Genomic DNA, 57,671 nt, shown 5'->3' on the forward strand with positions numbered 1-57,671 from the left:
CCGCGCCAGGCAACGATTGGCGATGGTCACATCCAGCACGAAGCCCAGCTCAGCAGGGGTCACCCGGATATCATGCACATCGTGGTTGTGCGCGATGATCGACTCGCAGAACAGGAAACCAATGGCAAAATCGTCGAGATCGTCCGGGGTCGCCATCATAACCGCATGGTTGATGCCATTGATGTTGATGGAGACGGCCACCTCCTCCACCAGATGATCCAGCGCAGGCAGGGGGTGCGAATTGACAGCGGCGGCAACGGGACAGTGCGCAGGCATGAATGAGTGGCCTAAAAATACAAACTGCATTCAAGTTTAGAGAGACAACTGCTGTAAAACCAATGAATTAAATCTATATGTTGATAGAACTATTCTATTGAATAGTGATTTTCAATTGATTAGTGTTGGCACTCACCTCCCCCAGCCCCTGCAAGAGCATGATGAACATCAAGCAGCTGCACTACTTTCATGAGCTGGCCCATCACCAGCACTTCGCCAAGGCAGCCAAGGCGTGCCACATCACCCAGCCCACCCTGTCGGCCAGCATCACGGCACTGGAAAAGAGCGTCGGCACCGATCTCGTGGTACGCACCAGTCAGTTTGTCGCCCTCACCGAGGCCGGGGAGCTGGTGCGCCAGTATGCCGAGCGGATGTTGCTGGAACAGGAGGCGCTCAAACAGGAGCTAGGGCGCTTTCACGGCGAGCTGTCAGGCACCCTGCGCATCGGCATAGTCCCGCAGTCCAATGTCGACATCATGCCGCTCATCGCCAGTTACCAGGCACGCTATCCCGATATCGCCATCCGCCTGTCGGTGCTGAGCAACGAGGCCCTGCTGTCGCAACTGGAACTGCACCAGTGCGACATTGGCCTGGGCTTTGACGAGTCGCTGAGCGCCCCGAACCGGCGCGCCTTTCACCTATACCCCCAGGGCCACAACCGCATGGCCCTGTTGATGAGCCGCAGTGATGCCATCACCTTGCAGAGTGCGGCCCCCATCCCCCTCGCCAGCCTGCAAGGCAAGCCGCTCGTACTGCCCAGCCGGAACATGCAATTTCGCCACTATCTGGATCTCGCCGCCGAGCGCGCAGGCATCAGCCTGAAGATAGTGATCGAAACCGACTCCCTCTTCCATCTGACCAGCGCCGTCCACCACCAGCTGGGCTGGGCCATCGTCAGCGCCGGTCTCGCCCACTCGGCCAGTCAGCTTTCCGACCTGGACTACCGGCTGCTCGAGCCACTCGATGTCGGGCGCACCCTCTTCATGACCCGTCAGCACAGCATCACCCCCGCCATGCGCGCCTTTCTCGCCCTGGTCACGGAGACGACGGATCCCGCCCCATAGCCGCAGCCCCGGGATGCCACCTGCTGGCGAGGTGTGCTACCTCCATCCCCCTGCCCCCCGGTAAACAAAAAGCCCGCCAAAGGAGGCGGGCTTTTTGATGGGATGCAGGTGACCGACATCAGGTGGCCAGCTGCTCCCGGGGCAAATCATGGTGACGCAGCCAGGCAAAGCTCAGGGCGACCAGCACGACCATCGCCGTCATGATGGCCCCCAGTCCCAGCTGCCCCTCCATGGGAAAGGTTGCTGCCAGCAGGGTGACCAGCCCGGCGCCCAGGTTCTGCATGCCCCCCAGAATGGCCCCGGCGGTCCCTGCCTGACCCGGGAAAGGCTCGATGGCGCAGGAGGTCGCCGTCGGATAGAGGATGCCGCTGCCGATGAAGTAGACAGCCGCGCCCCCCACCAGAGACGCCGCGCTGACGATGCCAAACAGACCCGGCAGCAGGATGATCAGGGCCCCCACCCCCAGGAAGACAATGCCCAGACGCATCAGCCTGCCCTGACTCAGCCGAAAGCTCAGGCGAGCCGAGAGCCAGGCGCCGAACAGATAACCCGGCAGGGGCAGCACGAACAGCACGCTCACCGTCTTGGCATTGAGGCCGAGCACATCACCGAGCAATACCCCCGCCGCCGCCTCGAACACCGCAAGGCCTGCGAAGGTCGCCATCAGGCAGAGCAGGTTACCCTGGAATCTGGGATTGCCGAGCACATGGCGGTAGGCGGCACGCACCCGCAGCGGCTGACGACGCGCTGGTGGCAGCGTCTCGGCAAACCAGATCAAAATGGCGAGAGTACTGATGGCGCCAAAACCGAACAGGAACCAGTAACCGGCCCGCCAGTTCAACCATTCGGTCAGCCAGCCCCCCAGCACGGGGGCCAGCAGGGGGGAGAAGATCACCCCCATGCTCACCAGGCTGTTGGCGCGGTTGAGCTCGGCGCCGCTGTAGCGATCCCGCATCACTGTCCGGCTCATGGCGCCCGCCGCCCCCGTTCCCAGCCCCTGAATGAAGCTGCCCACCAGCAGGGCGCCGGCACTCGGGATCAGCTGGATCACCAGGGTGCCAAGCAGAAACACCATCATGCCAGTCAGCAACACGGGGCGACGACCCCACTTGTCCGACAGGGGGCCATAAATAAACTGGGACAAGCCATAGGGGATCAGATAACAGGCCATCACCGCCTGCAACGACGCCGAACTCACCCCCAGATCCGCCGCCATCACCGGGATGGAGGGCACATAGAGGGTCTGGGTCATCTGGCCCACGGCGACCATGAGAATGGTCAGGAAAAACAAGGGATAAAAGCTGTGCCGATTCATAACTGCTCCACGACATCAAAAGCATGGCGCTCCTCACCGCGAGGGAGGAGTCACTGTCAGATCTGGATGAGTAATCACTGCGCGGAGGACCCGCGTTGATCGGGAGCAGATCAGCTCCCTTTAATGGCCGCCATGGTAGTGATTCGGATCACAAAATACGAACGAATCTTTGTAATCGGCTTGGCTTAGTTTTTCTAATAATACGGGGCCCAGAGGCCCCGTCCATCGTTCAGGATAATCCCCCCGGCGCCCTCATCCGGCCCGCGACACCCGCGCAGGTTCCAGCGCAGCCTTGGCGGCGCCCTCCTCACCACTCCCCAACAGCAGGCAGCGGCTGGCGACCTTGCCTGCCAGCACCTCGTCATGGGTCACCAGCAGCAGGGCGCAGCCTATCTCCCCCAGCGCCCCTAGCAGGCAGGCGATGGTCTGCTGCTGGCTCAGGGGATCGAGCCGGGAGCTGGGCTCGTCGGCAAACAACAGCACGGGGCGCAGCAACAGGGCCCGGATCAGCGACAGCCGTTGCAGCTCTCCCCCGGACACCTGGCTCGGCAGCCGGGTCAGCAGCCGCTCATCGAGGCCTAGCCGCGCCAGATAGTCGGTGAGGGGCTGGCGCGGCAGCCGGTGCAGGCGCAGCAAATCGTCAAACTGGGTGGCGAGGCGCACCCGGCTGGCGAAGGCCTGCACCGGATCCTGATAGAGCTTCTGCCAGCGGTGCGGTGCTATGCCCGTCTGGCGCAATACCCGCCCCCGCAGCGGGCGCTGCAAGCCCAGCAGCACATTGCCGAGGGTGCTCTTGCCCGCGCCGCTCGGCGCCATGATGGCGAGCCGCTCCCCTCGGGCCAGTGGCAGATCCAGCCCCTCGAACAGGGTCTGCTCCCCGTAGCCCATGGCGAGCCCCTCCCCCCTGAGCAACCAGTCGCCGGTCGGGGGATGCACGGCCTCGGGCCAGGCGGACGGCTCTGCCGCCAGCAGGGCGCGGCTGTAGGCATGGGAAGGCGTGTGCAGCACCTGTTCGGCGGGCCCCTGCTCCACTACCTCGCCCCCCTTGATCACCAGCACCCAGCCCCCCAGCGCCCGGGCCAGGGAGAGATCGTGGGTGATGGTCAGCAGGTGGCGCCCCTCGGCCAGATAACCGAGCAGCAGTTCCTGCAGCCTGACACTGGCCCGACTGTCGAGCCCCTTGGTGGGTTCGTCGGCGATGAGCAAACGGGCCTGCCCCAGGGTGGCGGCGGCAAAGGCCGCGCGTTGGGCCATGCCCCCGGAGAGCTGGTGCGGGAAGTGACGCTCCCGCCCGGCGAGCCCGAGCCGCGCCAGGGAGGCCCGCGCCCGCGAGCGCGCCTCCTTGCCTCCCGCCAGCCAGCCCTCCTCCACCTGAGGCAGCAGCCCCATGGTGGGGTCCAGTGCCAGCACCGGCTCCTGGGGCAGCATGGCCAGCTCCCGCCCCCAGAGGGTGCGCAGGGCCTGGGGGTCCGCCAGGCTGTGGCGCCGGCCGCCCATCGCCATCTCACCCCGGCCGCGCAGGGGGGCAGGCAAGGTCCCCATCAGGGCGTGGGCTAGCAGGGATTTGCCCGAGCCGCTCTCCCCTATCAGGGTCAAAGCACTGCCGGGGAGCAGGGTGAGATCCAGCGCCTGCAACAGAGTTTGCTGACCGTCATCCACCTGCAGGCCCTTGATATGAATGGTCGTCATGGGGTGACTCCTTGTGGGGATGGGGTGTGAAGAGTGCCCTGCTGATTGAGCAGCACCAGGGCCAGCAGCATCATTCCCATCACCAGGATGGGAGCCAGCAGCAGGCGGGGCGCCTCCTGATAGTGGGGCAGCGCCTCCGTCATCATCAGGCCAAGCTCAGGGGTGGGTGGCTGGATGCCCACCCCGACGAAGCCCAGGGTGGAGAGGGTCAGGATGGCCCCGGCGAGGCCAAAGGCCATCATGGTCAGCAACTGGGGGGCCAGCTCGGGCCAGAGGTGGCGCCGCACTATGTGGCCGTTGCCAAAGCCCAGCAGCCGGGACGCCTCCACCTGGGGCGAGGCGAGCAGCGCCCGGCTGCGGGCCCGCACCACCCGGTAGTACTCCACCCACTGGGCCATGGCCAGCCCGAGATAGAGGATGGCGAAGCCCCCCTGGGCCATGGCGGAGAAGAGCAGCACCAGCAGCAGGCTCGGCAGGGCCAGCACGCCGTCGGCCAGGCTGCGCAGCAGGCCGTCGACCCAGCCACCGCGCCAGGCTGAGAGCCAGCCCAGCAACGACCCCAGCAGGGCCGCCGTCAGGACGCACAGCATCCCCAGCAACAGGGAGAGCCGGGTCGCCGCCGCGAGCCGCGCCATCAGGCTGCGGCCCATCTGATCGCGCCCGAGCGGCTCCTGCCAGGAGGGGTCGGCCAGGAACTGCACCAGATCCTGGGCGGCGGGATCGGGCCAGAGCATTGGGCCCAGCAGGGCAAACAGCACCACCAGCAAGAGCAGGCTTGCTCCCGCCTTGACAGAGAAAGACATGATCAGGACTCCTTGTGACCGCGGGGATCGATGGCGAGACAGAGCAGATCCGTCAGGGTATTGAGCAGCACGAACAGCGCCGCCAGCACCAGCACGGTGCCCTGCACCATGGGGATGTCGCGCCAGAAGATGGCGTGCACCAGGGCATGGCCGATGCCGGGCCAGGCGAACAGGCTCTCCACCACCACTACCCCTTCGATCAGCAGCACCAGTTGAACCCCTGTGTAGGCGATGACGCTGACCCCGCTGTTGCGCAGGCCGTGACGCCTGAAGACCCGGGCGGGCGAGAGCCCCTTGGTGAGGGCGAAGCGGTAATAGCCGGACTGCACCACGGTGAGCACGCTCTCGCGCACCACCCGGGAGAGTACCCCCGAGAGCCCCAACCCCAGGGTGAGGGCGGGCAGCAGCAGGTTGCTCCCCTCCCCGTGACCGGCGGCGCTGACCCAGCCCAGCTCCACCGAGAGCAGCACCATGAGCACCAGGCCGAGCAGGAAGGGAGGCAGCGCACGCATCAGCACGCTCCAGCCCAGGGTCAGGCGATCACACCATCCTCCGGGGCGCAGGGCGCTCAGGCTGCCGAGCGGCAGCGCCACCACCAGGGCCAGGGCCACGGCGGCCACCGCCAGGGACAGGGTGGCCCCCAGGTGGTGGCCCACCTCGCTGGCCACAGGCGCCCCCGTCACCAGGGAGCTGCCGAGATCCCCCTGCAGCAGGGCGCCCAGCCAGTCAGCGAAGCGGGAGAGGGCCGAACCGGCCAGCCCTAGCTCGCTGCGCACCGCATTGGCGGCCTCGGCGGTGACATAGTCATAGCCGTAGCGGCCTGCGGCGATGCGAAAGGCGAGATCTCCGGGCAGGGATTGCACCATCAGAAAGCAGAGCCCGGCCACCAGCAGGGCCACCATCAGCGCCTGCACCAGCCGCTGACCCAGGATCCCCATGACGGCGGAGAAGGGAATCGCTGTCATTGGGCGCTCCATGTCAGTGTGTCCAGACGGTAGCTGCGCTCCTGGGGATCCAGCTCAAAGCCCTTCAGCGCACGGCTGACTGCCGCGCTCTGGCGGTACCAGGCGATGGGCAGCAGCGGCAACTCCTGCTGCAGGGTGGTGGCGATGTCACGGCGCAGTGCCGCGGCCTCCTCGGCGGGCAGGCTCTCCTTGCCAAGACGGGCCAATTTTTGCTCCATGGCCGGGGAGTGCCAGTTCATCACCCCCCAGTCGGCACCGGCAGGCGCCAGGTCCCCCAGCAGGGTGACCAGGGGATCCGGCACCAGGGCATAGTTGCGGGCATAGAGGCCGAGCTGGAGCGAGCCATCCTGATGACCGGCCGGGATCTCGCTCGAGTTGCCCACCACCACTTTGAGATCCACCCCCACCGCCTTCCACTGCGCCTGCAGTGCCGTGGCCAGCAGGGGCAATTCCGGGCGATCCGGGAAGGTGCGCAGAGTCAGGGCGAAGCGCTCCTCCCCCTTGTGCAGCACACCATCCGCCCCCAACAGCCAGCCTGCCGCCGCCAAGGCCGCCTGAGCTGCCTTGACGTCATAGGCGAGCGGGGTCAGCCCGGGTTGATGCCACTCCCCCAGGGTGGGAGGGAAGAGCTGGGTCGCCGCCATCTCGGGATCCCGCAGCAGGGCCGCCGCCATGCCACGGCGATCGATAGCGAGACTGAGGGCGCGGCGCACCGCTGGATCCTTCAGAAGAGGATCGGCCCCATTGAGCTTGAGCTGTATGGTGCGCGGCAGGGTAACGGAGGCGATGGCGACCCGGGGCGCCTGCTGCAAGCGGCGGATGCTGACCGGATCCAGCCCCCAGGCGATGTCGGCCTTACCGCTCTCGGCCATCAGGGTGCGGCTCTCGGCGCGGCTCACTGTCAGGTAACTTACCTGCGAGATGGCAGGCTGGGGACCCTGCCAGCCATCGAAGCGCTCTGTCTCGACTCGCTGGGGTTGCTGCAACCGGGTGATGCGATAGGGGCCTGAGCCGATGACCTGGGTCACCTCTCCCTTGGCATCATAGGCCCCCTTCGCCAGGATCTGGGTGCTGGGGTGAGCCAGCACGGCAGCCAGGGGGGCGAAGGGGCCGGTGAGGGTGACCAGCAAAGCCCCCTTGCGGGCCTCAATGGACGCTATGGGGGCGCTGGTCATGACGCCGGGCTTGCGCCAGGCCTGCTGCAGGGCAAAGGCGGCCTGCTCGGCGCTCACCTCGCTGCCATCGTGAAAGCGGGCCCCGGGGCGCAGGGTGAATCGCCATTGCAAACCATCCCTGGAGCTTGACCACTGGCTGGCGAGCCCGGGTTGCAGATTGCCCTGGCTGTCGACCTCGACCAGGGTCTCCGCCACCTGCATGCGGGTAAAGAAGACCCCGTTGCTGGCGGGATCGACACTGTGGATCTCCCAGGGCCCCACCATGGCCAGCGGCTTGCCGTGAGCGGCATTCATCCCCACCAGCAGTGCCAGTGCGCACCATCGTGCAGAGGTGTGTATTTTTGTCATCCATTCCATCCAAACAATAATGATTATCAATAAAATACTGGTGTTATAACATAACAACCTAATGGAAAGAATGACTCTTGATTTTTGATAAATGGCTTATTTACAGCGGGAAAGGGGTGAGCAGGTGAGAGGCCCTGCAGGCGTGAAGGGCAGTCAATGGGGCGGCGATCATAAAAAGAGATGGCCCGTCATCGGGCCATCGTCATCATCCTAGCGGGTCACCATCTGCTGCGCCCGCTTGACCTGATCCTCGGGACTTTCGTTGCGCGGTGGTATGGTGATGCCCTTCTGGCAGGCGGGTTTGGCCCCCATGCGCGCCATCCAGGCCTGCAGATGCGGCAGACCCTCGATGGAGATGCCGCTCCAGTCATAGATCCGCACCCAGGGCCAGGTGGCGATGTCGGCGATGCTGTACTCGTCGGCCAGGTACTCATGGTGGGCAAGATGGCCGTCGAGCACTTCGAACAGACGGCGCCCCTCCTTCTGGTAACGCTCTATGGCCGCCGGGATCTTCTCTGGGAAGTAGCGATAGAAGACGTTGGCCTGGCCCATCATGGGGCCGACGCCGCCCATCTGGAACATCAGCCACTGGATGGCCTGGGAGCGACGCTTGGGCTCTTGCGGCAGCAGCTTGCCGGTTTTTTCCGCCAGATAGAGCAGGATGGCGCCGGATTCGAACACAGCGAAGTCACCATTATCCCGATCGACGATGGCAGGGATGCGGCCATTGGGGTTGATGGCCAGAAACTCGGGCTTCTTCTGCTCCTGGGTCGAAAAATCGAGCGGGATCACGTTATAAGGCAGACCCAACTCTTCGAGGGCGATGGCGACCTTGAAGCCGTTTGGCGTCGCGGCCGTGTAGAAATCAATCATCATCTTCTCCTTGGTTGCCCAACTCACAGGGTGCCGGGCGTCTCTGATGGTAGAGTGACTCAGGCCTGGGCACTGGGTCTGCTTGAGACCGCATCATACCAACGCTTGAGGGATGTCTGCTCATCGGCTATGTGCAGTTCCAGCGTCCTGGCGGCAAAGTCTATGGCGCATATGGCAAGAATGTCGGCGATAGTGAAACGATCTCCGGCAATATAGGCAGACTCTTGCAGCCTTGCCTCCAACTTGCCGAACCACTGACTCGTCAATAATTTGCACTCCTGCCCCCACTCGGGGAAACAAGTCTCCCTGTCCTGATAAAAGCCGGTGATGTGGCGAAAGGCCATGCCCGCTGGCAGCCAGAGGTTGAACTCGATGAAGCGGCTCCACATCTCTATCTGGGCCCGCTCCAGCGCCGTGGTGCCAAACAGATTGTTCTCGGGGTAGAGCTCCTCGAAGTAACGGCAGATAGCGACCGACTCGCTCAGATAGCTACCGTCATCCAGCGCCAGCACCGGAATGCGCCCGGCCGGATTCTTGGCCAGAAAGTCCGGACTCAGGTTCTCACCGCCGCTCAGATCGACCTGTTCATAGGCCATGTCGACCCCTTTCTCGGCCAGAAACATCCGCACCCGGCGCGCATTGGGGGCTCGCCGCAACTCATAGACTTTCATCCTGCTCTCCATTTCTAAACGAACAGTTAGAAACTAGTCTTATCTAAACGAACGGTCAAGAATTTGTTATAGTGGCAACAGGAGACACTATGGCCCGGAAAACTGCATTCGATCCAGCCGAAAAGCTGGAACAAGCCATGACACTGTTCTGGCAAAAAGGCTTTGAGGCAACCTCGATCCAGGATCTGGTCGATGCCTTGGGCATCAATCGTTTCAGCCTCTACAACAGCTTCGGCGACAAGCACACCCTGTTTCAAATGGCGCTGGATCACTACATCGACAAGGTCTCACGCCAGCGCCTCACCCCTTTGCTCTGCGAGCGCGGCGGGATTGCGGCCATCCATGGCTGGCTAGATGCCCTGGCGCAGCGCCTGACTCAACCCGGCAACCTGGGTTGTTTCTTGCAAAATGCCCAGATAGGCACAGCCATGGATGAACCCAGGGTGCACGAGTGCATCGCGGCCATGCACCAGGAGTTGCAGCAGGCGCTGACCCATGCGCTCAGGGTCGCGATTCGAGATGGGGAATTGGCGGGCAATACAGACGTGGAAGCACTGGCGCGCTTTTTGTTTGTGCATGTGCAGGGCTGTATCTTGCTCGGGAAGGGAGGAGGCAATGGCGACACCTTGCGCGCCGACATTGCCACCCTCAAACGCCAGCTCACCCTGTGGCAGGGCGGCCAGCTGACGGTCTAGTTAACAGTCCCCGGCTGGCTGCGCTGACGCAGCAGGCTCAGGCGTGACAACAGTGGGAGGTACGAGGCGAGTTTGTCCAGCAGCAGCTGGCTGCTGGTCGGGCTCTCCCACTCGTGACCATCCATCACAATGCCGTTGGAGACAAAGTAGTAGCGGGGATCCCGTACATCAGGCCCACGGCGCGTGTTTGCCCCTCCCGAATCCTCCGCCGTACACACCCAGAGCGGCAGCACGGGCAATCCAATCGAGGTCTCGGTCTCCCCCGCCACAGATTCCGGCCAGTGGGCCTCATCATCGAGTAGCAAGATGGCGGCCTCATCTCGAGTCGGATTCCATTGACTCGGACTGGTCACCACGATGCGGTTAAAATAGGTGCCGACGTCGGCGGACGTCTGTAACGCCTGCAGCAACCCATTGACCGCCATGGACGACGGTTTATGACTGACTAATGACAAGTTCATACGACACATCCCTATGAGTGATGGAGCTTGTTATTACACGTGCCAGGGGTCTGGCGAGACAAGACTAGACCAAAATGTTATGTAAAGTCAGCCATTGATGGATGCTATATATTTAGCGCTTCTCGATGGGGGATAAAGCTTGCGGTTCAAAAGTATGCTGCTATAATTTCGCGTCCTTTTATCCCCGTTCTTTAACATCCAGTGGTGAACCTATGCATCCGATGCTGAATATCGCCGTGCGCGCTGCGCGCAACGCCGGTCAAGTAGTAGTAAAAGCCTTCTCCCAGCCCGAAAACATCGAGGCCACTCAGAAAGGCAGCAATGACTTCGTGACCAACGTTGACCGTGAAGCCGAAGCGGCCATCATTCATACCATCAAAAAATCTTACCCAGAACACAGCATCATCGCTGAAGAGTCTGGTGAGATTGCCGGTACCAATCCGGACTACCAATGGATCATTGACCCACTGGATGGCACGACCAACCTGGTCAAGGGCATTCCGCACTTTGCCGTCTCCATCGCCCTGCGCGTCAAGGGCAAGACCGAACAGGCCGTCGTCTACGATCCCATCCGTGACGAACTCTTTACCGCTACCCGTGGTAATGGCGCCCAGCTGAACGGCTACCGCATCCGTGTCGGCAAAGCTAAAGACCTGTCCGGCACCGTGCTGGCCACCGGCTTCCCGTTCAAGCAGAAACACCACATCGAGCCTTACCTGAAGATGTTCCAGAGCATGTTCATCGAGTGTGCTGACATCCGTCGCGCCGCCGCGCCTTCCCTGGATCTGGCCTATGTCGCCGCTGGCCGCATCGACGGTTACTGGGAAATCGGCCTCAAGCCTTGGGAAAGTGCCGCCGGTGAACTGCTGGCCAAAGAGTCTGGCGCCATCGTCACCGATTTCGTGGGTGGTCATAACTACGAAAACTCCGGCAACATGGTGGTTGCCAACCCGCGCGTCCTCAAGGTGATGCTCGGCAAGATCCGCGAGAATCTGCCGGAATCTCTGGCCAAATAAGCCAATTCCGACTCTTGCACCTTAAACCCGGCTCAGGCCGGGTTTTTTATATCTGCTACTTATCAAGGCAACCAGGGATCCCGGCCGTAGTACCGCTCTCCAACGCAGCCATCCCCAGCCCCGTATAAGCCCTTGATACAGACCTTCCAGCCCTGGAATCGGCAGATGTCCCGGATGACTCGATGTGCCATGTTGTCGCCTGATCACATTGCCCGCGACCGCCTCCCTGGCAGCCCGCTAAAAACAAACACCCGGCGCCAGGCCGGGTGTTGAAATTAACGCGCAGCGACCGGGCCAGTCTGAGCCAACCCGATACTGACCTCATCAGACCAGGCGGAAGCGGCCTATGGTCTGCTTGAGCCCGGCCGCCAACTGGCTCAGCTCCAGGCAGGCTTGGGCCGTGTGCTCGGCACCAGTTGCAACCTCGCGAGAAGACTCATTTATCCGCTCGACATTGCGCCCCAGCTCGTCGGAGACCGCATCCTGTTCGCTGCAGGCACTGGCGATCTGGATGGCCATGTCGGCTATCTGGGCCACCGCCTCTTCAATCTGCTGAATACCCACCCCGGTCTGTTCGCTCTGGCCGACACACTGGCGGATCATGTCACAGCTCTGCCCTGTCACCTTGCGCGCCTGGTTAGCTCGGGCCTGTAGCGTCTCTATGATGGCAATGATCTCCCCGGTGGAGGCCTGAGTACGGCCAGCCAGGGTACGTACCTCATCGGCCACCACGGCAAAGCCACGACCCTGCTCACCCGCCCGCGCCGCCTCGATGGCAGCATTGAGCGCCAGCAAGTTGGTCTGATCGGCGATGCCACGGATCACATCGACCACCAGATTGATCTGGGCCGACTCCCGCTCCAGCTCGGTTACCAGGATGCCGGCCTGCTCCATCTCGGCGGCCACCTGATTGATGGCGACCAGGGAGCCCTGCACATCCTGGTTGCCGCGACGAGCCAGCCGGTTGGCGGCGCTCGCAGAATCAGAGGCCATCTCGGTATTGCCAGCCACATCCGCCACCGTCGCCTTCATCTGCGCCATGGCGGTCGCCACTTGCGTGATCTCCTGCTGTTGATGGGCGATCCCCCGTGAAGATTGCTCGGAGACGGCGCTCACCTCCTCGATGGCCGTACCCAGCTGGGTGACGGCGGCCACCACCTCTTCAATGAGCCGGCGCAGGTTGTCCTGCATCTGCAACGTGGCCTTGGCAAGCATGCCCAGCTCATCCTTGCCGATGTGCTGGCGATCCAGTCTGTGGGTCAAGTCTCCGGCGGCGATGGCATTGGCCTGACTCACCACGGCCTGCAGGGGTCGGCAGATCTGGCGCGTCAGGAACCAGGTCATGGCGATCATGAACAGCACCAGGGCCCCGATGCTGACGCTGGAGAGGGTGAGCAGCGTGCTGATACTGCCGAGCAGCCCCCCCCGGTTTTCCTGCACAAAGCCCAGGTTGACGCTGATCAGGTTGTTCACCTCCTGCTCCAGGCGGCTGTAACCCTCATTGGTCTGGAACAGCTGAACGCGGGCCTGTTCCCGGTTGCCCTGGGTGAGCTGGCGCTCAAAATCGCCCACACTCTGTCGATAGTCGAGCCAGGCCTGCTTGGTACGATTGAATACCTGACGCTCATTATCGCTACCGACCGTGGCTTCATAGCCGCGCATAGCCCCATCCACCTTGCCGATATTGGCCTGGATCCGGCCAAGCCGCGCCTGCAGATCGGCCGCATCATCCACCATCAGCACGGCAAACTGGGCACGGCGCACATAAGAGACGTCATACATGAGGTTTTCAACCGAGATGACACTCGGCAGGGTTGAGTCGGTAAAATTCAATACGCGTTCCCGCACCGTTCTTAATTCACTGGCGAGGAAGAGACCGAATATCATATTGACGATGGCGATCACGAAAAACACCAGGGCAATTTTCTTGCCGATGGAGAGGTCTTTATAAAACATGTTTACCCATATTCCTCAACTGCCGAATGGCAGAGGCTGTTGGTCATCATGTCCTTATGGCATGCGCCGCCCGGGAGTCCTGCTGGGAGGTGTCGATAGGCCGAGAAGGGAAATTCCCGGCAGTTGCCGACTATATCATACCCCCTTGCCAACCCCGACTATTCGCGCCATGAATATTGGCAAGATTATTAACAGCACTGTATTTAACGGACCATCTATTAGTCTCAATAAATTAGCTAGTGCACTTTTTGATCTATTCAATCCATATATCACCGCTCATCCTGGCGGTTATCGTTTCGCCTGATAAAGATGCCCGGATAATAACAACGTCCCTTTTTTATCTGCGGCATGATGGGATCCCCCTCTCCCGCGACTCGGTATCAGACCAACATTGAGCGACTTATCATCAGTGACGAATTTTTCCTGCAGAAGGCCGACTGCCATGGTGGGGCCAGAGGGCGAGTTAGGCTATGATGAGCGCCGACCCTGCCCCTCTTGCTACCTGCATGTTGTTACAAGGAGCTAACCCATGATCAGACTCGCGGTGATCGGAACCAACTGGATCACAGAAAAATTCATCGAAGCGGCACTGCTGAGCAAGGCTTTTCAGCTGACTGCCGTCTACTCCCGCCAGCGCGCCACCGCAGAAGCCTTTGCCGCCCAGTATGATGATCCGGCCTGCTTCGACGATCTGGCCGAGTTTGCCGCCAGCCCCTGCTTCGACGCCGTCTACGTGGCGAGTCCCAACTCCCTGCACTGCCCCCATACGCTGCAACTGCTGGCGGCGGGCAAACATGTGATCTGCGAGAAGCCACTCGGCTCCAACCTGGCCGAGGTCGAGGCCATGTACCAATGCGCCCGTGAGCGGGGCGTCATCTTGTTCGAAGCCTTCAAGACCGCCTACCTGCCAAACTTCCGCCTGCTGGCCGAGCAACTGCCCCGTCTGGGCCAGGCGCGACGTGCCAGCTTCAGCTATTGCCAGTTCTCCTCCCGTTGGCCCAAGTACCTGGCCGGTGAACAGCCCAATACCTTCAACCCGGCCTTCTCCAATGGCTCCATCATGGACATTGGCTACTACTGCGTGGCCAGTGCCATCGCCCTGTTTGGTGCGCCAGAGCGGGTCACCGCCAGCGGCCAGTTGCTGGAGACCGGGGTCGACATTCAAGGCACAGTGCTGCTGCACTACCCGGATTTCGAGATGGTGATCAGCCACTCCAAGGTGTCTGACTCCTTCATCCCAAGCGAGATCCAGGGCAGCGAAGGCGCCTTCATCATAGAGCACCTCTCCGAGAGCACCGGGCTGACCTGGATAGCCCGCGACGGCCAGCGGGAAGTCCTGACCCTGCCCCAGTCTGACAACAGCATGATCTATGAGGCCACGGCCTTCGCCGCCCAGATAACCGCAGGCCAAATGGATGAAGCTGCGGTGACGCGCTCCATCGACACGGCGCGGGTCATCACCCAGGTACGCCATCAGGTTGGTGTGCGCTTCCCGGCCGATCAAGCCTGATTGGCCAGCCACTAGCCGATAGAAAGAGGCCCCGCACTGCGGGGCCTCTTGTTTTGCAGCTATCCTCCCTAGAGCGTTGCGGCCAGCTCCGCCAGCTGATCCGTGCATTGGCCCCAACCGCTGTGAAAACCCATAGCCTCATGCTCCTTGCGATCCGCCTCGCTCCAATGGCGTACCCATGCCCGATAACGGGTGCCCTCCCCCTCGGGAGTAAAACTCAAGATCAGCGTCATGAAGGGACGGGCCGTCGGTTGCCAGGCTCGCTCATAGGCATCGGTCGAGACGATACGCCGCCCCGGCTCCAGTGCCAGGTAGATGCCGGGACAGGGGATCTGTTCACCATTGGGTCCCCCCATCACCACCAGACTGGCCCCGCCAACCCGCACATCCAGCTCGGCGCTCAGGGTGCGCCAGGGCTGGGGAGCGAACCAGCGCATCAGCAACTCAGACTCGGTCCAGCAGCGATAAAGCGCCTCCGGCGAGGCCGCTATCCATCGCTCCAGCACCAGATCACGAGCCTCATCCAGCTGTTCTGTCATCATGGCATTGCTTCCTGTGTCAGTGAGATAACATCCGATTGATCAGAGAGGGGGTGAAGGCTCACCGCCGCCTTGCTAACTGGGCCGAGTGAATGGGCCCCCCGGCAAGCGAGCCTCACGCATTTCCCTCATAGGCCCGCTGCAAGGTTGCGATGTCGAGTCGCCCCATTCTCATCAGGGCGCCAAACACCCGGGCACTGGCGGAGGGATCCCCTGAGAGCCACTGGGGCAGTTGCCGTGGCACCAGTTGCCAGGAGAGCCCGAACCTGTCTTGCAGCCAGCCGCACTGATCCGCCCGCCCCCCTTCGCTCAAGGCCTGCCAGCGCTTGTCCAGCTCCAGCTGGTTATCACAGTATCCCACCAGCGAGCAGGCCGGCGTGTGGGGAAATTGCGGCCCACCATTGAGGGCCAGGTAGTGGCTCCCCTCGAGGCGGAAATGCACCGTCAGCACGCTGGCCGCCGGGCGATGCGTACCGGGCAGAGGCGGATCAGCCTCTTGCCCGGGATAGTGGTTGATGGCCAGGATCCCGGACTCGGGAAACAGGCTGATGTAGAGTTCGGCGGCGGCCTGGGCCTGGCCGTCGAACCAGAGGCAGGGAATGACGCCCATGGGATGACTCCTGTTGAACCAGCAATGAGTATAAATGCCCTTCCGGGGAGGGCCAGTTCACCCCCGTTCGACGCTGCGCGCTTGCTAACCGGCACCCATCCCCCTGACATCACGGGTTCTTGACCAGCAGCCACTCCCCCTTGCCAATGGGCAGCAACAGTTGCTGAAATCCGGGATCCTGTGCCACCTCCGTCATCCAATCCTCAAGTTCATGGTGATGGGAGATGGCGTTGTCGACGACGAGCAGGCCACGGGTGGACAGTAGCGCCCTGATGCTCGGCCACCAGCTGGTGGTACTGGCTGCGATCCGCATCGAGGAAAACAAGATCGAATGCCCCCTTGGCCAGGCATGGCAGTATGGCCTCCGCTTTCCCCGCCAACTGGATGATGACGCTCTCCAGCCCCGCACGGTGAAAATTCGCCTGCGCCATCGTCCGTTTCAGCGGCGTCATTATTGGTCATCTATATCGGGGGGATATCCCCCATCAGGTAGCGGGCACCGGCACCATGACGAGCGGCCTGATCTTGCGGGTTGTAGAGGGCGCAGTGGCGCAGGGAGAGACAACCGCAGCCCACACAGGCGCTGAGCTTGCGCTGCATCAGTTGCAGCGCCGTGATGCGGGCCTCGAGCAGCAACTGCCAGTCACGGGCAAGGGCGGACCAATCCTCCGGGGTCGGTGTGCGCCCCTCGGGCAGCCCGGCCAGGGCATGCCCTATCTCTTCCAGACTAAGACCCACTCCTTGTGCGGCGCGGATGAAGGCGACACGGCGCAGCACATGCTGGGGATAGACTCGTTGCCCCCCCTGGCTGCGAGCACTGCTGATCAGCCCTTTCTGCTCGTAGAAGCGCAAGGCACTGGCCTTGACCCCGGCGCGCTTGGCGAGTTGGCCGATGGCAAGCCAGCCATGGCCAAGCTCGCCATTCGTCATGCTCTGTTCGGGGGCTGAAGGGATTGGCCCCTGCCCGCGTTCAATATCGTCCTTGCTCATGGATACCTCCCTGCTTCACCAATCAATGTCCGCTCTGGGACAAAACGCGCTCCCTGTGGCTGTCGCTTGCCCTCATCCCTCATCTCTCATGCTCCTGCATCCCTCATGTTCCAGCATCCAAGTCAGCGCCCCCTGGACAAGAGGCTGCACCGGGTCCCTTGACTTAAAGTTAACTTTAACTTGCATGATTCGAACTCTCACCGTCAAGGAGTCACCGCATATGATGTCACTGCACAACCTGCTCGATGCCAACCAGCAGTTCGCCCTCAATGGCCGAGGCACCACCAATCACTGTCCCATGGCGCTCCATGCCCTGGCTGAAATGGGAGCAGATGAGGCGCGCCTTAACGACTTCTTCGCATACTGGCAGCGCGACAAGGCCCTGCCCGCGAGCCCTGGGAGCGGGCTCACGGATGAGGGGCAGGATCCGGAGGCTCGCTTCAGCCAGCTTAGGGCCGACTTTTCAAGCAAGGTTGCCAGAGAGGGCTGGCAGCCCCTGTTTACCCAGATAGTGGCTCAGGGGATATCTCCGGCCAGTGGCGCCTTTCATCCTATGATCCGCCTCGCCTGTGCCATCGAAAACGGCCATCAGGGCGAACAGGCTGCGGCACTGGCAGCCTGGCATTGCAAACCGCTGCACCTGGCTCAAGGGTTGGGAGCCCCATGCCCGGATCTCCCCGCTCTGCTGGCGCGTCTCCATGAGGCATTGGGCGGCTGGCACAGTGATCAGGGCTGGATCACCGCCCGCCTTCGCCAACTAGCCGAGAGCCCCGCCTTTGTGCAGACCTTGCCCCGCGACCTGACGGGTGTCCCGCCACTGACCGAGGGAAAGTGCGGCCCCGGGAACCTACTGCGCATCCTGGCCGAGCTGGCCCTGGCGCTCTACTGGCAGACCCGGGATTTTACCGTATTGCATCTGGTGACCGGCACCCGGGCGGCCACCATCATCAGTGCGCAGCTCGGTGAGCCGCTGCGCGGTGAGTTTATCCGGCTCCTCTGGCAAGGAGTGGCCGCCGCCTATGTGACGGTCGGCGCCCCTTCGCTCAACGGGCCTCACTGGCCTGCGCCGGGGGATATTCACTGGCAGCAGGTGGTGGCTCTGGCCATCAATAGCAATGACGATCACTGCATCAAGCTGGTTCACGCCTGCTGGCGCGAACGGGCTGTCTCTCGCCACTACCTGGCGGTGGCGGCCCGGGAAGTTGGCTTGCTGGGCAATGGCTGATGCGATGAGAAAATAGGGGGACGGGAGCTGGCCTTTGAGGTGAGCCAACCAAACGGAAGTCGGGGCCAATCTGGCCCCGACTTTATGCAATGAAGAGCGTCATACCGCGTCAGTCGACGATAAACAGCGTGGCACCAAGGGGGCTGGTAGAGCGATGCGGTTCGGCCCCGTCGGCCACCTGATAGCTGACCCCCGGGGTCAGCACGAAGTTGCGGCCGTCGGCCAGCTCGGTATGCAGTTCACCCTCCAGGCAGAGCAGGATATGGCCCTTGCTACACCAGTGATCGGCGACATAGCCGGGGCTGTACTCCACCATGCGCACCCGCAGCGGCCCGAATTGGCGGGTGCGCCAGCGGGCTTCGCCCTGCTCCCCGGGATGAAGGGTCTCTGGCTCTTGATGCCAATCGGTCAGGCCGAATGGCAGATTGTCTATCTGCACTGATGCACTCCTTGCGGCTTGTTTACTTCACGTCGGGAAGAGGGATGGTCTGTTCACAGCCCCCATCACTGGGTCTGGGCAGCTGGCGGGTTGTCTACTGGCAGGCGCTCGAAGCTGACTGGCGGGCACTCAGGCGTGACTCCCTGCTCATCTCGCACCGGCGCGGGGCGATAACTGAGTCGATAGTGGCCGGGTTGGCTCAAGTCATAGACCTGAGTCAATTCTGCCTCGGCCTTGATGCGCTGTTTGGGGCCCACTATCAGGCGATCATCAGCCCCGGGGGCACCCCGTTTGGCGAGTGGTCCCTGATAGGGAATGGGCTGCTCGTTCAGGGTCAGGTCGATGGCATCGGCAAACCAGCCTTCGAAGGGGGTAAACCAGCTCAACACCTCCAGGGTATCCTCCCCCTGGTTGCTGAGCGCCATGGCCAGGCTTAAGGGTTCGTCGACCCGGCTCTGGGCCTTGACGTTAAGCTCGCACTGCAAGGCGCTCAGGCCAAGGACGCCGCCGAGCAAGAGTGACATCATGTTGCCTCCATCAAAAAGGGGGCCAAGGCCCCCTGTCGACTCAGTTTTCGCTCGGGGTGTTCTCGGCAAAGTATTCGTGGTTGTCGGCGTTGTTGAGCGCCTTCACCGGATCCGTGCTCGCCAGGTTGCGGGCATTGCCTTGACCGTAACCCAGATCGTCCGTGCCTGCCACCACATTGAAGTGGGTCAGCTCATGGATGATGGTGCCGCCACGGGAATCCGTGCCCGTGTTGGCCGCGGTCCAGAAACTCTTGCACAGATAGATCTTGTAGGGCTGATCCGCATAGACATAAGCAAAATAGCTCTCCTTGCAGCCGCAATCGAAGGTCAGCGGTTTCTCTTCGATGGCTTCCCTCACCTTGCTGAAGTGACCCTCGGCCTGGTTCCAGCGGCTCGCGTCATAGGCGCCGAACCAGCTGCGATAGCGTTGACCACTGGGCTTGTCCACCGCCAGATAGCTGAGAGAATCCCCCGCCATGACTCCGGCGGCATCCAGGGCCGAGACTATCTGGCTCTTCTGGCTGTTGGTGCAGCGACCGGTGAAACTCACCGATCCCCCGGCGGCGGCCGGTTCAACCGCGGCGGCCTTGGCCAATACGCGATCATCACTCGCGACCCCATCGAGCCAGAGGCTGACGGTGTTGGATTCGCTGGCCTGGGGGGGTGCCTTGGCACTGGGCTGGGCGTTCCGCTTGGCGCCTTCTTTATCAGATACCTTGGGCAGGCGGTAGCTGATGCTGTACTCCCCCTGGGCACTCATGTCATAGAGACCGGACACTTCCGCCTCCAGGGTCAGGCTCTCCCCGGCGCTCAGGCGCTGATAGTCCCGATGACTCGGCAGACCGCGCTTGATCAGGGCCCCCTGATAGGCCACGGACTGGCCATCCCGCTCGACCACGAACAAGGGGGCATCCCCTGCGCCCGGCAGTTGCCACTTGAGCAAATCAATCGGCTTGTTGCCGTTGTTGGTCAGGGTCACTTGCACCCGCACATCCTCACTCGCGCCCTCTTGCAGGGTCAGTCTGGCATCCAGACCCGCGGCGCAGAGGGGGGAACCCAGCAGGCCTGCCAGTAACAGGGCTATCGGTGTTGCTTTCATCGTCTCTCCTTAGAATATGTGGTTTGCATCCATGCCCTCGAAGGGGCTCAGCCACCCTAAAACAGATGAAAAGCAGGCACCTACCGCCATATGGGGGCAGCCCCTCCGTATGGGGGGCGCCAGCGATTCCCCCCAGATGGAGGGCCGAAGGAGGCTTGGTTGATGACCCAGGATGTCCGGCGAAGAGCGTCTTGGGTAGCGGTCAAAGGCCCGCGAGCAGCAGGCTGGCGATCGTCACGAGGGGTTGATGATCCTTGCCACCCCAGTGGCAGACGTCACGCCAGGGGGGCAATGGGGAAAGCGGGCATTGCAGCCATGAAAAACCCCGATGCAAGATCGGGGTTCGGTCACAGGACAGGCGGCAGACTCTGCGCCGCGGAACATCCCGCGCTCAGCCATCTATCTCCAGCGCCAGCAGCGCGAGGGCAGGCAGAGCGTTGCCCGGCATCAGCAGATGGGCCTTGTGGTGCTTCACCCTGACCTGCTTCTTGTTGCCCTGGCCAATGAGCAGGCCGTGCCGATAGGCGAAACGGGCCAGCACTTGCTCGTCACCGCGCACATAGAGGGTGAGCGGCTTGACCAGCTCGCCGTCGGCGCAGGCAGCGGCCAGCTCGGCAGAGCAGATAACAATTGAAGACTGCCCCTGGTTGGCGAGTCTCGCCCGGCCATCGATCACGCTCTGGGTGACCCGCAGCCAACCCGCCTCTTCACAGTCGTCCAGCAGCGCCATGAGCCGCGCTTCCAGCCCCTGCGTCGCCGCCTGGCTGTAATGACGCACGATGCGCTCGAGCAATCCCTTGAGATCGGCCCCCGCCCCTTGGGTGCGCGCCTGCTGCACCCACCCCTTGAGATCCTCCATCACCAGACGGGAGAAGCGTTTCTCCTTGAGGGAGTCCACCAGCCAGAGGCTCAGGAAATGGCTCTCCTGGGCGGGAGTACGGGCGGCGCGGCCGGCGCCGGTGCGCACGAGTTCAGCCAGACTGGCACCGGCCATCTCGAGCAGGGCCTGGTTATAGGTTTGCACTTTCAGATCGCTCATCACGACTCCTGGGCAGATTGGGGAAGGCGCTTGCAGCCCCGCCACCATCATCAAAAAGGCGCCGAGGCGCCTTTGAAAACAAGATTGCCGGGCTCACAACAAGCCCGGTTTAGCCGCAGACTTGGCCGCTTATTTGTCTTTGCGGGCCGTCTTGCGCAGGCGAGTGCGCTGGCTCTGCAGCTTGGCCTCGGCCATCACCTGGGCGGCGGCATTGTCATCACGCTGGGGCTTCTTGCCAAAGCGGCGACGCTCCTGCAACTGCTTGATCAGCATGTCGCGGTTGCTCACCTCGTAACCCGGCACCATGACGCGACGGATCTTCTGGCCGATCAGCGCCTCGATGTCGAGCAAGGTACGCTCCTCCTCGCGACTGACGAAGGAGATGGCCATGCCGCTCTTGCCGGCGCGGCCGGTACGACCGATACGGTGGACATAGTCCTCGGCCAGGAAGGGCAGGTCATAGTTGACCACGTATTCCAGGTTCGGGATATCCAGACCACGGGCCGCCACTTCGGTGGAGACCAGTACCCGTACCTTGCCTTCGATGAATTCGCGCAAGGCGCGGCGACGGCTGCCCTGGGCCTTCTCGCCATGGACCACGGCCGACTTGATACCATCCAGATTCAGCTCGGCCACCAGCTCGTCGCAGCTCTCGCGGGTACTGGCAAACACCAGTACCTGTGGCCAGTTCTGCTTGCCGATAAGCTCGGAGAGCAGCTCGCGTTTGCGCTTCTGCTCGACCGGATAGACGGTATGGGTCACGGTATCGGCGGTGGAGTTCTGCTTGTTGACGCTGACTATCTGCGGCTTGTTGAGCATCACATTGGCCAGCTTCTTGACGCCATCGGAGAAGGTCGCGGAGAAGAGCAGGCCTTGGCGATCCTTGTTGACCGCCAGCAGAATTTTTTGCACCTCGGCACTGAAGCCCATGTCGAGGATGCGATCCGCTTCGTCCAGCACCAGGCACTCAACGTTGGAGAGGCTGAGGTTGCATGCGTTCAGGTGCTCGAGCAGGCGGCCCGGGGTCGCCACTATGATGTGGGCGCCGGCCTTGAGGCGACGCGCCTGTACGTCCTGCTTGCCGCCGCCGCAGATCACCTGCACGCTCAGCTCCAGATACTTGCCAAACTCCTTGATGTTGTCAGCCACCTGAGCCGCCAGTTCGCGGGTCGGGGTCAGGATCAACACACGGGCGTTGGAAGGTGCGAGCGGCGCCGGGTTATCAATGAGGCGCTGCAAGATAGGCAGTGCGAAGGCGGCGGTCTTGCCGGTGCCGGTCTGGGCACTGGCCAGTACATCCTGGCCACGGCGGATCGTCGGGATCGCCTGTTGCTGCACAGGGGTCATCTCCTGATAACCGCACTCCGAGACGGCGCGCAAAATCTCGGGGGCAAAATCGAATGATTCAAATTTCATCATGGGTTTCCTGTGTTCCAGCAAAGCTGTGATTAGCTGCGACCCGACCGGGGTGACAACGGATGCCAGGGATCGGCCTGGCCTGGCAGGGTCTGCAGGCGAGCCGGAAAATGGCGGGCGCGGAGTGTAACAAATTTTCGGCGCCAATGCGTCTCAAATAATCTCTCCGACCTAAAAGTCCCTCATGTCGCGCCATGATAAGGGGCAAGCCAGGGATCAGAGAGGAGCCATGGCAGGCAGCACCGCCTGCGTCCCCCTGGTGATGCGCCTGCCCGATGCGAGGAGCCTGGCTCAGGACAATGGACGCCGCGCCATCCTCAGGTAGAATCATCTCTAGTGCTCACATGGGCATGAGGCCACAGGGAGGTGCCATGGAGATAACAGCGATGCACAGCGCGCACACACCGTTGCTTGGCCAGGGCAAGCCAATACGGTCTCCCGCCCCCGCCGCGAGCGCTGCATCGAGGCAGCAACCCTTGTTGCTGTTGGCCTGCCTTGCGACCGCCTCCCCGGCCATGGCCGCCGACGGCGCCGTCGATGCCCGCGTGCAGGAGCGGGCCAACGCCGTGGTCTCGTTGATGACCTTCAACGTGATACCCGATATTACCTCCAGCAACCTGGATATCTCGGGGGGCAGCGGTCAACAGGCGGCATTGACCATGAGCCAGGTTGGCGGCGGCGCCACCATGAGCAAGGAGGTCCCCATCTATCTGGAGGGCAACCTGGGCTATAGCCGCTACGATCCCAAATTTGTGATAAGCCAGGGCGAAGAGAGCCGAACCATCCCCGCCAAATGGAACAGCCTGACCGCCACCGGCGGCATCGGCTGGGACTTCGCCGTCGCCCCGAATTGGGTACTGCGTCCCATCGCCAACTTTTCCCTTGGCACTGTGGCCAGCGATATCCAGATAGGTAACTGGTATCTCGATCGCAAGACCGGCAAGAGCCTCGATTTCCTCGATAACGGCCAGCTCAATGTGTTCGGACTCGGCGGCTCCCTCATGCTCGATTACGAGCTGTTCTCCGATACCCAGGACATAGACGCCGAATTTCGCTACTCCTACCTCCATCTGCAGAGCACCATTGGCACCAGTCCCAGTGTGAAGGGCGAGGCGAATGCCGAGAACTTCGGCATCTATTTGCGCCGCCGCGCCCCCCTGCTCGATTGGACCCTGCTCGATCGGCCGCTGCGCTACGTGCTGGAAGGGGCCCGAACCGAATACCTGGGGGATCAACGGGGCCTGCTCGGTTTCAACGCCCTCAACTCCGTCGGGGTTGGCCTCGAGCTCGATTCGAGCAAATACCCGGTGTGGGTCACCCGTACCCGCCTCATGTACCGCTTGATGTTCGGCAACAACACCAATGGTTATGCCATTGGCCTGGCGATGAGTTTCTAACGGCGCAAATCCAAACGAGAACGAGGTTGTATGATGACAGTGACGAACCTGCAGATTGATGACTTGCTCGCCACCTTGCAAGCCCGCTTCGAACAGCACAGGCAGCGCCACGAGGGGATAACCTGGTCACAGGTGCGCGCCAGGCTCGATGCCCATCCCCAGTCATTGCGCTCGCTCCACGAGATGGAGAGCAGCGGCGGTGAGCCCGATGTCATCGGCCAGGATAGGCAGACCGGGCAGCTGCTGTTCTGTGACTGCAGCGCCGAGAGCCCAAGTGGACGCAGGAGCCTCTGCTATGACGGCGCGGCTCTGGCGTCGAGAAAGGAGAACAAGCCAGCAGGCAGCGCGACCGAGCTGGCCGCCAAGATGGGCATCACACTGCTGACGGAGGCCGAATATCGGGCGCTGCAGACCCTAGGCTGCTTCGATGCCAAGACATCGAGCTGGATACAGACCCCCGAGGAAATCAGGACGCTCGGCGGCGCCCTGTTCTGCGATCGCCGCTACGACAGCGTGTTCCTGTACCACAACGGCGCCCAGTCCTACTACGCCGCCAGGGGCTTTCGCGGTCTGTTGCGGGTCTAAACCGGCCAAGGCTCAGAGCCCCTAGGTGCAGCAACCTGCTCCCTGTCGAGGCCTACACCTTAAGCAAGACTCCATAGAGGCTCAGTGAAATGGACTTCACCACCGTTATTGCTCCTTTACTATCTCCGCTCGGCTATCTGCTACCCCTGCTGCTGATTGCCATTCTGATCAACACTCCCTGGTTCAAGGGCATGATCGGGGAGTGGGTTATCAACCTCAGCATCCGGCTCTTTCTCGACCAGCGGGCGTATCACCTGCTCAAGGATGTGACCCTGCCCATCCCTCAGGGCAGCACCCAGATAGACCATGTGATCGTCTCCCGCTTCGGGATATTCGTGATTGAGACCAAGAACATGAAGGGCTGGATATTCGGCAACCCGGCTCATAAAAGCTGGACCAAGCAGATCTATCGCCGCAAGCACAGCTTCCAAAATCCCCTGCACCAGAACCACCTGCACATGATGACCCTTAAATCCCTGCTCGGAGTGTCAGACCATCAGCTTCATTCTGTTATCTGCTTTATTGGCGATTGCACCTTCAAGACCCCCATGCCGGACAACGTCATGAACCGTGGATTGGTTCGTTATATCAAGGGAAAAACCACCCAGGTATTGACCCCGGCCCAGATCACCCGAGTGGTCGAGATCATCCAGCAGGGACGGCTGGCCCCCAACTGGCAGACCCACAGACAACACGTGGCCCAGCTGAAGGCACGCCACGGCGGAGCGCCACGCAAGCCGTTATCCGCAGCTGCCGTGCCTGATGAACAGGGGATCCCCTCCCCTGTCAGCGCCCAACCGCTCAGTGATCAGCCTCCGACTTGCCCCAGATGTGGCAATGCCATGGTCTTGCGTACCGCCAGCCGGGGAGAAAACAGAGGCAATCAGTTCTGGGGATGCAGCGAATACCCAACATGCAGGGGGATGCTGACCCTTGGGAAGACACGCCATGGGGCGACGACTCAGGACACCAGGGCCTGACCCCAGAACATCCAGTTGGAACTGAAACAAGGGCGGCCACTTGGCCGCCCTGGTTGTCTCTGACTGTCAGCGAATGCTCGCCATCTTCCTCACGCAGGCCTGCTCCCTGTCATCCACACGCTTGGCAAACCAGGCGGTGGTGAGGTTGCGGGTGATCTTGGGGCTTTTCAGCTGAATGCCGGGCAGCACGGCGCGGGGTTGGCGCTTGCCCGCCTGCTTGTCGGCCAGGGTAAAGACCCGATGGTAGAGGTCGGTCTGGGCAAAGTCGGCACTGTCCCCCTTGAGCAGGCTCTGGTGGATGGCCTGCTTGCTCATGTTGACCCGGCTGGCGATGCTGTGCACCGCGAGCTCCGTCTTGCCGGGCTGGTCGGAATCATAACGGACCAGATCCCCGTCCAGGGCCAGGGTCTTGCCGCTGACCCGGCTCACCGCGGCCTGGAAGGCGGCGTTGCGGCTGGCATACCAACCCGCATTGAAGTCGGCGAAGCGATAAAGGGTGTCCGGGTAGTCGGCGGGATAACCGAAGATATGCCTGGTGCCAAACCAGATGCCGCCCCGGCGGCTGAACACCTCATGGCGGATGGACTCCTTGATGGGATAGGGATAGCCACGGGCATTCTGCTCGGCAAAGGCGATGCTCACCTGCATGGGACCTGCGGTATGTACCGGGTTGAGGTTACCAAATAGTGTCTTGCCCATGGGGACCATGTCGATCATGTCCTCGAAGATGAGGCTCAGCTCCTGCTCGGTACGCGCCTTGTCGAGGCGATCGGCATAGGATTTGCCGTTGGGTGACTTGATACCCAGCGCGGTGCGCACCACGAAATCGGGAATATGCAGGCGGCCAGAGCGGGCGTAGATCTCCTTCCAGGCAATCTTGCCAAGACCGGGCACCACGGGATCGGCCTGATAGGTGGCCTCCTGCTCCGCCACCGCCAGCACGGTGCAGACATTGTGATCGCTCACCGTCAGTCCCTGGCTGCTGAGCGCCGTCACCACGTCATTGGCCCAGCCCTGCTTGTCTTTCACCTGGTTGGGCAAGAAGCGGACGATGCGGGTTTTCATGTCGGCAGGCTGCTTGGGCTGCATGGACGCAGGCAACTTGGCAATCGCCGCGCCATCTTGCGCAGGCGCCGTTGGCTCGCTGGCGCAGCCTGCCAGCAGCAGGGCCGCCACCAGTGGCAGGGCGCGAAACCGCACGGGAAAGAGAGAACAGATCGAGGAGGATATCATCAAGGCTTCCGATGCTGGGGCAAGGCGCCGGGCGCCCGGCCAGAGAGAGTCGCGCGCCCGGGCCTGACTCCCGAACGCAAACAGGCGCCCATTGTAGAGGATTGATCCGCCTGGCTAAAGCCTTGTCCCTTGTGCCTTTATCGACACTGCGACAGCACAGGCTTTTGGATGCGAGACAAGCCAACCGACCGCTCCTCTACCAAGGCGTCTCTTCACAAGGAGGGCCTTTCAATGGAAAACGCCACCCAAAGGTGGCGTATCAGGGTGACAAGCGCTCGACATCAGGCCCGTTGACGCTCGGCCTGAACCTCGACATTGGCCTGGGCGGCGCCGTTGATCACCGCCTGCAAGGAGGCATGCACCACGTCGCGGCCGATGGCGACCCCGCACATGCGCACTCCATCGACGCTCAGCAGCACATAGGCGACGGCGCGGGATTCGGTACCGGCAGAGAGGGCATGCTCCGAATAATCGAGCACGTCGATGTGCATGCCAGTCTGGCGCTCCCAGCCATTGACCAGCGCCGTGATGGCGCCCTCCCCCTCACCGTTCAGTTGCATGGCACCACCCGGGATCTGCACCTCCAGGTGCAGGCTCTCCTGGCTGTCGCGACCGAGCTGGAAGCGGCCGACGCGATAGCCGTGCTCGGGCTCGAGATAATGGCGCTCGAACAGGGTGCGGATCTGCTCGGGACTGATCTCGCTGCTGCTCGCCTCGGCCTGGGCCTGGACCCGGCGGCTGAAGTCGATCTGCAGCCAGCGCGGCAGTTGCAGGCCAAGATCACGCTCGAGCAGATAGGTGACACCGCCCTTGCCGGACTGGCTGTTGATGCGGATCACCGCCTCATAGCTGCGGCCAAGGTCTGCAGGATCTATGGGCAGGTAGGCCACATCCCAATAGGCATCGGGTTTGGGGGCCGCCAGGGACTTGCGAATGGCGTCCTGGTGGCTGCCGGAAAACGCGGTGTAGACCAGCTCGCCGGCGTAGGGGTGACGCGGGTGCAGGGCAATCTGGGTGCAGGCACCGACGGTGGCGACGATGGCGTCCATGTCAGACAAGTCCAGCTCGGGATCTATGCCCTGGCTGTAGAGGTTCATGGCCATGGTGACGATATCCATGTTGCCGGTGCGCTCGCCGTTGCCAAGCAGGGTGCCCTCGATGCGATCGGCCCCCGCCAGCACCGCCAGCTCGGCCGCCGCCACGCCGCAGCCTCTGTCGTTGTGGGTGTGAATGGAGACACTCACCTCGGGGCGCGCCTTCAGATTGCGACAGAACCACTCCACCTGATCCGCAAACACATTGGGGGTGCTCACCTCGACGGTGGCGGGCAGGTTCAAAATCATCGGGCGAGCGGCGGGACGCCACTCGTCGATCACCGCGTCACACACCTCCACCGCGAACTCGACCTCGGTACTGCTGAAACTCTCGGGGGAGTACTGGAAGCTCCACTCGGTGCCGGGGTTGCGCGCCGCATGGTCACGTACCCAGCGCGCCCCCTGCACGGCGATAGCCTTGACCCCTTCGCGCCCGCTGTTGAATACATAGTTGCGCTGGGTCGGGTTGACCGAGTTGTAAACATGGACGATGGCGCGCTTGGCCCCCTTGAGAGATTCGAAAGTGCGAACAATCAGATCTTCCCGGGCCTGCACCAGCACCTGGATGGTGACGTCGTCGGGGATGAGGTTACGCTCGATGAGTTCGCGCACGAAGTCAAAGTCCGGCTGGGAGGCGGCGGGGAAGCCCACCTCAATATGCTTGAAGCCGACATGGACCATCAGCGCCCACATCTGCAGCTTCTGGGCCACCGTCATGGGCTCGACCAGCGCCTGGTTGCCGTCGCGCAAGTCCACGGCGCACCAGAGCGGCGCCTTCGTCATCACCTGGTTGGGCCATTGGCGATCGGCCAGAGCGATGGTGGGGGCCGGGCGGTATTTGCGATGATCGAAGCTCATATTCAGATTCCCTTGGCAGATGTCCTTGAGGCGCGGCGCCGTTGCGGGCGATGACGGTGCGCAACGACGCGACTGGGCAGGCAAACCGGCGGGGCAATGAGGGGAAACGGGTTGGCGCGGTAACGTTGGCCCTGACGGTTGCGCAGGTGGTAACCCCACAACCGGTTTCCTGTGGCGCCTCCTGATAAGAGGGGCCGGCCTGCGCTGCCGGGTTGGCAGCGGGCCCTGATCCTCTCGCACCCCGCTGTTGCAGGCGCAGACGACCTTATGTGATGAGGGACCAGTATATAGAGGCAATCGGGGCGAGTGATTGCGAAGATGCGGCCCTTTTGCCAAAAGTTCGCAATCATTATCTACTTAAAGGCAAGTTAAGGGTGTATTTGCTCCACGCCCTACTGAGATGTGCCTTTTTTCTCCTCGTCGATATCGTGTCTGGACTCACCGAGCACTCCGGCCCGCCATCAAAACAAAAACCCCGCCATCACTGGCGGGGTTTGTCATTACTCATTCGCACTGACGCTCAACTGGCCGGGGAGTCACCCCCTCGCCCATTAGCGGTTTTTAACTCTCTCGTGCAGCTCCTGCACCGAGTTCACGTTGGCGGTGGCATCGACGCTGATGGCCATGCAGGTCGCGAAACCGGCGTTCAGGGTAGTGGTGTACGCCACCTTGTGCTGCAGGGCGCCACGGCGCAGCTGCTTGGAGTCCTGGATCGCCACCCGCCCTTCGGCGGTGTTGACGATATAGGTGTACTCACCGTTCTTGATGCGGTCCAGGATGTGCGGGCGACCCTCGTGCACCTTGTTGACCAGGCGCGGGTTGATGCTCGCCTCGCCCAGGGCCACGGCGGTGCCGTGGGTGGCATCGAGCTCATAACCCAGCTCCAGCAGCTTGGCGGCGAGATCGACGACCCGCTCCTTGTCACTGTGACGCACGGACAACAGGGCGCGGCCCTCTTTGGGCACGGCATGGCTGGCACCCAGCTGGGCCTTGGCATAGGCCTCGGCGAAGCTGTTGCCCACCCCCATCACCTCGCCGGTGGAGCGCATCTCAGGCCCCAGCAGCGGATCCACCCCCGGGAACTTGGCGAAAGGCAGCACCACCTCTTTCACCGAGTAGTAGGGCGGGATGATTTCGGTGGTGAAACCTTGCGCCTGCAGAGACTGACCGGCCATGACACGGGCGGCAATCTTGGCCAGGGGCGCGCCGGTCGCCTTGGAGACGAAGGGCACGGTACGGGCGGCACGGGGATTCACCTCGATGAGGTAGATCTCGTCATCTTTCACCGCGAACTGCACGTTCATCAGGCCGACCACGCCGAGCTCCAGCGCCAGCTTGCGTACCTGCTCACGCATCTCGTCCTGGATCTTCTTGGACAAGGTGTAGGGCGGCAGGGAGCAGCCGGAGTCGCCGGAGTGGATACCGGCCTGCTCGATGTGCTCCATGATGCCGCCGATGACCACATCCACGCCGTCACAGATGGCGTCCACGTCCACCTCGGTGGCGTCGTCGAGGAAACGGTCCAGCAGTACCGGTGATTCGTTGGAGACGCTCACCGCCTCGGCGAAGTAGCGGCGCAGGTCGATTTCGTCATAGACGATCTCCATGGCGCGGCCACCCAGCACGTAGGAGGGGCGCACTACCAGGGGATAACCGATCCGCTCGGCGGTCAGTACCGCCTGCTCCAGGGCAGTGACGGTGCCGTTTTCCGGCTGCTTGAGGCCCAGACGCTCGACGGCAGTCTGGAAACGCTCGCGGTCTTCGGCACGGTCGATGGCGTCCGGGCTGGTGCCGATGATGGGCACGCCGTTCGCTTCCAACGCTCGCGCCAGCTTGAGCGGGGTCTGGCCGCCGTACTGGACGATGACACCCTTGGGCTGCTCGACCCGCACGATTTCCAGCACGTCTTCCAGGGTCACCGGCTCGAAGTAGAGGCGGTCGGAGGTGTCGTAATCGGTGGAGACGGTCTCGGGGTTGCAGTTGACCATGATGGTCTCGTAACCGTCTTCGCGCAGGGCCAGGGCCGCGTGCACGCAGCAGTAGTCAAACTCGATGCCCTGACCGATACGGTTCGGGCCACCACCGATGATCATGATCTTGTCACGATTGCTCGGGGCCGCCTCACACTCCTCGTCATAGCTCGAATACATGTAGGCGGTGTCGGTGGCGAACTCGGCGGCGCAGGTATCGACCCGCTTGTAGACCGGGAAGATGTTGTGACGGGCGCGCAGTTTGCGCACCTCGCCCTCGGCCACTCCCAGCAACTTGGCCAGGCGCGCATCGGCGAAGCCCTTGCGCTTCAAGGCGCGCAGGAAGTCGGCGTCCAGGCCAGCCATGCCGCGCTCTTTCACCTCTTCTTCCAGCTTGACCAGGTCTTCAATCTGCACCAGGAACCAGGGGTCAATCTTGGTCAGCTTGAAGATGCCATCCATGGAGAGACCGGCGCGGAACGCATCGGCGATGTACCAGATCCGGTCGCAGCCCGCTTCTTGCAGCTCGTGACGGATGCGGGTCAGGGAGTCAGGGGCATTGAGGTCAACCATGGGATCGAAACCGGTCTTGCCGGTTTCGAGGCTGCGCAGCGCCTTGTGCAGGGACTCCTGGAAGTTGCGGCCAATGGCCATCACTTCACCGACCGATTTCATCTGGGTGGTGAGACGGTCGTTGGCGCCGGCAAATTTTTCGAAGTTGAAGCGCGGTATCTTGGTGACCACGTAGTCGATGGCCGGCTCGAAGGAGGCCGGAGTGCGGCCGCCGGTGATGTCGTTCATCAGCTCGTCCAGGGTGTAACCGATGGCGAGCTTGGCGGCGATCTTGGCGATGGGGAAACCGGTCGCCTTGGAGGCCAGCGCGGAGGAGCGGGAGACCCGCGGGTTCATCTCGATGATGACCATGCGGCCATCTTTCGGGTTGATGCCGAACTGGACGTTGGAGCCACCGGTCTCGACACCGATCTCGCGCAGCACCGCCATGGAGGCGTTGCGCATCAGTTGATACTCCTTGTCGGTCAGCGTCTGGGCTGGCGCGACAGTGATGGAGTCACCGGTGTGGATACCCATGGGGTCGAAGTTTTCGATGGCGCAGACGATGATGCAGTTGTCGTTGCGATCCCGCACCACTTCCATCTCGTACTCTTTCCAGCCAATCAGCGACTCATCGATGAGCAGCTCCTTGGTCGGCGACAAGTCCAGACCGCGCTCGCAGATCTCGACGAACTCTTCGGTGTTGTAGGCGATGCCGCCACCCGAGCCACCCATGGTGAAGGAGGGACGGATGATGCAGGGGAAGCCAACCATCTGCTGCACGCCCCAGGCCTCTTCCATGTTGTGGGCGATGCCCGCACGGGGGCATTCGAGACCAATGCTCTTCATGGCGATGTCGAAGCGGCGGCGATCTTCGGCCTTGTCGATGGCATCGGCGGTGGCGCCAATCATCTCGACCCCGAACTCGGCCAGCACCCCGTGCTTCTCCAGATCCAGCGCACAGTTCAGTGCGGTCTGGCCACCCATGGTGGGCAGGATGGCGTCCGGGCGCTCTTTCTTGATGATTTCGCGCACCACTTCCCAGGTGATGGGTTCGATGTAGGTGGCATCGGCCATCTCGGGGTCGGTCATGATGGTGGCCGGGTTGGAGTTCACCAGGATGACGCGGTATCCCTCCTCGCGCAGGGCTTTGCAAGCCTGGGCGCCGGAGTAGTCAAATTCGCAGGCCTGACCGATGACGATGGGGCCGGCGCCGAGGATCAGGATGCTCTGTAGGTCGTTACGTTTTGGCATGGCTTCTCTTTTCCTCTTAAGCGCGATACTGCTTGATCAATTCAATAAAGTGGTCGAACAGACCGGCACAGTCGTGGGGACCCGGGCTCGCCTCGGGGTGACCCTGGAAGCTGAAGGCCGGACGGTCGGTACGATGGATGCCTTGCAAGGAGCCGTCGAACAGGGAGACGTGGGTGGCACGCAGGCAATCGGGCAGCGAGGTCTCATCCACCGCAAAACCGTGGTTCTGGGCGGTGATCATCACGGTATTGTCATCCAGACTCTTGACCGGGTGGTTGGCACCGTGGTGGCCGAACTTCATCTTCGCCGTCTTGGCACCGGAAGCCAGACCCAGCAACTGGTGACCCAGGCAGATGCCGAACACCGGGGTGTTGGTCTCGAGGAAGGCCTTGATGGCCGCGATGGCGTAGTCGCACGGCTCGGGGTCACCGGGGCCGTTGGAGAGGAAGATGCCATCGGGGTTCATGGCCAGCACCTCGGCGGCCGGGGTCTTGGCCGGTACCACGGTCAGGCGGCAGCCACGGTCCACCAACATGCGCAAGATGTTGCGCTTGACGCCAAAATCGTAGGCGACCACGTGATATTTGAAGTCGCTTTCGCTCGGGGTGACATGACCCTTGCCCAGCTGCCAGCTCCCTTCAGTCCAAGTGTAAGACTCGTTCACGGTCACTTCTTTGGCCAAATCCATGCCCTTGAGGCCTGGGAAGGCGCGGGCCTGGCTCAGGGCATATGCCTCATCAACCTGCTTGCCGGCCAGGATGCAACCGGCCTGGGCACCTTTCTCGCGCAGGATGCGGGTCAGTTTGCGGGTGTCGATCTCGGCGATGCCAACGATGTTTTGGGACTTGAGGTAATCGGAGAGAGATTGCTGATTGCGGAAATTGGAGGCAAGGATCGGAAGGTCACGGATGATCAGGCCCTGAGCATGGATCCGATCGGACTCTTCATCTTCGTTGTTGGTGCCGGTGTTGCCTATATGTGGATATGTGAGGGTGACTATCTGACGGGAATATGAGGGGTCGGTAAGGATTTCCTGGTAACCCGTCATCGACGTGTTAAAAACAACCTCACCAACAGAACATCCCTCGGCGCCTATCGACACGCCTTTGAACACAGTTCCATCTTCCAGCACTAGCAATGCAGTGTGATTCAAGACAACCTCCAGTTATTTAGCTTTAAATTCAGCAATTTACCTGGGTGTCGCGGCTCAGAACCTTGTTTGAAACAGGGGGCTGAACCGGCAGATTTCTGGCAAATTGGGCGCATTCTACTCAAAAATGATGTCATTTCAATGTCTTTCAACAAAATAAATGCATCTAAATTCAATAAAAAAGCAATATTACCCATTATCTATGCAGTTTTACTATTTACAACCCCCGCCGACAAAAGAAAATCCCGATACGAGTTCAAAACTGCCCACCTGAGTCACCCTGGTGACACAATTCAATATTTAACCAAACAAAAACAGACAGTTGAGAAACCAAAAAAAATATCTCAATCACGATAAAAGCATATTTGTCAGTACTTGTTTTTATGAAATCAAAGGAAAACGTTTTTCTTTGGTTGAATTTTTACGCTTTTTAGAGTCGTGTGAAAAAATCGTAGCAAGGGCCAAAAACAGGGACTTGCCGTTTACCCTTCGGTGACAACTCATGCCCCCATCATCGGGGGCATTAGGGAAGAGTGAGTGTTATGGGCGCTTGGTTGAAAAAAAAGAGCATAAGCCCTATTTAACACACATAAAAAACCCCGGTCGCCCGGGGTCATCTGCTTCACTTCAGGTTGAGTACGTCCTGCATGTCATACAGGCCCACTGGCTGCCTGCTTAGCCAGGCGGCGGCGCGTACCGCACCGTTGGCGAAGGTCAGTCGGCTCGACGCCTTGTGGCTGATCTCGACCCGCTCGCCAATGTCGGCGAACATGACGGTGTGCTCCCCGACCAGATCTCCGGCACGAATGGTGGCGAAGCCGATGGTGTTGCGATCCCGCTCACCGGTGATCCCTTCGCGGCCATAGACGGCACACTCTTTCAAGTCACGTCCGAGGGTCTTGGCCACCACTTCCCCCATGGAGAGCGCGGTGCCGGACGGCGCGTCCACCTTGTGTCTGTGATGCCCTTCGATGATCTCGATGTCGGTGTAGTCTCCCATCACCTTGGCGGCCTGCTCCAGCAGCTTGAACACCAGATTGACACCGACCGAATAGTTGGAAGCGAAGACGATGCCTATGTGCTGGGCCGCCTCATGCAGAGCCTGCTTGCCTGCCTCATCAAAGCCGGTGGTGCCTATCACCATGGCCTTGCCATGGGCGCGGGCGAAGGCCAGATTGGCCAGGGTCACCTCGGGGCGAGTGAAATCGATGATGAGATCGAACTCATCCCGTACCTTGTCCAGGCTGTCGCTGATAGCCACCCCCAGGTGGCCCAGCCCATTGAGTTCGCCCGCGTCCAGACCGACCACGATAGAGCCCGGTCGCTCCAGTGCGGCGCCAACGACCACCCCCTCAGCATTGGCGATGGCCTCCAGCAGCACCTTGCCCATACGACCATTACAGCCCATCACGGCCACACGGATCGGATTGTCCATCTCCACCCTCTCATCTGTTGTCATGTTTTTTGGAAAGGGACAGTTCTACCAGCCCTGACGTCCTTTGAAAAGCCCCGTGAGCCTCCCGGTTCAGCACCGCTATATAAACGGATAGTTTTCAAATATCAGAATATAAGACGACATATTTCGATATATCAGAATCGAGATGCATTAATATTTATCCATCTGGACGGCTATCTTGACCCGTGAGAGGCAAATCACTAGGGTATGGGCCCAGAGTGGCAGGATGCCAGCCGCCCAATGCGGTTCATATGACAGGAGTCATGTTCCACGCATCCGAGGCCCTCATGCACCAACGAGTCCCTAATCCCACCGCCCTGCTTCCTCTACTGTTGTTCCTGGCCATCTTCATTGGCACCGGCACCTGGCTCACTCTGCAAGGGGTCGAGTTCGCCTTCTATCAGCTGCCTGCCCCTGTTGCCGTGCTACCTGCGGTGATCCTGGCCCTGCTGCTCGGCAAGGAGAGCTTCAACCAGAATCTTGAAACCTTCTTCAAGGGAATTGGTGACAGCAACATCATGGCGATGTGCCTGATTTATCTGCTGGCGGGGGCCTTTGCCACCGTGGCCAAGGCCACGGGGGGGGTGGACGCCACCGTCTCCCTCGGTCTGTCGCTGATCCCCGGCTGGTGCCTGCTGCCGGGTCTGTTTCTCATCTGCGCCTTTATTGCCACCGCCATGGGTACCTCCATGGGCACCATAGGGGCAGTCGCACCTGTGGCCCTCGGCGTCGCCCAGGCCGCCGGCATCGATCCCGTGCTGATGGCGGGTACCATACTCTCGGGGGCCATGTTCGGCGATAACCTCTCCATCATCTCGGACACCACCATAGCCGCGACCCGCAGCCAGGGCTGCGAGATGAGAGACAAGTTTCGCGAGAATTTCAAGATTGCCGCCCCCGCCGCCGTGCTGGTGATCCTGATCTACCTCACCCTGGGCAATGTGGGCGACGCACCGGCCCCCCATGGCAGCCCGGACTTGTTCAAGGTGATGCCTTACCTGCTGATCCTGGGGCTGGCACTGGCCGGGGTGAATGTGTTCGTGGTGCTTGGTCTGGGCATATTGGCCGCCGGTATGGTGGGGCTGTTCGGGGGTTACTCCCTCGGCCAATTTAGCAAGGATATCTATCAGGGCTTCACCGGCATGCAGGAGATCTTCCTGCTCTCCATGCTGATCGGTGGTCTCGGCGCCCTGATGGAGCGCCAGGGAGGATTGGCCTGGATTGGCGATCGCATCGGCGCCCTCATCCGTCGTTTCACCCGCCAGCATGATGGCGAGCAGAACGAGAAAGCCGCCGAGCTCGGCATCGCCGGGGTGGTGGGCCTCACGAACCTGTGCACCGCCAACAACACCGTCGCCATCATAGTGGCCGCCAAGGTCTCCCGGGACCTGGCCGAACAGCATGGGGTCACCCCACGTCGGGCCGCCTCCATGCTGGATATCTTCTCCTGCGTGGTGCAGGGTCTCATCCCCTGGGGAGCCCAGGCCCTGCTGCTCGGCTCCGTGTTCGCCCTCTCCCCCCTCTCTGTGGTGAGCATGAGCTTTTATCCCATGGCGCTGGCGCTCTCGGCCCTGGCCGCCATCGTTATCAAGCATCAACTGCGCCGGGATTGAGATCCGACAATCCCTGCCAAGCCGGGCCCAGTGCCCGGCTTTTTTATCCCAGGCCGTTTGCCCTGTGCGCTCCCCTTGTTAAGGTAGAGGCACGCAATCCAACCCGGAGCCTCCCATGTCGGACAGACAATCCCTGCGCCAACTCATCCGCCAGCGCAGGCGCGCCCTGAGCCAGACCGAGCAACAGGTCGCGGCGCAGCAGTTGCTGGCTCAGTGCCAGCAGCATCCGGACATGCTGACCGCCAAGCGCATCGCCCTCTACCTGGCCAACGACGGCGAGCTCAGTACCCTGCCGCTCATTCACTGGCTCTGGGCACAGCACAAGGAGGTCTATCTGCCGGTGCTGCACCCCTTCAACCCGGGCCATCTCCTGTTCTTGCGCTATACGGCGACCAGCCCCATGACCCAGAACCGTTTTGGCATCGCCGAGCCCGAGCTCGATGTGTTGCAGGTCTTGCCCCACACCAATCTGGACCTTATCTGCACGCCGCTGGTTGCCTTCGACGAGACTGGCAACCGGCTCGGTATGGGGGGCGGGTATTACGATCGCACCCTGACCGCCTGGCAGCAGCACCGACTGGGGCCCAAGCCGCTGGGTATTGCCCATGACTGCCAGCGAGTCGACACCATTCCCTGCGAGAGTTGGGACGTGCCGCTGCCGGAGATCCTGACCCCAATCAGGCGCTGGTGCTTCGCGCGAAGCTGAGAATGCCTGCTGCAATGATGCCATCGGGCGCCACTCGACATGAGTCTGGCGAGTCGGTTGAGTGACAAACGACTCGCCACTCCGCCTTTGTCGGTGGCATCGGTGGCCGTCTGCCCAACAAACAAGCAAACGATTTACATCTTGGGCTTTTTATCCTCATAACGTGAGCGCCACGGTCGCCCCCGAGAGTACTCTTGGCTATAATGCGCCCGCTTTTTCCCCTAAGGATCTACCATGACTCAAGATGACATGAAGAAGGCGGCCGGCTGGGCTGCGCTCAAATACGTAGTGCCCGGCACCATAGTCGGCGTAGGCACCGGCTCCACCGTCAATCACTTTATCGACGCCCTGGCGACAATGAAGGGTGAGATCAAGGGGGCCGTATCCAGCTCCGTGGCCTCCACCGAGTGTCTCAAGGGCCTTGGCATTGAGGTGTTTGACCTCAATGACATCGATGCCCTCTCCGTCTATGTGGATGGCGCCGACGAGATCAATGGCAGCCGCGACATGATCAAGGGCGGTGGCGCCGCCCTCACCCGGGAAAAGATCGTCGCCGCCGTGGCGGACAAGTTCATCTGCATCATCGACAACACCAAGACAGTGGATGTGCTGGGGCAATTCCCGCTGCCGGTCGAGGTGATCCCCATGGCGCGCGAGTACGTGGCCCGCGAGATCCGCAAACTCGGTGGCAACCCTGTCTGGCGTGAAGGTGTCATCACCGACAACGGCAATGACATACTGGACGTCAAGGGTATGGCCATCACGGATGCCAAGGGGCTGGAAAACCAGCTCAATGCCATCGTCGGCGTCGTCACCAACGGACTGTTCGCGCACCGTGGGGCGGACGTAGTACTGATAGGTACACCGGACGGCGTCATCACCCAATAATCGGGTAGTGACATTGATAGCGGCGCCTGATGGCGCCGTTTTTTATTATCTGTCAGTCCCTTGCCGCCAACCGTTTGCAACTATCGTTGATAACTTCAAAGAATTTGACTTTCGTCACAAATATTCCCTCTGCCTGTTGTTTTTGCTACTTTACGGTTTTCTTCACACACCATAGCTGCACTGATTTAGAGGGATCGCCATGACCGTCAAGTTTTCGCTCGACAAGGATAAGATCAAGGTACTGCTGCTGGAGGGGGTACATCCCAACACGGTAGAAACCTTCCGGGCCGCCGGTTACACCAATGTGGATTACCTGAAAACCTCCCTGAGCGAAGAGGATCTGATCGAACGGATCCGTGATGTCCACTTCGTCGGTCTGCGCTCACGTACCCAACTCACCGACAAGGTGCTGGACGCGGCCCAGAAACTGTTTGCCATCGGCTGTTTCTGCATCGGCACCAACCAGGTGGATCTGAAAGCCGCCGAGCTACGCGGCATTCCCGTCTTCAACGCGCCTTTCTCCAACACCCGTTCGGTCGCCGAGCTGGTATTGGGTGAGATACTGCTGTTGTTGCGCGGTATTCCCGAGAAAAATGCCAAATGCCATCGGGGTGTGTGGGAAAAGCTGGCCAACCGCTCGGTAGAAGCGCGTGGCAAGAAACTCGGTATCATAGGTTATGGCCACATCGGTACCCAGCTTGGCATCATCGCCGAGAGTATTGGCCTCAAGGTCTATTACTACGACATCGAGAACAAACTCTCCCTGGGTAACGCCATCCAGGTACCGAGCATGGCCGAGTTGCTCAACATGTCCGATGTCATCAGCCTGCATGTGCCAGAGACGGCCTCCACTCAGGATCTGATCGGCGCCGAGCAACTGCGCATGATGAAACCAGGCGCCATCCTGATCAACGCCTCCCGTGGCACTGTGGTCGATATCGATGCCCTGGCCGACGTGATCAAGAGCGGTCATCTGAGTGGCGCCGCCATCGACGTCTTCCCAAGCGAACCCAAGTCCAACGATGAAGAGTTCCTCACTCCGCTGCGCGGCCTGGACAATGTGCTGCTCACCCCGCACATCGGTGGCTCGACCCAGGAAGCCCAGGAGAACATCGGCCTGGAAGTGGCCAGCAAGTTGGTCAAGTACTCGGACAATGGCTCCACCCTGTCCGCGGTCAACTTCCCGGAAGTTTCCCTGCCTGGTCACAAGGGCTCCAGCCGCTTGTTGCACATTCACCGCAACCAGCCTGGTGTCATGAACCAGATCAACCAGATCTTCGCCGAAGAGGGGATCAACATCGCCGGTCAGTACCTGCAAACCAGCAGCGAGATCGGTTATGTGGTGATCGACGTAGAGACTGAGCACAGTGAGAAAGCCCTCGCCAAGCTCAAAGAGATCAACGGCACGCTGCGGGCCCGGATCCTGCACTGATCGCACATCGTCGTCATCAAAAAAGGGCTCCTATAGGAGCCCTTTTTATGTGCTGTGCGAGATGATCCGACTCAATCGATCAGGAACACCGCCTCGACGTTGTCCGTGATGCTGATCTCCTGCTGCTCATAGCTGGCATCCGCCTCGGGCGCCGCCGCCATCGCGGCCATCTTCATCCCTCGGCCATAGACCGGCATGGGCGCGGCATTGCGATACTCGATGCTGTATACCTTGCCCAGGGTCACCCCAAATGCCTTGGCCAGGGATTGCGCCTTGGCTCTGGCATCTTGTACCGCGCTGACTCTGGCCTGCTCGCGAGCAGCCTGGGGATCTTTCAAACCAAACTCAATCTGGGAAACGGACTCGAGCCCGGATTTGAGGGCGGTGTCCATCAGCTGGCTGAGCTTGTCGAGTTGATAGAGTTTGACTGCCAGCTGGCGCTGAGCACGATAACCGGTCAATTCGGGTTTACGGTTTTGCGGATACTGATATTCGGGGGAGATCACCAGATTGCCCGCCTCCACATCGCTGCGTTTGATGCCCAACCCCTCGAGTTGACCAAAGAAGGCCGCAACCCGTTTGTCGACCTGCTGCTTGGCATCAATGCCCTTCTTCTCCAACGCCGTCACGGCCACACGCAGGGTCAGCATGTCGGGCTCCACCTTCTGCTCGGCATTGCCGCTCACCAACAGATGCGGGGCTTGAGGCACCTCGATAGCCATGGTGGTTGCACTGGTGCAAATCAGACACAGGGAAAGGATGGAACGCCACATAGATAACACCTCAATCAGAATGATGGCGGCATTATGCACGGGCCAGATGCAGATTCATATATCGTGACTGGGGGGTATAAAGTCCAGCACGTGATTGCTCATGTCCAGACTAATGCTGATCTCGTTGATCGCCTGTGCTGGCGGTTGAGAGAGATTCGGTGTGGCGGCCAGTTCCGGCAGCCTGTCGGCCTCATCGAAGTGGAATGAGTCCCACGACAGAATGTGTCCCTCAACAGGTGACGTCACCTCCACAGCGGCAATGGGAGCACTCCAAGCGTCCCATCCTTGCGTATCGGGACTGGCCAATAAATCATGCAGGGGAGCCGTGATACTCTGCAACGAGCACTCTTGCTGACTCTGCCCATCGCCGCAGAGCAGCACCATGTGGGGGGATTCAACACCGACATAGGGGACGAAGGAGAGTTGCATAGCGGCAAAGTCGACGTTCAACACCCCGGCGGCCTCACCATCTTCGTTCTCTATTTCAAGCCCGGTCAGGCTGCTGCCATCGAGCTGGGTCTGATAGGCAAAGCGGCCGGAGCAGACAATATTGTCCTGCCCGTCCCAGCTATAGCGAATGCCATCAATGTCAATCCAGTTAAAGGGCCCCATATCTTCCTCACTACGTCAATGTTGCCTATCTTAACGTCCTTCCCGTGTCAGCAACAGAGGGCTGGCAAGCCCGCCCTCTGTACATGCTGTCTACGGATGCGGATCCACCTTGAGGTTACCATCATCGAGCAGTTGCTTGATGATGTCCTGGTTGGAACCAGAAGAGAAGCTAGGTGCATTCTGGAAGAGCACAGTCAACTGATCCCCGCCTGCAGTACCACCATTGGTGTCTATGGTCAGCATGTTATTGGCCGTATCAAAGGTCAGATAACTGTTGAGCGTACCGGCCAAGACACTGTTGTTGGCGCTGGCAGGCACATCGACCAGCAACTGGGACAAGTCCAGCACATCGCTGTTGGCATTGCTGCCACTCAACCCTAGGGTGAAGTCGGCTATCTTGTCGATGCTGCCATCGCCCTCGCCAGCCAGCCACTTGAAGGTATCGTGCCCGGCGCCACCGGTCAGGGTATCTGCACCCAGGCCACCGATCAGCGTATCGTTGCCGATGCCGCCATCCAGGATATCGGTACCCCCCCCTCCCAACAGGGCATCATTGCCTGCATCACCATACAGGGTATCGTTCCCAGCGCCCCCTTCTATGTGGTCATGACCCCCATTGCCATGAATGGTGTCATTACCGCCATAACCCAACAGCACATCATCGCCTGCCGTTCCGTTAAGGTTGTTATCAGCACCGGTGCCTTCTATCGGAGTCGGCACAGCGGCAGCTGTGGCTCCAATGTTGATGGTCAGCTGGGCGGTGTCCTGATCCCCGTCGTTCTGCATCACCTGATAGGTGAAGACTTCAGATTGGCCGACATTACTCAGGTTCGAGTTGGGAGTGTAGGTATAGGCACCATCACTGTGGATCTCGAGGGAACCATAGAGCCCGGCAACCGTCTGACTGGTGGTAACAGAGGTATAACTGCTGCCATTCCAGATCTTGAGCACAGCGTGCTCGCTGCCCAGCGCATCTACCGCCCCCCAGGGATCGCTGCTGTACGGGTTGTGGTTGGGATCGGTCAGCACATTGCCCTGAGCAGCCATGATGGCAATGGCGGCGGTGGCAGCGGCTGTAATGTTGAGTCTGATATTGTCCAGTTGCAAGGTGGAGTCACTGTTACCCGCACCATCATTGACCGAGAAATAGACCCGATAACGAGTGTTTGTATCCAATGTGGTCGTCGTGATCGTGGTCATTGCACCAGGATCGCTGGACAGAGTACCACTCAAGCCATTCCCGGAGAGCTGAATCCAGTTAGCACCATCAAACTTATAGAGGTTCCAAGTCACTGTATCGCTATTATTCACATTGCCTCTGTCATACTGGAAGCTCAGCGTTGTCGCCAGTGTCGAACTCGTGACAAACTCGGGGGTAATAAGCTGCGCAGCCCCCACACCATCATCATTCGTGTCGACCAGTTGCAATACGCCACTGCTCACGCTGCCATCCAGTGTTGTGTTGTTCAAGGTGCTGACGACCCACTTGTCTACATTACCTGCAACCGCCGTAGCGATAGTGCTTGACCCCAAATCGATCACGCTGGTACCGGCGCCAGACGTGGCATATATCCAGGGGTTATATCCTGTACCGCTCCCATTGGTCGTCGTCTGGAAATCCGCCAAGGTTGTAGGGGTCGTCACCCCTGGCACCATGATCTGATACACCAGCGCCTCATTGCTGTTGTCATAGACGGTGACCTCACTGGAATCCGTGGTGATCATATTCAACACCCCTGTCTTCACATCCCCATCGGCATCACTGATGGTGTAACGGAAGGTTTCGGTGTAGTCATTGGCCACATCCAGCGACAGGCTGTAACTGTAAGCCCCGGTCAACAAATTGACCGAGAGAGTGCCCCCCCCATGAGTCGGAATAGTCAGCACATGGGTAGTAGCGTTATAGCCGGAATAAGCCGTGGTGTAGATAACGTCCGGTGTCGCCGGGTTACCATCGGCATCGTGGGAAATACTGGTAATGGGCAAGGCGGCAGGACCGTCCGCACCAAAGGCCACCCCAGCATCGATCAGCAGGTTGCCTGTGGTTGGCACCTGCACAGTCCCCGAGAGGGTGCTGGCCAACTGACTCAGGTCCGTCACTATGATGGCAGGCTGATCTGTTCCCGTAGCGCCGTTGTAAGAGATAGGCTCCAATGCTGGCGCCGTCGCCCCGCCCCCCATCCCCAAGGCATAGGCCTTGACATCATTGTTGGTCAGGAAATTCTGCCAAGCAGTCTGTTCAGCCGCATTGATACCGTTGTTTCCCGTACCGACCACACCGGGCCAGCTGGTGCTTTCGGTAGGCTCACCATCGGAGAGGAAATAGAGCACGCTCTGTCCGCCGATGATCTTCCCTGCCGAATCATATGCCGCCATCGCCTTGATCAAAGCATCGTCATAATCAGTGCCGCCGTTACCCAAGGTATCGGTAATGTCATCGATAACATCCAGTGCCTGAGCTGCCGTCAACCAGATATCCCCCGAGCCGAGGAAGTTGGTGGTCGCCGTGCTGGCAAACCCCACCAGACGCACCATCACATTGCCCAGATCGTCATAGTCGCTGATCAGTTGCAGGATGGAGGCCCTGGCAACGGCCATTCGGGTAGCAAATCCAGGTGCCTCTGCATCGAAGTCCATACTGCCCGAGGTATCCAATATGATCATCAGATTGGTACCAGGGTTAGAAAACTCTTCTACCCGGGTATTCAGCTCTACCGGTTGAACCGGCACGTCATCCACGATGCGCACGATGAGCTGGTCGCTGCCACTGGTGCCACTCACCCCGTTCACCGTGATGGTCACGCTGTCATCAAACTCGGTCAGCGTGGCCCCCGCCTTATTGTCGTTGTCGATGGTCGCGCTCAGGGTGTAGCTGTAGTTCACCGTCCCACTGGTCGCTGTCCCGCTGTAACTCAGCAGGGTCAGTACCCCCTCCCCGGTGTTGATGGTCTGGCTGCCGTTGAAGGCCTGCATCTGGGCAAAGGTAAAGGTCGTGCCCCCTATCACCACGTTCAAAATCCCGTCCGACGCCGCCACCGTGAAGCTGCCCGTCGCCGTCTCGCTGTTGGCCGCCGCATTCGAGCCGTTCGGGCTGAGACCCGCCTCGTACACCAGGTGGTCCGGACCCATCGCCGCCACCGTCACCACGCTGGAGGTATCGTTCGCACCCTGGATGGTAATGGTCAGCTTGGCGATAGCCTCATCGCCATCGGCATCCTTCATGGTGTACCAGACGTCATAGCTCTGGTTGAAGGCCGATGTCAGCGCCTGGGTCGCCGGGCGGCTGTTGTCCAGCGCATAGGTCCAGCTGCCATCGCCGTTTTGCACGAAGTTACCGTAGGTCGTCAGCGCGGTGACTGCCGCACTGTTGTTATGCCCGGTCGCACTCCAGCCCACGAACGCCGCCGGGTTGTCTGCACCAGAGAGGTCATTGCCCAGCACGTTGCCGTTCAGGCTCGCCACCACGTCTTCGGTCACGGTGCCGCCGACATTGTCGTTGGCAGTCGGCACGTCATCCACGATGCGCACGATGAGCTGGTCGCTGCCACTGGTGCCGCCTACCCCGTTCACCGCGATGGTCACGCTGTCATCAAACTCGGTCAGCGTAGCCCCCGCCTTATTGTCGTTGTCGATTGTCGCGCTCAGGGTGTAGCTGTAGTTCACCGTCCCACTGGTCGCTGTCCCGCTGTAGCTCAGCAGGGTCAAGATCCCCTCCCCGGTGTTGATGGTCTGGCTGCCGTTGAAGGCCTGCATCTGGGCAAAGGTATAGGTCGTGCCCCCTATCACCACGTTCAAGATCCCGTCCGACGCCGCCACCGTGAAGCTGCCCGTCGCTGTCTCGCTGTTGGCCGCCGCATTCGAGCCGTTCGGGCTGAGACCCGCCTCGTAGACCAGGTGGTCCGGACCCATCGCCGCCACCGTCACCACGCTGGAGGTATCGTTCGCCCCCTGGATGGTAATGGTCAGCTTGGCGATAGCCTCATCGCCATCGGCATCCTTCATGGTGTACCAGACGTCATAGCTCTGGTTGAAGGCCGATGTCAGCGCCTGGGTCGCCGGGCGGCTGTTGTCCAGCGCATAGGTCCAGCTGCCATCGCCGTTTTGCACGAAGTTACCGTAGGTCGTCAGCGCGGTGACTGCCGCACTGTTGTTATGCCCGGTCGCACTCCAGCCCACGAACGCCGCCGGGTTGTCTGCACCAGAGAGGTCATTGCCCAGCACGTTGCCGTTCAGGCTCGCCACCACGTCTTCGGTCACGGTGCCGCCGACATTGTCGTTGGCAGTCGGCACGTCATCCACGATGCGCACGATGAGCTGGTCGCTGCCACTGGTGCCGCCTACCCCGTTCACCGCGATGGTCACGCTGTCATCAAACTCGGTCAGCGTAGCCCCCGCCTTATTGTCGTTGTCGATTGTCGCGCTCAGGGTGTAGCTGTAGTTCACCGTCCCACTGGTCGCTGTCCCGCTGTAGCTCAGCAGGGTCAAGATCCCCTCCCCGGTGTTGATGGTCTGGCTGCCGTTGAAGGCCTGCATCTGGGCAAAGGTATAGGTCGTGCCCCCTATCACCACGTTCAAGATCCCGTCCGACGCCGCCACCGTGAAGCTGCCCGTCGCTGTCTCGCTGTTGGCCGCCGCATTCGAGCCGTTCGGGCTGAGACCCGCCTCGTAGACCAGGTGGTCCGGACCCATCGCCGCCACCGTCACCACGCTGGAGGTATCGTTCGCCCCCTGGATGGTAATGGTCAGCTTGGCGATAGCCTCATCGCCATCGGCATCCTTCATGGTGTACCAGACGTCATAGCTCTGGTTGAAGGCCGATGTCAGCGCCTGGGTCGCCGGGCGGCTGTTGTCCAGCGCATAGGTCCAGCTGCCATCGCCGTTTTGCACGAAGTTACCGTAGGTCGTCAGCGCGGTGACTGCCGCACTGTTGTTATGCCCGGTCGCACTCCAGCCCACGAACGCCGCCGGGTTGTCTGCACCAGAGAGGTCATTGCCCAGCACGTTGCCGTTCAGGCTCGCCACCACGTCTTCGGTCACGGTGCCGCCGACATTGTCGTTGGCAGTCGGTGTGTCATCCACGATGCGCACGATGAGCTGGTCGCTGCCACTGGTGCCGCCCACCCCGTTCACCGCGATGCTCACGCTGTCATCAAACTCGGTCAGCGTGGCCCCCGCCTTATTGTCGTTGTCGATGGTTGCGCTCAGGGTGTAGCTGTAGTTCACCGTCCCACTGGTCGCTGTCCCGCTGTAACTCAGCAGGGTCAGTATCCCCTCCCCGGTGTTGATGGTCTGGCTGCCGTTGAAGGCTTGCATCTGGGCAAAGGTAAAGGTCGTGCCCCCTATCACCACGTTCAAAATCCCGTCCGACGCCGCCACCGTGAAGCTGCCTGTCGCCGTCTCGCTGTTGGCCACTGCGTTCGAGCCGTTCGGGCTGAGACCCGCCTCGTAGACCAGATGGTCCGGCCCCATCGCCGCCACCGTCACCACGCTGGAGGTATCGTTCGCCCCCTGGATGGTAATGGTCAGCTTGGCGATAGCCTCATCGCCATCGGCATCCTTCATTGTGTACCAGACGTCATAGCCCTGGTTGAAGGCCGATGTCAGCGCCTGGGTCGCCGGACGGCTGTTATCCAGCGCATAGGTCCAGCTGCCATCGCCGTTTTGCACGAAGTTGCCGTAGGTCGTCAGCGCGGTGACTGCCGCACTGTTGTTATGCCCGGTCGCACTCCAGCCCACGAACGCCGCCGGGGTGTCTGCACCAGAGAGGTCGTTGCCCAGCACGTTGCCGTTCAGGCTCGCCACCACGTCTTCGGTCACGGTGCCGCCGACATTGTCGTTGGCAGTCGGCACATCATCCACGATGCGCACGATGAGCTGGTCGCTGCCACTGGTGCCGCCCACCCCGTTCACCGCGATGGTCACGCTGTCGTCAAACTCGGTCAGCGTAGCCCCCGCCTTATTGTCGTTGTCGATGGTCGCGCTCAGGGTGTAGCTGTAGTTCACCGTCCCACTGGTCGCTGTCCCGCTGTAACTCAGCAGGGTCAGTACCCCCTCCCCGGTGTTGATGGTCTGGCTGCCGTTGAAGGCTTGCATCTGGGCAAAGGTAAAGGTCGTGCCCCCTATCACCACGTTCAAAATCCCGTCCGATGCCGCCACCGTGAAGCTGCCTGTCGCCGTCTCGCTGTTGGCCGCCGCATTCGAGCCGTTCGGGCTGAGACCCGCCTCGTACACCAGGTGGTCCGGCCCCATCGCCGCCACCGTCACCACGCTGGCGCTGTCATTCGCACCCTGGATGGTGATGGTCAGCTTGGCGATAGCCTCATCGCCATCGGCATCCTTCATGGTGTACCAGACGTCATAGCCCTGGTTGAAGGCCGATGTCAGCGCCTGGGTCGCCGGACGGCTGTTGTCCAGCGCATAGGTCCAGCTGCCATCGCCGTTTTGCACGAAGTTGCCGTAGGTCGTCAGCGCGGTGACTGCCGCACTGTTGTTATGCCCGGTCGCACTCCAGCCCACGAACGCCGCCGGGTTGTCTGCGCCAGAGAGGTCGTTGCCCAGCACGTTGCCGTTCAGGCTCGCCACCACGTCTTCGGTCACGGTGCCGCCGACATTGTCGTTGGCAGTCGGTGTGTCATCCACGATGCGCACGATGAGCTGGTCGCTGCCACTGGTGCCGCCCACCCCGTTCACCGCGATGCTCACGCTGTCATCAAACTCGGTCAGCGTGGCCCCCGCCTTATTGTCGTTGTCGATGGTTGCGCTCAGGGTGTAGCTGTAGTTCACCGTCCCACTGGTCGCTGTCCCGCTGTAACTCAGCAGGGTCAGTATCCCCTCCCCGGTGTTGATGGTCTGGCTGCCGTTGAAGGCTTGCATCTGGGCAAAGGTAAAGGTCGTGCCCCCTATCACCACGTTCAAAATCCCGTCCGACGCCGCCACCGTGAAGCTGCCTGTCGCCGTCTCGCTGTTGGCCACTGCGTTCGAGCCGTTCGGGCTGAGACCCGCCTCGTAGACCAGATGGTCCGGCCCCATCGCCGCCACCGTCACCACGCTGGAGGTATCGTTCGCCCCCTGGATGGTAATGGTCAGCTTGGCGATAGCCTCATCGCCATCGGCATCCTTCATTGTGTACCAGACGTCATAGCTCTGGTTGAAGGCCGATGTCAGCGCCTGGGTCGCCGGACGGCTGTTGTCCAGCGCATAGGTCCAGCTGCCATCGCCGTTTTGCACGAAGTTGCCGTAGGTCGTCAGCGCGGTGACTGCCGCACTGTTGTTATGCCCGGTCGCACTCCAGCCCACGAACACCGCCGGGTTGTCTGCACCAGAGAGGTCGTTGCCCAGCACGTTGCCGTTCAGGCTCGCCACCACGTCTTCGGTCACGGTGCCGCCGACATTGTCGTTGGCAGTCGGGCCATCGTCCTCGAAGCGGAACGTCCCGTTGACGCCCAGATCGACACTGGCCTTGGCGTTGTCGCCATCGGCATCGGTGACGGTCTGCACCAGGGTCAGCACACCACTGGTCAGGGTCAGGCTGACGCTGTCATCATGGCTACCGGTATCGCCGTGCCAGACATTGTCCAGCAGTGCCAGGGTCACCGCGCCAGTCGCCGGATCTATGGTGAGGGTGAAATAGCTCACCCCGTTGGCGCTGCCGGTGATGACATTGCCCACTTGGTTAAGCAGGATCTGGGCGCCCTGGCCGTTGGCCGCCAGCGGATCGACCGCATAGAGGCCGCTCGCCACATTGCCGCCATTGAGGGCCAGGCTGTAACCAATGTTGCCCGCGCCATCCGCGCCGAAGGCATGGTTGAACTGGGCTTGCACCGTGACCGCCGCCAGGGTCGCGCTGGCGATGCCGTCACCGCCCACCCCACCCAGCGCCGGCAGACTCTCATCCACCTTCACCGACCCCAGACTCGGGGCCTCACCGGCCAGTCCTGCGGTCGGGCCATCGTCCTCGAAGCGGAACGTCCCGTTGACGCCCAGATCGACACTGGCCTTGGCGTTGTCGCCATCGGCATCGGTGACGGTCTGCACCAGGGTCAGCACACCACTGGTCAGGGTCAGGCTGACGCTGTCATCATGGCTACCGGTATCGCCGTGCCAGACATTGTCCAGCAGCGCCAGGGTCACGGCGCCAGTGGCCGGATCTATGGTCAGCGTGAAGTAGTTCACCCCGTTGGCACTGCCGGTGATGACATTGCCCACTTGGTTGAGCACTATCTGCGCACCCTGGCCGTTGGCGGCCAGCGGATCGACCGCATAGAGGCCGCTCGCCACATTGCCGCCATTGAGGGCCAGGCTGTAACCAATGTTGCCCGCGCCATCCGCGCCGAACGCATGGTTGAACTGGGCCTGCACCGTGACCGCCGCCAGGGTCGCGCTGGCGATGCCGTCACCGCCCACGCCGCCCAGCGCCGGCAGACTCTCATCCACCTTCACCGCGCCCAGGCTGGGCGCCTGAGTGCTCACCCCCGCCGTCGGGCCATCATCTTCGAAGCGGAATACGCCGCCAGTACCCAGATCGACACTGGCCTTGGCACTGTCGCCGTCGGCATCGGTGACGGTCTGCACCAAGGTCAGCACACCGCTGGTCAGGGTCAGGCTGACGCTGTCATCATGGCTGCCGGTATTGCCGTGCCAGACATTGTCCAGCAGCGCCAGGGTCACGGCGCCAGTGGCCGGATCTATGGTCAGCGTGAAGTAGTTCACCCCGTTGGCACTGCCGGTGATGACATTGCCCACCTGGTTGAGCAGGATCTGGGTGCCCTGGCCATTGGCGGCCAGCGGGTCAACCGCATAGAGGCCGCTCGCCACGTTGCCGCCATTGAGGGCCAGGCTGTAACCAATGTTGCCCGCGCCATCCGCGCCGAAGGCATGGTTGAACTGGGCTTGCACCGTGACCGCCGCCAGGGTCGCGCTGGCGATGCCGTCACCGCCCACCCCACCCAGCGCCGGCAGACTCTCATCCACCTTCACCGACCCCAGACTCGGGGCCTCACCGGCCAGTCCTGCGGTCGGGCCATCGTCCTCGAAGCGGAACGTCCCGTTGACGCCCAGATCGACACTGGCCTTGGCGTTGTCGCCATCGGCATCGGTGACGGTCTGCACCAGGGTCAGCACACCACTGGTCAGGGTCAGGCTGACGCTGTCATCATGGCTACCGGTATCGCCGTGCCAGACATTGTCCAGCAGTGCCAGGGTCACCGCGCCAGTCGCCGGATCTATGGTGAGGGTGAAATAGCTCACCCCGTTGGCGCTGCCGGTGATGACATTGCCCACTTGGTTAAGCAGGATCTGGGCGCCCTGGCCGTTGGCCGCCAGCGGATCGACCGCATAGAGGCCGCTCGCCACATTGCCGCCATTGAGGGCCAGGCTGTAACCAATGTTGCCCGCGCCATCCGCGCCGAAGGCATGGTTGAACTGGGCTTGCACCGTGACCGCCGCCAGGGTCGCGCTGGCGATGCCGTCACCGCCCACCCCACCCAGCGCCGGCAGACTCTCATCCACCTTCACCGACCCCAGACTCGGGGCCTCACCGGCCAGTCCTGCGGTCGGGCCATCGTCCTCGAAGCGGAACGTCCCGTTGACGCCCAGATCGACACTGGCCTTGGCGTTGTCGCCATCGGCATCGGTGACGGTCTGCACCAGGGTCAGCACACCACTGGTCAGGGTCAGGCTGACGCTGTCATCATGGCTACCGGTATCGCCGTGCCAGACATTGTCCAGCAGCGCCAGGGTCACGGCGCCAGTGGCCGGATCTATGGTCAGCGTGAAGTAGTTCACCCCGTTGGCACTGCCGGTGATGACATTGCCCACTTGGTTGAGCACTATCTGCGCACCCTGGCCGTTGGCGGCCAGCGGATCGACCGCATAGAGGCCGCTCGCCACATTGCCGCCATTGAGGGCCAGGCTGTAACCAATGTTGCCCGCGCCATCCGCGCCGAAGGCATGAGTGAACTGTGACTGTACGGCAACACCACTCAACACTGCACTTGCAATACCATCGCTACCAGCTCCCCCCAAGGCGGGCAGGCTTTCATCCACCACCACGAAACCTGGGCGCTGGAATTCGACTGCCAAGCCCGAGGCCGGGCCATCGTCCTCGAAGCGGAACGTCCCGTTGACACCCAGATCGATGCTGGCCTTGGCGCTGTCGCCATCGGCATCGGTGACGGTCTGCACCAGGGTCAGCACGCCGCTGTTCAGGGTCAGGCTGACGCTGTCATCCGGGTTGCTGGTATCGCCGTGCCAGACATTGTCCAGCAGCGCCAGGGTCACGGCGCCAGTGGCCGGATCGATGGTGAGGGTGAAGTAGTTCACCCCGTTGGCACTGCCGGTGATGACATTGCCCACTTGATTGAGCACTATCTGAGTGCCCTGGCCATTGGCGGCCAGCGGATCGACCGCGTAGAGGCCGCTCGCCACGTTGCCGCCATTGAGGGCCAGGCTGTAACCAATGTTGCCCGCGCCATCTGCGCCGAAGGCATGGTTGAACTGGGCTTGCACCGTGACCGCCGCCAGGGTCGCGCTGGCGATGCCGTCACCGCCCACCCCACCCAGCGCCGGCAGACTCTCATCCACCTTCACCGACCCCAGACTCGGGGCCTCACCGGCCAGTCCTGCGGTCGGGCCATCGTCCTCGAAGCGGAACGTCCCGTTGACGCCCAGATCGATACTGGCCTTGGCGCTGTCGCCGTCGGCATCGGTGACGGTCTGCACCAGGGTCAGCACACCGCTGGTCAGGGTCAGGCTGACGCTGTCATCATGGCTACCGGTATCGCCGTGCCAGACATTGTCCAGCAGCGCCAGGGTCACGGCGCCCGTGGCCAGATCGATGGTGAGGGTGAAGTAGTTCACCCCGTTGGCACTGCCGGTGATGACATTGCCCACTTGGTTGAGCAGGATCTGCGCACCCTGGCCGTTGGCCGCCAGCGAGTCGACCGCATAGAGGCCGCTCGCCACATTGCCGCCATTGAGGGCCAGGCTATAACCAATGTTGCCCGCGCCATCTGCACCGAAGGCATGAGTGAACTGTGACTGTACGGCAACACCGCTCAACACTGCACTTGCAATACCATCGCTACCTGCTCCCCCCAAGGCGGGCAGGCTTTCATCCACTACCACGAAACCTGGGCGCTGGAATTCGACTGCCAAGCCCGAGGCCGGACCATCATCTTCGAAACGAAACACGCCGCTGGCGCCCAGATCGAGGCTCGCCTTGACACTGTCGCCGTCGGCATCGGTGACGGTCTGCACCAGGGTCAGCACACCGCTGTTCAGGGTCAGGCTGACGCTGTCATCATGGCTACCGGTATCGCCGTGCCAGACATTGTCCAGCAGCGCCAGGGTCACCGCGCCTGTGGCCGGATCTATGGTGAGGGTGAAGTAGCTCACCCCGTTGGCGCTGCCGGTGATGACATTGCCCACTTGGTTAAGCAGGATCTGGGCACCCTGGCCGTTGGCGGCCAGCGAGTCGACCGCATAGAGGCCGCTCGCCACATTGCCGCCATTGAGGGCAAGGTTGTAGCCGATACTGCCCGCGCCATCCGCGCCGAAGGCATGGCTGAACTGGGCCTGCACCGTAGCTGCGGCCAGGGTCGCGCTGGCGATGCCGTCGCTGTCAGCGCCACCCAACACAGGCAAACTCTCATCCACGCTGACCACACCCAGCTCACCAGAGCCGGGGATAAGACGCACGCTGGGCACATCGTCCAGTATCACCACATCCAGGCTGGCACTGGTACTGTCACCATCGTTGTCGGTCAGCACAACGTTGAAGCTTTCAGTCAGCGCGGTGTCATTGGCTGGCTGAGTGTGGGTTTCGTTGTCGTTCAGGGTGTAGCTGTAATTGACTGTCCCGGCACCGGTTACAGGGTTGTAAGTGATGCCGGTCACCAGTAATTGATTGCCTGAAGGACTGGGGATCACCTGTGGGAAATTGGTGATGACCTGGCCATTGCTGATGAGCACCACCCCCCCCAGACTCAAGACCTGGACACCATCGACTGCATTGAAGGTGAAAGACCCCCCTTTGGTCAGCACCGCTGCATCAGGTGCACTGCCATCCGCCAAGGCGGCTTCATTCAAGACAAGCTCCCCTCCTTCCACTTGCAGCCCACCCAGAGCCACCGGGTCATCCACTGGGGAGATGGTGATGGTCAGGACCGACGGGTTGGTATCAGCGCCATCGGTCACGATGTAATTGGCAGGGGGAACAGGACCGGAATAGTTGAGAGCGGGGGTAAATGTATAGGAGCCATCGGCATTGATGATCAATGTGCCGATCCCCGCCAAGGTGGATGCGACGCCGGCCGGTATGCCGATGTTATTTCCCCAGCTATAAGAGACTATCGAGGCATCAGAAGGTCCATCGGGATTATTGGTATTGAGCAGCAGATTGCCGCTGATGGCCTGATTTTCCTGGGTAACTGCAGATTCATCCTGGTCATCGAGCTGATTGTCAGGCAAGAGATCGTCTTCTTGAAGACGATCGACAAAGGGTTCTGCACTGTGGTCTGTATCGAACCCGGCCTGAGCGATGGTGGCATCACCCGTGCGCGCTATGGTCACAAAGCCGCCATTGCCACTGGCACCTGCAACACCGCCTATTCCGCCACCACCTCCTGCCGCTGGCGCCCCCCCAGCTGCAGAAGCTTCAAAACTCTTGGTCGGATCGACCCCTTCCAGGATGGATTGTTGCAATGCGGCTATGTCATTGGGATCGAGAGGTTTGTCGGTTCCATCCGGTTTGGCCTCATCAAGGGCTTTGTCCGCTGCATCGGTTGGAACCTGGGCTTCGGGCGCAGCCGATGACCCCTGGGCCAGAGCGGCGGCCTCTTCGGGGGTGAGGAGTGCCAACTTGGCATCGTCAGCCAGTGTCAGTTTGGTGCCGGGTGAGAGCGTCTCACCCGCTTGCAATGGACGCGTACTGCCATCAGCATTGACGACGAGGATTTCCCCTTCCATTGAGGCGACGACGACAGTCTTATCGATCATTTGGGTACGCATAGCCTTGACTCCAACACTGAGGGTTTCGATGTATAAACCCTATGTGCGAAGTACGGGGACGTCCGTTGCAAAAATGTACTGGATTGGCATCCCAAGAGAGACACTCATGAACCAAATCGAACGCCGGCCATTTATCCTCTTAAAACAACATATTAGGTAGTGCCTCAAAAGAGGCCTTATCATCACACGAGATAATGTTAACTAATGGTTACATTGAAAGGTGATAAAAAAGGGCGCCACCTGGGCGCCCTTTTCATATTATTTTTGGCTCAAATGAGGAATGCCGGGTGTACAAAACCCTGATAACCGTCGATATGCAGGCCAGATAGCAGCTCAACTTGCTGCTCATTCTCTACCCGGGTAGCAATGGTCAAAACGCCGGCATTGTGCGCGGCACGGCATACTGCAGCCAGGAAGGAGGTATCCGCCCCCGGCTCCATGACCTGGCTGGTATAGCCATGGTCAACTTTGACATAGCTAGGAGCCATCTGTTCCAGATAGCCAAGGGATTGGAAGTGGCGACCATAATGATCCACACCCCACTGGTAACCATGCTCGCGCACCACGGCCACCAGTGCTTCAACCTGAGCTTGATGCTTCAGGATGGCCCCTTCCGGGATCTCGAACAGTAATCTGTCTTTCAACTCAGGATTGCGGCCCAAGAAGTCACCGAGCCAGAGCAGGAACTCATCCGAACAGATGGCCCCGGAGGTAATATTCACGGCAAGTACCAATTCGGCGTCTTGTTGTAGCAGGGGCACCGTGGCCGTGAGTATCGCCTGATCAAACTCGCTGCCGAGTTTGAACTGCTCGATAGCCGGCAGGAACTGACCCGCAAAATAATCATTGCCATCGCGATGAATGGCGGCAAACAGTTCGGCGTGAAGCCTTGTCCCATTGTCAAAACGACAGGCAGGTTGTGCCTTGAAACGCCACAGTTGACGATTAATTGCATCTTCCACCAGATCCCGCCAGGCCAGGCGCCCCATCATGCCTTGATTATTGCCCCCTTCCATCACCACGGCGCCCCGTCGCTCGTTGCGCGCCCGGCCCAGGGCATTATCCGCCTTGGTCAGCAAGCTGGAAAGATCGTCCTGACTGTCTCGCCCGGCGATGCCGATCACCGACAGCGCATCCGCTTCACCCATAGGGTTGACCACCAGGTCGGCGATACGACTGTTGATCCGCTCGGCCAGCTCCTGCAAGGTGTCCAGATCGTTGGTCGGGCAGAGCAATGCGTACTCGGTAGCCGAGATGCGGGCAATGGCGGCCCCATCCCACCCACTCAGTTCATCATTAAGGCTCTGGGCAATGGACTTGACCATGTTGTCCCGCGCGGCAAAACCCTCGTCCCGATAGATGTCATCGAGCATATCGACCGCCACCAGCATGACGCCCCCCTGTCCCGCCTCGGCGATCCAGGCATTGACCTGACCGACGAAATAGGCGCGGTTGCCCAAACCGGAAACCGCATCCAGATAGACTCTCTCGCGCAGATTCTCAGCTTCCTGTGCCTGCTCCTTGAACTGAGCAGCCAACTTGCCAGACAGGGTATTGATGGCTTGCACCACCTGCTTTAGCTCCAGGGTACGCGGCTCGGGGATCTCATGACCAAAATGGTGTTGCTCTATCTCAATTGCCTGTTCACGGATCTGATCCAGCGGCTTGAGGAGATAACTGAGGGCACGCATCAGCAGCAATGTGGTGATGAGAAAGCCGACAACAAACCAGCTCGCCAGGTTGGTCATCCCTTGCCAGAGTTCGTAATAGGCCTGACCGCTATGACCGACCACCTTGAGCTTGCCAAGCTGTAACCAGCCTGACGTCAAAATGGACTCATTAGATATCTCTGGGAACAGATCCAGCTCCATGAACCATGCGGGAACCCCATCAACATGATGAGTATTCTCCTGCTCTATCACATCCTGGGAGGCCAAGAGATCGAGCCGGACCAAGCGATAGTAGCCGCCATCAAACACCGCCTTGATGACCGACTCGGCACTCACCTTGTCGCCATTCTCGAGATAGGGAGTCAATGCCAGTCCGAGGGCCGTTGCGGTGTTGATCACTGTCGTCTCTTGCTGCTGAGCAAGATAGGTGCGGGTCGAATTGAACTGAACCCAATAAGTTACGGCAAACAGAGCCCCGAACAGCAACAACATGGTGGCCAGTAACTGTCGATATAGCGTCATAGGTTAATCATCCAAATTCACCACAGGTCGAGCCAATCGCCCTGAAGTCATGCGATTGCGTAAATCATTCCATAATCCCAAACGTGAAGACTGGCCGGCCAATTCCCCCTGGCCACGTGCCTTCATCAACCACAAGTGACGACCATTGAAGCTGTAGATAGGCAGCAGATCCTTACGTGCAGTCGCCGGACGCAGAGCCCCAATAAGATTGTCGAGAATGAGGGGGACGGATGAAGGGGTTTCATAGTAGGCAACAACCATATGAAACTGGTTGTAGTCCAAGGCTTTGACGTACACCATCCGCATCTTCTCATCGTCGATGCCAAGCTCCAGCAGGGTAAAATACTTGGCAATGCTGAAATCCTCGCAATCTCCCCCTGCCGCCCCCAAAAACTCGAGAGGGCTGGCCCAGTAATCCTTCCTGCGCCACAACTTGCTGTCGTCTACAAAATGCAGCTGATTGAAAAAGCTGTTCACTCTCTCTAGCTTCTGTCGCTCCGACCAGCCTGCAGCCTGCGCCTGCAAGGTAAGCAACCGCCAGCTCGCCGTGCGTTTGCCTGCTCGCTCACCATAGGTGTCCTGCGCTCGCTTTATCATGGCCAGATCGGCATCCGTCAGCGGCTGACTCGCCGCCAGCAAGAGAGGAAGCAGGGCCAGCCCACACCAGAGCAAGTGTCGTCCCCGGCGGTGAAACAGGCCGAGCCACTGCCCGATTCGCCACAATGTCACATCCCTTCCCTACTCAGCTGAGCCAACAAATCATCAGGTGCAAGATACTGGATATAAGGGCGTCAGACTGCAAGCCCGATGTGGGGTGTGACGGCACTGGTATTGTCGTCACACCCAAGCCCAACAGCAGCAGTCCGCTACCTTAGTTTTTGGCTTGCCATTCGGCGGGTTGTTGCACCTGCATGGCACTGAGCAAGCTGCCAGTGGCATTGAGGATGCGGTAGTCGGCCAGCAGGGAGTCATACTCCGCGTTGATGTAACTGCGACGGGCTTCAAACAGCTCGTTTTCGGTGTTCAACACGTCCAACAAGGTACGCTGACCCAAGCCGAACTGCTTCTTGTACGCCTGCACAGTGTCATAACTCGCATCTACGTGTTGTTGCAGGTAGATTTTTTGCTGATCCAGCGACTGCTTGGCATTCCAGGCCAGACGGGTACCCTCTTCAACCTGGCGGAAAGCATTCAGATGAATGTCTTTCGCCTGAGAA

Annotated in this window: 42 protein-coding genes (2 of these 42 running past the window's edge); 12 read left to right on the forward strand and 30 right to left on the reverse strand. The window is 60.9% G+C overall.

The genetic code is table 11. The features are described from left to right. Positions 1-276, reverse strand: the start of a protein-coding gene (locus tag KYK33_RS12195) for a formate dehydrogenase accessory sulfurtransferase FdhD (protein ID WP_224430682.1). 531 nt of this gene lie to the left of the window's left edge; only the first 276 of its 807 coding nucleotides appear in the window; the start codon lies at positions 274-276; its stop codon lies off the left edge, out of view. Positions 277-437: 161 nt separating this feature from the next. On the opposite strand from KYK33_RS12195, the gene KYK33_RS12200 reads away from it, so the two are divergent. After that, positions 438-1,340: a LysR family transcriptional regulator gene (locus KYK33_RS12200; RefSeq protein ID WP_224430683.1), complete on the forward strand. Its 903-nt coding sequence runs from the start codon at positions 438-440 to the stop codon at positions 1,338-1,340. A gap of 118 nt (positions 1,341-1,458) precedes the next feature. Here the strand turns inward: KYK33_RS12200 and emrD are convergent, their stop codons facing one another. The 7 genes from emrD to KYK33_RS12235 form a co-directional block, all read right to left on the reverse strand. Beyond that, positions 1,459-2,655, reverse strand: coding sequence for a multidrug efflux MFS transporter EmrD (gene emrD, locus KYK33_RS12205; protein WP_224430684.1), 1,197 nt, complete (start codon positions 2,653-2,655; stop codon positions 1,459-1,461). A 252-nt stretch (positions 2,656-2,907) separates the two neighbouring features. Continuing rightward, positions 2,908-4,344, reverse strand: coding sequence for an ABC transporter ATP-binding protein (locus KYK33_RS12210; protein ID WP_224430685.1), 1,437 nt, complete (start codon positions 4,342-4,344; stop codon positions 2,908-2,910). After that, positions 4,341-5,147, reverse strand: coding sequence for an ABC transporter permease (locus KYK33_RS12215; protein ID WP_224430686.1), 807 nt, complete (start codon positions 5,145-5,147; stop codon positions 4,341-4,343). The genes KYK33_RS12210 and KYK33_RS12215 overlap by 4 nt, the downstream gene beginning before the upstream one ends. A gap of 2 nt (positions 5,148-5,149) precedes the next feature. Continuing rightward, a complete protein-coding gene (locus KYK33_RS12220) occupies positions 5,150-6,112 on the reverse strand; it encodes an ABC transporter permease (RefSeq protein ID WP_224430687.1) in 963 nt (320 codons plus the stop codon). Further along, the gene (locus KYK33_RS12225; protein WP_224430688.1) at positions 6,109-7,635 is read right to left on the reverse strand and encodes an ABC transporter substrate-binding protein; all 1,527 of its coding nucleotides are present in this window, start codon (positions 7,633-7,635) and stop codon (positions 6,109-6,111) included. The genes KYK33_RS12220 and KYK33_RS12225 overlap by 4 nt, the downstream gene beginning before the upstream one ends. Before the next feature lie 210 nt (positions 7,636-7,845). Next, on the reverse strand, positions 7,846-8,508 hold the full coding sequence (locus KYK33_RS12230; protein WP_224433007.1) for a glutathione S-transferase family protein: 663 nt from the start codon (positions 8,506-8,508) through the stop codon (positions 7,846-7,848). Positions 8,509-8,567: 59 nt separating this feature from the next. Next, complete coding sequence (locus KYK33_RS12235) at positions 8,568-9,179, reverse strand: glutathione S-transferase family protein (protein ID WP_263479943.1); 612 nt, start codon at positions 9,177-9,179, stop codon at positions 8,568-8,570. A gap of 89 nt (positions 9,180-9,268) precedes the next feature. Between KYK33_RS12235 and KYK33_RS12240 the strand changes: the two genes are divergently transcribed. After that, positions 9,269-9,874 (forward strand): TetR/AcrR family transcriptional regulator, encoded by a 606-nt coding sequence (locus KYK33_RS12240; protein WP_224430690.1) that lies wholly within the window; start codon positions 9,269-9,271, stop codon positions 9,872-9,874. Here the strand turns inward: KYK33_RS12240 and KYK33_RS12245 are convergent. Then, the gene (locus KYK33_RS12245; protein WP_224430691.1) at positions 9,871-10,335 is read right to left on the reverse strand and encodes a hypothetical protein; all 465 of its coding nucleotides are present in this window, start codon (positions 10,333-10,335) and stop codon (positions 9,871-9,873) included. The genes KYK33_RS12240 and KYK33_RS12245 overlap by 4 nt on opposite strands. 212 nt (positions 10,336-10,547) lie before the next feature. Here KYK33_RS12245 and suhB point away from each other — a divergent pair, with 212 nt between their 5' ends. Further along, positions 10,548-11,351, forward strand: a complete 804-nt coding sequence (suhB, locus tag KYK33_RS12250; RefSeq protein WP_042042263.1) for an inositol-1-monophosphatase — start codon at positions 10,548-10,550, stop codon at positions 11,349-11,351. Between the two features lie 324 nt (positions 11,352-11,675). On the opposite strand, the gene KYK33_RS12255 is transcribed toward suhB, so the two are convergent. Continuing rightward, positions 11,676-13,307: a methyl-accepting chemotaxis protein gene (locus KYK33_RS12255; protein ID WP_224430692.1), complete on the reverse strand. Its 1,632-nt coding sequence runs from the start codon at positions 13,305-13,307 to the stop codon at positions 11,676-11,678. Positions 13,308-13,836: 529 nt separating this feature from the next. Between KYK33_RS12255 and KYK33_RS12260 the strand changes: the two genes are divergently transcribed. Then, the gene (locus KYK33_RS12260; protein ID WP_224430693.1) at positions 13,837-14,817 is read left to right on the forward strand and encodes a Gfo/Idh/MocA family protein; all 981 of its coding nucleotides are present in this window, start codon (positions 13,837-13,839) and stop codon (positions 14,815-14,817) included. 68 nt (positions 14,818-14,885) lie between these two features. On the opposite strand, the gene KYK33_RS12265 is transcribed toward KYK33_RS12260, so the two are convergent. The 4 genes from KYK33_RS12265 to soxR all read right to left on the reverse strand — a co-directional run bounded on the left by KYK33_RS12265 (position 14,886) and on the right by soxR (position 16,896). Continuing rightward, positions 14,886-15,359 carry an SRPBCC family protein gene (locus KYK33_RS12265; RefSeq protein WP_224430694.1) on the reverse strand — a complete coding sequence of 158 codons (474 nt, stop codon included), beginning with the start codon at positions 15,357-15,359 and terminating at the stop codon, positions 14,886-14,888. A gap of 112 nt (positions 15,360-15,471) precedes the next feature. Beyond that, positions 15,472-15,966 (reverse strand): VOC family protein, encoded by a 495-nt coding sequence (locus tag KYK33_RS12270; RefSeq protein WP_224430695.1) that lies wholly within the window; start codon positions 15,964-15,966, stop codon positions 15,472-15,474. Between the two features lie 109 nt (positions 15,967-16,075). Next, positions 16,076-16,291, reverse strand: coding sequence for a hypothetical protein (locus KYK33_RS12275; RefSeq protein WP_224430696.1), 216 nt, complete (start codon positions 16,289-16,291; stop codon positions 16,076-16,078). A gap of 137 nt (positions 16,292-16,428) precedes the next feature. Then, entirely contained in the window at positions 16,429-16,896 is a 468-nt protein-coding gene (soxR, locus tag KYK33_RS12280; protein WP_224433008.1) for a redox-sensitive transcriptional activator SoxR, read from the reverse strand. Positions 16,897-17,176: 280 nt separating this feature from the next. Between soxR and KYK33_RS12285 the strand changes: the two genes are divergently transcribed. Beyond that, complete coding sequence (locus KYK33_RS12285) at positions 17,177-18,181, forward strand: questin oxidase family protein (protein WP_224430697.1); 1,005 nt, start codon at positions 17,177-17,179, stop codon at positions 18,179-18,181. A 109-nt stretch (positions 18,182-18,290) separates the two neighbouring features. Here KYK33_RS12285 and KYK33_RS12290 read toward each other — a convergent pair whose 3' ends face one another. The 5 genes from KYK33_RS12290 to KYK33_RS12310 form a co-directional block, all read right to left on the reverse strand. Continuing rightward, complete coding sequence (locus KYK33_RS12290; protein WP_224430698.1) at positions 18,291-18,620, reverse strand: DHCW motif cupin fold protein; 330 nt, start codon at positions 18,618-18,620, stop codon at positions 18,291-18,293. A gap of 65 nt (positions 18,621-18,685) precedes the next feature. Continuing rightward, a complete protein-coding gene (locus KYK33_RS12295) occupies positions 18,686-19,147 on the reverse strand; it encodes a protease (protein ID WP_224430699.1) in 462 nt (153 codons plus the stop codon). A gap of 40 nt (positions 19,148-19,187) precedes the next feature. Beyond that, entirely contained in the window at positions 19,188-20,246 is a 1,059-nt protein-coding gene (locus KYK33_RS12300; protein ID WP_224430700.1) for a M35 family metallo-endopeptidase, read from the reverse strand. Between the two features lie 391 nt (positions 20,247-20,637). Beyond that, the gene (locus KYK33_RS12305; RefSeq protein WP_198135274.1) at positions 20,638-21,276 is read right to left on the reverse strand and encodes a DUF2913 family protein; all 639 of its coding nucleotides are present in this window, start codon (positions 21,274-21,276) and stop codon (positions 20,638-20,640) included. 138 nt (positions 21,277-21,414) lie between these two features. Then, complete coding sequence (locus KYK33_RS12310; RefSeq protein WP_224430701.1) at positions 21,415-22,701, reverse strand: DEAD/DEAH box helicase; 1,287 nt, start codon at positions 22,699-22,701, stop codon at positions 21,415-21,417. A gap of 515 nt (positions 22,702-23,216) precedes the next feature. Here KYK33_RS12310 and KYK33_RS12315 point away from each other — a divergent pair. From KYK33_RS12315 to KYK33_RS12325, 3 genes are all read left to right on the forward strand, one after another. Continuing rightward, entirely contained in the window at positions 23,217-24,098 is an 882-nt protein-coding gene (locus KYK33_RS12315) for an autotransporter domain-containing protein (protein WP_224433009.1), read from the forward strand. Between the two features lie 30 nt (positions 24,099-24,128). Next, positions 24,129-24,683: a DUF4256 domain-containing protein gene (locus tag KYK33_RS12320; protein WP_084218198.1), complete on the forward strand. Its 555-nt coding sequence runs from the start codon at positions 24,129-24,131 to the stop codon at positions 24,681-24,683. 89 nt (positions 24,684-24,772) lie between these two features. Continuing rightward, positions 24,773-25,663 carry a nuclease-related domain-containing protein gene (locus tag KYK33_RS12325; protein WP_224430702.1) on the forward strand — a complete coding sequence of 297 codons (891 nt, stop codon included), beginning with the start codon at positions 24,773-24,775 and terminating at the stop codon, positions 25,661-25,663. Positions 25,664-25,729: 66 nt separating this feature from the next. On the opposite strand, the gene KYK33_RS12330 is transcribed toward KYK33_RS12325, so the two are convergent. From KYK33_RS12330 to dapB, 5 genes are all read right to left on the reverse strand, one after another. Beyond that, entirely contained in the window at positions 25,730-26,896 is a 1,167-nt protein-coding gene (locus tag KYK33_RS12330) for a DUF1615 domain-containing protein (RefSeq protein WP_224430703.1), read from the reverse strand. 281 nt (positions 26,897-27,177) lie between these two features. Beyond that, positions 27,178-28,848 (reverse strand): 2-isopropylmalate synthase, encoded by a 1,671-nt coding sequence (leuA, locus tag KYK33_RS12335; RefSeq protein ID WP_224430704.1) that lies wholly within the window; start codon positions 28,846-28,848, stop codon positions 27,178-27,180. A gap of 551 nt (positions 28,849-29,399) precedes the next feature. Further along, the gene (gene carB / locus KYK33_RS12340) at positions 29,400-32,624 is read right to left on the reverse strand and encodes a carbamoyl-phosphate synthase large subunit (RefSeq protein WP_042042276.1); all 3,225 of its coding nucleotides are present in this window, start codon (positions 32,622-32,624) and stop codon (positions 29,400-29,402) included. Positions 32,625-32,640: 16 nt separating this feature from the next. Beyond that, positions 32,641-33,777 (reverse strand): glutamine-hydrolyzing carbamoyl-phosphate synthase small subunit, encoded by a 1,137-nt coding sequence (gene carA, locus KYK33_RS12345; protein ID WP_224430705.1) that lies wholly within the window; start codon positions 33,775-33,777, stop codon positions 32,641-32,643. Between the two features lie 619 nt (positions 33,778-34,396). Beyond that, on the reverse strand, positions 34,397-35,209 hold the full coding sequence (gene dapB / locus KYK33_RS12350; protein ID WP_224430706.1) for a 4-hydroxy-tetrahydrodipicolinate reductase: 813 nt from the start codon (positions 35,207-35,209) through the stop codon (positions 34,397-34,399). Positions 35,210-35,493: 284 nt separating this feature from the next. Between dapB and KYK33_RS12355 the strand changes: the two genes are divergently transcribed. The 4 genes from KYK33_RS12355 to serA all read left to right on the forward strand — a co-directional run bounded on the left by KYK33_RS12355 (position 35,494) and on the right by serA (position 39,869). Continuing rightward, positions 35,494-36,843 carry a Na+/H+ antiporter NhaC family protein gene (locus KYK33_RS12355; protein ID WP_224430707.1) on the forward strand — a complete coding sequence of 450 codons (1,350 nt, stop codon included), beginning with the start codon at positions 35,494-35,496 and terminating at the stop codon, positions 36,841-36,843. A gap of 115 nt (positions 36,844-36,958) precedes the next feature. Then, entirely contained in the window at positions 36,959-37,549 is a 591-nt protein-coding gene (locus KYK33_RS12360; RefSeq protein ID WP_224430708.1) for a 5-formyltetrahydrofolate cyclo-ligase, read from the forward strand. Between the two features lie 234 nt (positions 37,550-37,783). Beyond that, positions 37,784-38,437 carry a ribose-5-phosphate isomerase RpiA gene (rpiA, locus tag KYK33_RS12365; RefSeq protein WP_224430709.1) on the forward strand — a complete coding sequence of 218 codons (654 nt, stop codon included), beginning with the start codon at positions 37,784-37,786 and terminating at the stop codon, positions 38,435-38,437. 199 nt (positions 38,438-38,636) lie between these two features. Beyond that, positions 38,637-39,869: a phosphoglycerate dehydrogenase gene (gene serA / locus KYK33_RS12370; protein ID WP_042042282.1), complete on the forward strand. Its 1,233-nt coding sequence runs from the start codon at positions 38,637-38,639 to the stop codon at positions 39,867-39,869. A 71-nt stretch (positions 39,870-39,940) separates the two neighbouring features. Here the strand turns inward: serA and KYK33_RS12375 are convergent, their stop codons facing one another. The 6 genes from KYK33_RS12375 to KYK33_RS12400 all read right to left on the reverse strand — a co-directional run. Then, entirely contained in the window at positions 39,941-40,642 is a 702-nt protein-coding gene (locus tag KYK33_RS12375; protein ID WP_042042283.1) for an SIMPL domain-containing protein, read from the reverse strand. A 54-nt stretch (positions 40,643-40,696) separates the two neighbouring features. Next, entirely contained in the window at positions 40,697-41,254 is a 558-nt protein-coding gene (locus KYK33_RS12380) for a hypothetical protein (protein WP_224430710.1), read from the reverse strand. 90 nt (positions 41,255-41,344) lie between these two features. Next, positions 41,345-54,250 carry a retention module-containing protein gene (locus KYK33_RS12385; RefSeq protein WP_224430711.1) on the reverse strand — a complete coding sequence of 4,302 codons (12,906 nt, stop codon included), beginning with the start codon at positions 54,248-54,250 and terminating at the stop codon, positions 41,345-41,347. Positions 54,251-54,531: 281 nt separating this feature from the next. Continuing rightward, positions 54,532-56,454, reverse strand: coding sequence for an EAL domain-containing protein (locus KYK33_RS12390; RefSeq protein WP_224430712.1), 1,923 nt, complete (start codon positions 56,452-56,454; stop codon positions 54,532-54,534). Between the two features lie 3 nt (positions 56,455-56,457). Then, complete coding sequence (locus tag KYK33_RS12395) at positions 56,458-57,177, reverse strand: transglutaminase-like cysteine peptidase (RefSeq protein WP_042043572.1); 720 nt, start codon at positions 57,175-57,177, stop codon at positions 56,458-56,460. 148 nt (positions 57,178-57,325) lie between these two features. Next, positions 57,326-57,671, reverse strand: the end of a protein-coding gene (locus tag KYK33_RS12400; protein WP_005907529.1) for a TolC family outer membrane protein. It continues 974 nt past the right edge of the window; 346 of the gene's 1,320 nt are visible here — the last part of the coding sequence; its start codon lies off the right edge, out of view — the gene reads right to left on this strand; it ends in the stop codon at positions 57,326-57,328.

Source organism: Aeromonas rivuli (assembly GCF_020149575.1).
GTDB lineage: Bacteria > Pseudomonadota > Gammaproteobacteria > Enterobacterales > Aeromonadaceae > Aeromonas > Aeromonas rivuli.

Coding starts and splice junctions, on each gene's coding strand:
- KYK33_RS12200 (WP_224430683.1), top strand. CDS start 438: ATGAACATCAAGCAGCTGCACTACTTTCATGAGCTGGCCCATCACCAG.
- emrD (WP_224430684.1), bottom strand. CDS start 2,655: ATGAATCGGCACAGCTTTTATCCCTTGTTTTTCCTGACCATTCTCATG.
- KYK33_RS12210 (WP_224430685.1), bottom strand. CDS start 4,344: ATGACGACCATTCATATCAAGGGCCTGCAGGTGGATGACGGTCAGCAA.
- KYK33_RS12215 (WP_224430686.1), bottom strand. CDS start 5,147: ATGTCTTTCTCTGTCAAGGCGGGAGCAAGCCTGCTCTTGCTGGTGGTG.
- KYK33_RS12220 (WP_224430687.1), bottom strand. CDS start 6,112: ATGACAGCGATTCCCTTCTCCGCCGTCATGGGGATCCTGGGTCAGCGG.
- KYK33_RS12225 (WP_224430688.1), bottom strand. CDS start 7,635: ATGACAAAAATACACACCTCTGCACGATGGTGCGCACTGGCACTGCTG.
- KYK33_RS12230 (WP_224433007.1), bottom strand. CDS start 8,508: ATGATTGATTTCTACACGGCCGCGACGCCAAACGGCTTCAAGGTCGCC.
- KYK33_RS12235 (WP_263479943.1), bottom strand. CDS start 9,179: ATGAAAGTCTATGAGTTGCGGCGAGCCCCCAATGCGCGCCGGGTGCGG.
- KYK33_RS12240 (WP_224430690.1), top strand. CDS start 9,269: ATGGCCCGGAAAACTGCATTCGATCCAGCCGAAAAGCTGGAACAAGCC.
- KYK33_RS12245 (WP_224430691.1), bottom strand. CDS start 10,335: ATGAACTTGTCATTAGTCAGTCATAAACCGTCGTCCATGGCGGTCAAT.
- suhB (WP_042042263.1), top strand. CDS start 10,548: ATGCATCCGATGCTGAATATCGCCGTGCGCGCTGCGCGCAACGCCGGT.
- KYK33_RS12255 (WP_224430692.1), bottom strand. CDS start 13,307: ATGTTTTATAAAGACCTCTCCATCGGCAAGAAAATTGCCCTGGTGTTT.
- KYK33_RS12260 (WP_224430693.1), top strand. CDS start 13,837: ATGATCAGACTCGCGGTGATCGGAACCAACTGGATCACAGAAAAATTC.
- KYK33_RS12265 (WP_224430694.1), bottom strand. CDS start 15,359: ATGATGACAGAACAGCTGGATGAGGCTCGTGATCTGGTGCTGGAGCGA.
- KYK33_RS12270 (WP_224430695.1), bottom strand. CDS start 15,966: ATGGGCGTCATTCCCTGCCTCTGGTTCGACGGCCAGGCCCAGGCCGCC.
- soxR (WP_224433008.1), bottom strand. CDS start 16,896: ATGACGAATGGCGAGCTTGGCCATGGCTGGCTTGCCATCGGCCAACTC.
- KYK33_RS12285 (WP_224430697.1), top strand. CDS start 17,177: ATGATGTCACTGCACAACCTGCTCGATGCCAACCAGCAGTTCGCCCTC.
- KYK33_RS12295 (WP_224430699.1), bottom strand. CDS start 19,147: ATGATGTCACTCTTGCTCGGCGGCGTCCTTGGCCTGAGCGCCTTGCAG.
- KYK33_RS12300 (WP_224430700.1), bottom strand. CDS start 20,246: ATGAAAGCAACACCGATAGCCCTGTTACTGGCAGGCCTGCTGGGTTCC.
- KYK33_RS12310 (WP_224430701.1), bottom strand. CDS start 22,701: ATGAAATTTGAATCATTCGATTTTGCCCCCGAGATTTTGCGCGCCGTC.
- KYK33_RS12315 (WP_224433009.1), top strand. CDS start 23,217: ATGGCCGCCGACGGCGCCGTCGATGCCCGCGTGCAGGAGCGGGCCAAC.
- KYK33_RS12320 (WP_084218198.1), top strand. CDS start 24,129: ATGATGACAGTGACGAACCTGCAGATTGATGACTTGCTCGCCACCTTG.
- KYK33_RS12325 (WP_224430702.1), top strand. CDS start 24,773: ATGGACTTCACCACCGTTATTGCTCCTTTACTATCTCCGCTCGGCTAT.
- KYK33_RS12330 (WP_224430703.1), bottom strand. CDS start 26,896: ATGATATCCTCCTCGATCTGTTCTCTCTTTCCCGTGCGGTTTCGCGCC.
- leuA (WP_224430704.1), bottom strand. CDS start 28,848: ATGAGCTTCGATCATCGCAAATACCGCCCGGCCCCCACCATCGCTCTG.
- carB (WP_042042276.1), bottom strand. CDS start 32,624: ATGCCAAAACGTAACGACCTACAGAGCATCCTGATCCTCGGCGCCGGC.
- dapB (WP_224430706.1), bottom strand. CDS start 35,209: ATGGACAATCCGATCCGTGTGGCCGTGATGGGCTGTAATGGTCGTATG.
- KYK33_RS12355 (WP_224430707.1), top strand. CDS start 35,494: ATGTTCCACGCATCCGAGGCCCTCATGCACCAACGAGTCCCTAATCCC.
- KYK33_RS12360 (WP_224430708.1), top strand. CDS start 36,959: ATGTCGGACAGACAATCCCTGCGCCAACTCATCCGCCAGCGCAGGCGC.
- rpiA (WP_224430709.1), top strand. CDS start 37,784: ATGACTCAAGATGACATGAAGAAGGCGGCCGGCTGGGCTGCGCTCAAA.
- serA (WP_042042282.1), top strand. CDS start 38,637: ATGACCGTCAAGTTTTCGCTCGACAAGGATAAGATCAAGGTACTGCTG.
- KYK33_RS12375 (WP_042042283.1), bottom strand. CDS start 40,642: ATGTGGCGTTCCATCCTTTCCCTGTGTCTGATTTGCACCAGTGCAACC.
- KYK33_RS12380 (WP_224430710.1), bottom strand. CDS start 41,254: ATGGGGCCCTTTAACTGGATTGACATTGATGGCATTCGCTATAGCTGG.
- KYK33_RS12385 (WP_224430711.1), bottom strand. CDS start 54,250: ATGATCGATAAGACTGTCGTCGTCGCCTCAATGGAAGGGGAAATCCTC.
- KYK33_RS12390 (WP_224430712.1), bottom strand. CDS start 56,454: ATGACGCTATATCGACAGTTACTGGCCACCATGTTGTTGCTGTTCGGG.